The organism is Candidatus Andeanibacterium sp., assembly GCF_057143545.1.
Map to the genome: position 1 here is coordinate 1 of NZ_DBNHSF010000057.1, position 42,398 is coordinate 42,398.

A 42,398-nucleotide genomic window follows, 5' to 3' on the forward strand; every position below is an offset into this window, starting at 1 on the left:
GCGGCTGATCAAGTCAGGCGCCACCTTGGCAATCGACATAAGGAGATATCCGAATGTATTGCACCTTGGTCTCGACTGCTTCGATTTTCGGTTGCGCTTAAACGAGCGTGCAGCGCGGAATTGGATCTTGCGTCGCTCTGAAATCACATTGTTTCACGGGTGTTTGACCAATCGAAGCGATCGTCAGCCGTGCTTCAAGATCTCGATCTTGGGATGAGTCGACACGAGGTCCCAGAACATATCCGCCGGCCGTCTTAGGTAGAGATGACGGTACTCGAATTCTTTGGCATATAGCCTGAGAAATTTGAAGTTGATGCGGCCATGTGCCTCCGCCAGCGCAACCTTGAGATTCATCCATTTGCTGCTCATATGAAGCATGGAGTGTTGGTAGTTGACGTTTGCGAGCAGGCTCGTTTGATTTGCCTGATCGAAGTAGGCTCGGCTTTTCAGGAGGCTATAAATGTCCGCACCATTGCTGGCGATTGTGGTGCCTGGCGCAACATAGGTCTTCACAAAATTAAGGGCGTGCTTGGGAAGTCGCGCCTCAATCGTATCCAAGGTTAGCCGTCGACCGTCCCAAGCCCCTAAGATCGTCGCCTTATGAGTACCTCGAACCCCAGTCTTGCGAATGCATCTTATCCTCGTGTCATCTAGAAAGACTATTCGGCCATCGAGACCCAGCTTACCGCGGTCACAAAGCTTCTCAATATGCAGCCCTATTTTCTTGCGCATGCGATGAGCAGCTTTCACTCCGATGCCTAAGTAGTCTGATATGAAGCTCGTGCTTATGCCATTTCGCTTTATCGTCATCAGCCACATTGCTTCGAACCAGGACTTTAGCGGGAGGCATGATCCTTCCATAAGTGTCCCAGCGCGCAGATAGTGATATTTGCTGCAACCTATACATCCTACCCGGAGATCGCTCATATGCAATCTCAAGCGTCGCGCCGCTCCGCATTTCGAACACAGAAAGTCAGGGCTGAAGCGAGCTTCCATCAGAAACTCTGCACATGCCCTTTCGTCGGCAAATCTGGATTTGAATTCGTGCAGCCCGACGGGTTCTTGCCTATCTCTCACGCTACTGCTGCAATGCTGGAGCGAAGTCTGACGTATGTGAGCTCACTGTCCTTGCCCTGCCCCGCGGATATGAAGGGAAATTTGAGATCAGCTGTTCAAACATGCCAATAGGATTATCTCTGTAGAAATATCGGTACTCAAACTCTTTCAAATAGGCCTCGATGCTCTTTTGATGGATGTGCCCGTGAGTTGTTCGAATGAATCGCTTAAGGCGCGCCCAATATAGATCTATGCGATGAGTGCTCACTCCTTGCGGGGTCTTCCACATGCCGCTTGAGTGGTTGACAGTATGGTGATCATATCCTTCCAAGCTTAGCGAGCGATAAGTCGTAAGTTGATCGGTATGAATCGTCGTTCCAAGCTCGACATGGTCGCGAATCAGGGGATAGAGCGTTACTCTCTTCCGGTTCGGTACCAGCCGCGTAAATGCCTTTTTCTGATCAATGATTCCAAAAACGATTGGTTTGAAATAGCCATCGCTCCCGAGCAACGGAGTGGCCCTTGAAAGCTGCGTCTCGTCGATCTGAATTGGTCCATCTACTTTTGCAAAGATGGGACTAGGCAATTGCCAGGCCATATGTTTGCGGATGCGAGCGCTAAGTCTGACCGCGGCCTTTCCACGGATTGAAAAATATCGTGCAATAAATCGTCCCGAAACTCCGTTTTTCGCTAGACAAGTTAGCCAACAAAATCTGAACCAGACGAGCAGTGGCAGGTGCGAATTTTCAAATGGAGTACCGGTCTTGACTCCCACGAAGTAGGAGCACTTGGAACACCGAAATCCGTAGACATAGATCAAACGCCACTTTGAATCTCGTCCGCAAGAGGGGCATAAGAATTCATCCCCGAAGCGACATCGGAATAGATGCATGACACAGCTGACTTCGTCCGGGAATAAGTGGTCGAATTCGCTGGAACTGAGCGGCGTGGTTCTGCCTATTGCCGATATTCGTTTCTTCTCGGTTATGATCGTTCTTGCTGCGGTGCCCAAAAAGTACTCCCTCGTAATCTGGGTCGATTGTGTGTCGACGAGGCGAAAGATCCGATCAGGGCGTGTTTCAATCCCGACTCCTCGCTGGGGCTGAAGTAAACTTGAACAGTCGATATCGCATCATCGGCGCGGTGACTCATTAGACAAGCGAATCGTCGCATACGCAAATTGATGGGAATGCATACCTTCGTGCAACTACTAAGTTGGTCTCTGCATGCGAACAATCTGGTTGGAAAGTTTGACCTCAGGTCGCAAGTGCGACTGAGAGTCGGGACGCGATATCTTTTCCGCATCAGAGACAAGTTACGGACTGACTGCTTGCACCGCCAACAAATTCAATGACTTAGCCCACATTTCAGGGATTCCCTGCGCTCGCGCCACGTGCGCGGGATTGCGCAGGCCAAGCCGTTGCTTCTCGCGAATCTCCGGCCAGTTTCCGGGTGTTTTGGGGCCGATTTGGGCGGCGCGTCTCTGCGCGGTTCGAAATCGGCTCGGTTTCCCTGTTTATCAGGGGATTTACAGGGAATTTCGCGTCTGGGGAACGATTGGGGTGCGAGGAAGGCGAGGCGGAGGATCTTGCGATCGTATGACGAGGTTGGCGAGACCTCGATTATCGGCGTGCCTTTCCTCAACGCAATCATGCCATGGGCTTTGCCCAGGTCAGCTCTCCAAGGGCAGGATCTGGCCGGTCACCGCGCCGCCGTCGACGATGAACTCGCAGCCTGTGGAATAGGTTGCGTCGGTCAGGAGGAAGCGAACCATCCGGGCGACTTCTTCGGCCTCGCCGAAGCGAGGGATGGGCTGTGCCGCGGCCACCTCATCGGAAAGTCCCTCGGTCATCGGTGTCCGGATCGGCCCTGGATGAAGCGATACGACGCGAATCCCGCTTTGGGCGAGGTCGAGCGCGGCTGCCTTGGTGAGGCCACGGACACCCCATTTGCTGGCGACGTAAGCCGCGAGTCCGGCATAGCCCTGCAGGCCGGCGGTCGACGAGGTATTGACGATGACGCCTCCGCCCGCCCGCGTGAGGGGCGGGGCGAGGGACCGAATTCCAAGAAAGATTCCCGTGAGGTTTACGTCGATGATGCGGCGAAAATCGTCTGGGGTGCAATCGGTCACGCTGCCGAGTCCCAGGATGCCGGCATTGTTGAACAGGCCATTGACCGAACCGAACTCCGCCTCGGCAAATGCCACGGCCGCTTCCCATTGCGCAACTTGCGTCACATCGAGAGAACAATATCGGGCGTTCGATCCGATCTCGGCGGCGAGCTGCCCGCCTTCCTCGTCAAGGACATCGGTGATAAGCACATGCGCTCCTTCGGCCGCCAGCAGGCGTGCACTCGCCGCGCCGATTCCTCGTGCTCCGCCGGTAACGATGATGCGCAGATCTTTCGGGGAAAGGGCTTTCATTAGGCTACTCCGCTGGTGCAAGCTGCTTCTGGAACGCGCAAACGGGGCGACGTTCAATCGAAGGCTAACCATGCTATTCCGGCAGCCATATCGGGAATGATACTGAGGCCTGGTTGCGCGTGACCCCGTCCAGGGGCCGCGGCCAGGCAATATCCGTAGAATTGCGTGTGGAGCCTCGACCGCAGGAGCGCCAGACTGCGCCCCGTTCTCCACGGAAGCAGGTATGATGGACCATCTCGCCACACTCACGATGAACCCCACGATAGACCTCTCCTTCGAGGTCGACCGGGTGCTTCCCACGCACAAGATGCGAGGCCGCAACGAGCGGCACGATCCCGGCGGAGGCGGGATCAACGTGGCGCGGGTATTCGTACGGCTCGGCGGCAATGCCCGCTGCCACTATCTCTCGGGCGGCGCCACGGGTGTGGCGCTCGACGGCTTGCTCGATCTCCACCAGATAGTGCGCAGCCGGGTTCCGATCGCCGGTGAAACCCGCATCAGCGCCTCGGTCTTCGAGCGATCCGGCGAACGCGAGTACCGCTTCGTGACCGAAGGGCCGACGGTAGCGGAAGACGAATGGCAGGCCTGCCTCGAAAGCGTTTCACAGGCTCGCTGCCGCTATTTCGTGGCAAGCGGTTCGCTTCCGCGCGGCGTGCCCGAGGATTTCTATGCCCGCGTCGCGAACACCCTGAATCGGGATGGTCCCCGCTTCGTGCTCGACAGTTCCGGAGCGGGGCTGGAGGGTGGACTCGCCGGCGGCGGCGTATTCCTGGTGAAGCCGAGTATCGGCGAATTGCGACAGCTGACCGGGGAAGCGCTGGAGAGCGACGAAGCCGTCGCCGGTGCGGCGCGGGCAATCGTCGATCGGGGAGAGGCCGAACACGTTGTGGTCACGATGGGGCGCGAGGGCGCGATGCTGGTCAATGCAGGCGGCGTACTGCGTCTTCCGGCGATCCCGGTAGATGCGGTGAGCTGTGTCGGGGCCGGAGACAGTTTCGTGGCCGGAATGGTCCATGCCCTTGCGGGCGGCAGCGAAATCGCGGACGCGTTCCGCTTCGGCATCGCAGCCGGCGCCGCCGCCACGCTTACGCCGGGAACGGATCTCGCCAGGGCCGAGGATATCGCCAAGGTCGCCGGGATGGTCACCTGAATCCGCGTGTGGTCTCGCGTCGGATTATTCGGCCACGCCCAGCGTGCTGTCAGGAAGTTCGTCCGAGCGCTGAATGGTCCGACCGCCACTCGCGCGGCGCTTCGACCGCCATCATCGTTTCGAGGAGATTCTGGATCGTGATGTAGCCGATCAGCGATCCGTCGCCATTGAGCACGGCGATGGCTGGTGCCCTGCCGAGCTGGCGCGAGAAAATCCCGTCGAGCGAATGCGAGGGGCCGACCTCGGGAATGTCGCGCTCCATTGCTTCCAGGACCAAGGCCGCACGGCCGCGCCTTGCCAGGGCGGATGCGATCCCTTCGCGGGTGAGCATGCCTCGGAAACGGCCGCTGCCATCGACGACTGGAAATTCCGACTGGGTCGTGCGGATCAACGCTTCCGCCGCATCCGCGATATTTGCGTCCAATCGTAGCACTTCGAATTGCGTGATCATCGCGTCGGCAGCCGTTAGGCCCCGCAAGGCCTCTTCCAGTCGCACGGTGCCGCTTTCCGACGCGGCGACGAAGAACAGGACGATGCCAATCAGCACCAGAATGAAATTGCCGGACATCAGGCCCAGCAGAGCGAACAGGATCGCGAAGCCCTGGCCGATCCGTGTTGCGGTGCGGGTCGCGCGGAGTCGGCCCATCCGCATCGAGAGCAGCGCCCGGAGAATCCTGCCGCCATCCATCGGAAAGGCAGGCAGGAGATTGAACGCGGCAAGGATAAGATTGGCGATCGCAAGCTGTGGCAGGAGAAGGATCTCACCGGCCAGCCGTTCGGGAGCGAGGTCGTCCAGGTTCGGCATTCGGCCTAGGAAGGCGATCAGCACGCCCGCTATGGCCAGGCTGACCAGCGGGCCGGCGAGCCCGATCAGCGCCTCCTGCCTTGGATCCTCGGGAATCTCCTCCATGCGCGATGCGCCGCCGATCGGCAGCAGCATTATGTCGGGCGTACGCACGCCAAAGGTCCGCGCGACGAGGACATGCCCGAACTCGTGGGCGGTCACGCTGGCGAAGATCAATGCGATATAGACGAGCCCCGAAGCGGCCGCCCGGGCGCCTCCTAGCGCGTAGTAGGAAAGGCCTATCCATGCGAGCAGGATGACGAGGGTCAGGTGGACGCGGACCTCCGTGCCCCGGAAGCTACCGATCGCGAAGCTCCATTTCACGACGCTGCTCTCCGCTCCGAAATACAAAACGGTTGGAGGATTTGCTTCTCGCGACTCATCGGGCCATCCGCAAATGCCGCCGCCGGTCCAGACTCAGAATGTCGGCAGGTAGTAGCGGCGAATTTCTGCTTGCCATTTGCCGTTCCATTCGGGTTCCTCGCCTTCTGGATAGGAAGGCGCCAGCGCGCTATCGAGCTGTTCTTCGCCGATGTCGACGACATAACCGCCTTGTTCGGCTTCGTAGTCGAGAGCATCCCATGGGAGGGGATAGCGATGTGACCCAATGCCCAGGAACCCGCCGAAGCTCATGATCGCGTAGTGGACCTTTCCGTCTTGCTTGCCGACCATGAAGTGATGAATTTTGCCAAGTCTCTCGCCTGCGGGGTTGAAGACTGGCGTACCATCGACCTTTTCCGACGAGATCAGATCTTGCGTTTCGTCGGCTTCCAAGATCTTTTCACCCGGTTGCGGCATTTCGATCTCATCCTGCATGTTTTTATCCTCCGGCTTCTGAGCCGGAGCTAGCCACAGGCGGCCCATCCGCGCATTACGCAATCATACCGAACCGCGCTGCGTCAGCGGGGGTTTATCGCTGTCCCGTCGCGCAGCGAATTGCCGGGATTGAGAACAACTTCCTCGCCCTCGCTCAGCCCCTTCAGGACTTCGGCGAATTCGTCGTTGAGGTGGCCGATCGTGACCGCACGCTCCCGTGCCCTGCCGCTCTCGACAACGAACACCCGCCAGCCTCCGTCGCTCCCCCGATACAGAGCGCCGATGGGCAGTCGCAGGGCGGTCTCGCTGCTCCACAACACGATCGTGGCATCGATCTGGTAACCGTGGCCCAGCCGCGCGCCTTCCGCCTTCGATGCTTCGGCCAGACTGATGATAACGTTGACCCGCTGCTCCTCGATCCCGAGCGCGGAGACCTTGAGCCGGCCGAATGGCTCGACCCGCTCGACCCGGCCGATCAGCGGGTCCGGACCACCCCATTGGGTGATCTCGACTCGGTCCCCCGGCCTCACCCGCACGGCCTCGCGCGAGAGAAGGTCGACCACGATCTCGATCCGGCCGGGGTCGCCGATCGTCACCAGCGGTGTGCCTTCGCCGATCACGCCTTCGCTTTCGCTGATTACCGAAAGCACCGTACCGCCGACGGGAGCGCGGACGGGGACGCTGGTCGAAGCCTCGCCGACGGGCTGGGCGAGCATGGCGCGGATGCGCGCGGCTTCCGCCCGACTTTGTGCCAGGCCTGCCTCTCCGGTGGCAACGCGTGTGCGCGCCGCTTCGAGCTGGGCCCTGGGCAGGAAGCCACGCGATGCCAGTTCCTCCGCTCGAGCGAGGTCGCGCCGGGCCTGTGCCAGCGAAGCCTCCGCGCCACTCGCCGCAGCCTGCGCCGACTCGAGCGCGCCCTGCAATTCGTTGCGACCGCGGGGGTCGAGTGGCGTGGAAGGTCGCCCGCTCATCCGGGTGATCAGCGCGCCCTGCCTAACCACATCGCCCGCTTCCAGTTCGATTCGTGCGAGATAGCCGGTGACCGGCGCCGAAACGACGTAATATTCTTCCTCGCGGGTGACGCCGTCATCGGTCACTCCCACCGCCATCGGGCCGCGCGTCACCCGGCCAGTATCGACCGGCACCGCTTCGGGCCAGAACGCATAGGCAAGGCCGAGCAGAAGGAGCGCCGCGATCATGAGGGCCCAGCGCCAGCGATTGATCAGATTCCGCATCAGTCGTGCGCCTTCAACACGCGGACCATGTCGAGCTGCATCACCCGGCGCGCCACAGCGAGCGCGGTCGCCGTTGCCGCGGCGAGTACGATGAGTATTGCATAGCCATAGGATGCGCGGCTCGGCGCAAAGGGCAACCGGAAAAGGTCGGAGCTAAACATCGCAGTCATTAACTGTGCCATCCAGCTTCCGACGATGCAGCCCAGCGGGACGGCGGCGACCACTAGCAGGGCGAGTTCCCCGAGGAGCACGATCCCGACCTCGCTGCGGTGATAGCCGAGCACGCGCAGGGTCGCGAGTTCGTGCGCCCGTTCGGAGAACAGGATGTGCGCCGAATTGTAGACCACGCCCACTGCGATCGCCGAGGCAAAGGAGATGTAGAAGAACAGCATGGTGAAGATGTTGTCGTCGATCATTTCCTCGAACTTCACAAGCGCGGCATCGCGCTCGGTTACGCCCAATACCACTGGCATATCCTTGAGTTCGATCAGGATTGCATCGCGCCGGGCCGGATCGATGCCGACAAGGGCGGCGCCCGCGGGTGCGGCGTCGCGGGCAATTTCCTCAAGCGTGGTCTCGCTGGCATAGGCGCGCGCGCCGATGAACTCATCGACGATCCCCGCGACAGGCTGCATCGTCTCGGTCCGCTTTCCCCCGAGCATCTCGACCCGAACCGTGTCGCCGGCGCGGACCCTGAGCTGGTCGGCAAGCTGCCGGCTGAGCATCAGCCCTGCCGGAGGAAGGTCGATCTCGCTTCCGTCGGCGTCGATCCGCGCGGTCAGGAGCGAGTCAGTCGCCGCAGTTTCCAACGCCGTGCGTTCGACGATGTTACCGTGGCTCAGCTTCACGGGAATGGCCCTGATGGCCTCGGCGCGCTGCACGCCGGGGATTTGCGCGAGTGCGAAGATCGCATCTTCGTTGCGCGGTTCGGTGAAGGTGACGGTGAGGTCCTGGCGCTGGGCGCGGAAGAAATAGTTGTCGAGCATGGTCCGGCTCGAATCGAGGAATTGCAGGGTCGCGAACAGCAACCCCATCGACAACGCCACGCCCAGGGCGGTGATCGCCGAACGGCCGGGCCAGCGCGCGATGTGGCGGACGATCATGTGGCCGATCGCGGTAAAGCCCGCCGCATGGCCGATCCGTTCGACCGGCCCGGCACGATAGACGGGTGGCGGCGGCGGCGCCATGGCGACCGCGGGCGCGAGCCCGATGGCCGAGCGGATGCCTCCCAGCGCGCCCAGGCCGGCCGCTCCCACCGCAAGACCGGCTGCGGCGACGAACACTCCGGGCGAAAAGCGGTAATAGAGGAACGGGAAGCGGTAATATTCGGCGTAGAGCCGGGTCATCGCCTGCCCCATCCAGATGCCGGCGAGCGATCCCAGCACGATCGCGAGCGCTGCGATCGCCAAGGCGAACTTGAGGTAATGCCGGCCGATTGCCCAGTCCGAATAGCCGAACGCCTTGATCAGCCCGATCTGGGTGCGTTCGGTGCGGATCAGCCGGCCGAGCACGATGTAGACGAGGAAGGTCGCCACGAGCAGGAAGATTGGCGGGATGACCTGCGTCATCGCGTCGAGCTGCATCAGTTCGTTGTCGAGGAAGGCGTGGCTGAGATGGTCCTCGCGCCCATAGGCGCCGGTTCCGCCAAAGGGCTCGAGCAGGCTGTCGAGCCTGCGGATCACGTCGGCTTCGGATGCTCCGCGTTCCAGTGTTACGGCAAGCGCGTTGATCGCCTCGGTCCGGTCGGTTGCGGCCTCGAGCGCCTTGCGCCCCATCCAGAAGATGCCGAAACGGCTGTTGTCGGGGATCAGGTCGCCCGGCGCGAGCGCATAGATGAAATCGGGGGCAAGACCGATCCCGACAATGTCGAGCCGCTGCTTCTGGCCGTAGATCACTGCGTCGAGGCTGCTTCCGGGCGACAGGCCGTTCGCTTCGGCGAAGGCGTCGTCCACCACCACTTCGCTCGCCTGGCCGGGGCGCGGCAGGCGTCCCTCGCGCAGGGTGATCCGGTTAAGTCGGCCGTGTCCGTATTCGTCCACCGAATTGATCAGCGCGCGCACCGGCACGTTGCGGTGCGGGAAGTCGAGCGTGGCATATTGCTGGATCGTGCCCTCGGCGCGCTGCACGCCGGGGATTGCAGCGGCGCGGGCCACGATGCTGCGCGGGGCGCGGGTCATCCCGGCAAAGACTTCGGCAAAATGGTTGCGCGCATAATAGGCGTCGCGGGTTTCGGTCAGTGAGCGGTGGACGCTGGTCGAGAGGACGAAGGTCGCGGTCGCCGCTGCCAGCACCAGGGCGATGGCGAGCGCCTGCCCGCGCATGCGCCACAGGTCTCTCAAGAGCTTGAGATCGAGCGCGCTCACCAGCTGATCTTCGCGGGATCGATTGGCGTTGCGTTTCGTTCGATGCGGGCGATTTGACCGTCGAGGAAATGGAAAACGCGGTGCGCGATGGCGGCGATGCCGGCATTATGCGTGATGAGAATGACGGTGGTGCCGAGTTCGCGGTTCGCGCGGGCAAGGCATTCGAGCACGCGGACGCCGGTCGCGCTATCGAGCGCCCCGGTCGGCTCGTCGCACAACAGCACGCCAGGCTGCTTGGCGATCGCGCGCGCGACAGCGACGCGCTGCTGCTCGCCGCCCGAGAGCTGCGCCGGGTAATGGTCGCGCCGGTCGGCCAGCCCGACGAGATCGAGCGCTTCCGCCGATTTCATCGGTTGCTCGGCGATATCGGTGACGAGCCGCACATTCTCGTCCGCCGTCAGGCTCGGAATGAGATTGTAGAACTGGAAAATGAAGCCGACATTCTTCCTGCGGAAGCGGGTGAGGTCGCGATCGTCAAGTGCGGTTAGTTCGCTGTCTTCATAGAACAACGTGCCGTCGGTCGGCCGATCCAGGCCACCGATGATGTTGAGCAACGTCGATTTGCCACTGCCCGAAGGGCCGAGCAGGACAAGGACCTCGCCCGCCGGAATCGCCAGGTCCACCCCGCGCAGCGCGTGTACCTGGGTTTCGCCCATATGGTAGACTTTTCGCAGGCCACTGCCGCGAAACGCCAGGCGCCCCGTCTCTTCCGGGTCATGATCGGGCGAACTCGTCATCGGGTGGATTATCTCCGGGCATTGCCGCGATTCCAAGGGACTTGCGTGAACGCGGTCTTGGCCAGACCGGGGCGTGCGGTTTTGGAAGGCCGCATGCCGGGTTCCATGCCATCGGGTCGATACGTATTTGGCCTGATTCACCCGGAGCGCGCCATAGACTTCAGTAGCTTTGCGTATGGCGGCCCCGATAGCCCTTGCGCAGGAAGGTGGCATGGCTCCATCAGTTACGCGAGCACAGGAAACGGCGGAGAAGCGGGCTTCAGCGGCAGAAACCGGCTGGACCATTTCCTTGCGCCAGCTGGGCAAGGACGATGTTGCCCAGGTCGGCGGCAAGAGCGCTTCGCTTGGCGAAATGCTCGCTTCGCTTGCAGATAAGGGCGTGCGGGTGCCCGATGGCTTTGCGGTAACCGCCGCAGCCTATCGCGCCACGATCGAGGCTGCCGGATTGTCGGGTCCGATCGGCGAGGCGATCGAGGCATACCGCGACGGGCAGGTGCCCTTGGCAAAAACCGGTGCTGCAATCCGATCTGACATCTTGGGTGCCACGCTGCCCGATGCGGTCGAAGCCGCGATCCGGGCATCCTATCGCAGTTTGTGCGAGGAGGCCGGAGCGGCGGAGATCGCGGTGGCCGTGCGTTCCAGCGCCACGGCCGAAGACCTCCCTGACGCAAGCTTTGCGGGGCAGCAGGAAACCTATCTCAACGTGGTCGGGGAAACTGCCCTGATCGCGGCCTGTCGGCGCTGCTTTGCATCGCTCTTCACCGACCGGGCGATCGCCTATCGCGAGGCGAAAGGATTCGATCATCTTGCGGTCGCCTTGTCGGTCGGTGTGCAGCGGATGGTCCGCTCCGATCTCGGGGGTGCGGGAGTGATGTTCACGCTCGATCCCGAAACAGGATTTCCGGGCATTGTCACGATCAGCGCTAACTGGGGATTGGGCGAGACCGTAGTGCAAGGCGAAGTCGATCCTGACAGCTACACGATCTTCAAACCCCTGCTCGCGCAGCCGGACTTGCGACCGGTGATCGGGCGAAAGCGCGGCGGCAAGGCCCGCAAGACCATCTACGCCGCAGGTGGCGCAGGAGGGACGAGAACGGTCGAAACAACCGCGGCGGAGCGTGGGGCATTCGTCCTCAACGATGCCGAAGCCCTTGAGTTGGCCCGATGGGCAGCGGCGATCGAAAGCCACTACGGGCGCCCGATGGACATCGAATGGGCGAAGGACGGCGAAACGGGCGAGCTCTTTGTCGTCCAGGCGCGCCCCGAAACCGTTCAATCCATTCGCAGGCCTGCAGTGCTCGAAACCTGGCGGGTCGACACCAAGGGTGCGGCGCCGGTCGTGACCGGTTCGGCTGTCGGCCGGAGCGTGGCCGTCGGGCCCGTGCGGATCGTGCGCGGTGCCGTCGACATCGGCGGCTTTCCCGAAGGCGCGATCCTGGTCGCCGAAATGACCGATCCCGACTGGGTGCCGGCCATGCGCCGCGCGGCCGGGATCGTGACCGACCACGGCGGCCCCACCAGCCATGCCGCGATCGTCAGCCGGGAACTTGGCGTTCCGGCGGTCATAGGCACCGGCAATGCCACGCAAGTGCTGACCGAGGGGCAACGCGTCACGCTTTCCTGTGCCGGAGGCGCGGAGGGAAAGGTGTATGATGGCGAGCATCCCTTCGAGAGCCGCGAGGTTGACCTTTCTGCCCTTCCGGAGACCCGCACCGAGCTCATGCTGAACCTCGCCGAACCTGATGCGGCCTTTGCCTGGTGGCAATTGCCTGCGAAGGGCGTCGGCCTTGCCCGGATGGAATTCGTGGTGAGCAATTGGGTCCGCATCCATCCGATGGCGCTGATCCACCCCGACGCGGTGGCGGATGGAGCGGAGCGCGAGGAAATCGCGCGGCTGACCCGCGGTTATGACGATCCCACGCGCTATTTCGTCGATACGCTTGCGCAGGGGATCGGGAGGCTCGCCGCGGTATTCCATCCGCATCCGGCGATCGTCCGCCTCAGTGATTTCAAGACCAACGAATATGCCCACCTCCTCGGCGGGTCGGGTTTCGAACCCGAGGAAGAAAACCCGATGCTCGGCTTCCGCGGCGCGTCACGCTATTATCATGAGCGCTATCGCGAGGGCTTCGCACTCGAATGCGCGGCGCTCAAGCAGGTTCGCGAAGAAATGGGCTTTTGCAATCTCGTGGCGATGGTGCCGTTTTGCCGATCGCCCGAGGAGGCCGACAAGGTGCTCGCGGAAATGGCCTCCAACGGGCTCGTGCGCGGCGAGCGCGGCCTCGAAGTCTACGTCATGTGCGAAATCCCGTCGAACGTGCTGCGCGCCGAGGAATTCGCTGAGCGCTTCGACGGTTTCTCGATCGGATCGAACGATCTCACGCAACTCGTGCTTGGCGTGGACAGGGACTCGGAATTGCTGGCGGAGTTGTTCGACGAACGCGATCCGGCGGTGAAGGCGATAATTGCCGACCTAATTCCGCGCGCTCACAAGGCCGGCGCCAAGGTGGGCATCTGCGGGCAGGCACCGAGCGACTATCCCGAATTCGCGCAATTCCTCGTCGAGCTTGGAATCGATTCGATTTCGCTCAACCCCGACAGTTTCGTCGCCACGCTCCATACCGTCGCCGCTGCCGAACAGGCGAAGCCCGGCTGAAAGGATCCGCGCGGCATGGAGAGAATAGCTTGCGTGAGCGCGTCGGATCCTGATGCCTGGCATGCGGTTCCCGCCGCCGAGGTGCTTGCGCGGGTTAGAAGTTCGCCCGCTGGACTCGACGGAGCGGAGGCGGAACGGCGCCTCGCCGAATGGGGGCGCAATCGCCTGACGCGGGCGCGAAAGAGGTCCGCCCTGGCGCGGTTCCTCGGCCAGTTCGCGAATGCCCTCATGCTCGTCCTGCTCGGCGCCGCAGCGGTGCTGCTGCTTATCGGAGAGCTGCTCGATGCGGCGGTGGTGTCCGCGCTGGTTGTCGCGAACGCGCTGCTCGGCTTCATCCAGGAGGGACGGGCGCAGCAGGCGCTCGACGCGGTGCGCCAGAGTCTTGCGCCCGAGGCAATGGTCATCAGGGGCGGCCGTCCGCGCACCATTCCGGCCGAAGAGCTGGTGGTAGGAGACGTCGTAGCACTCGCTTCGGGCACGCTCGTCCCGGCCGATTTGAGGCTGATCGAACTGCACGGGCTCGAGGTCCAGGAGGCCTCGCTTACTGGCGAATCGATGCCGGTCAGCAAGGCGATAGATCCCCTTCCCGAGGAAACGGCCCTTGCGGACAGGTCCTCCATGGCCTGGTCCGGAACCATGATTGCCCGCGGTGCGGGCCGGGGCGTCGTCATCGCCACGGGCGACCGCAGCGAGATCGGCCGCATCGGCAGCCTCCTGGCGCAACGCGACACGAGCGTGACGCCGCTTCATCGCCGGCTCGGCCGATTCAGCCGCCGACTCACCGCAGCGATCTTGCTGCTCGCGGCAGCGGTCTATGCGGTGGGCGAGGGGTTCTGGGACATGGGCGCGGTGGCAGCCTTCAGGGCCTCGGTCGGTGTGGCAATCGCTGCCGTGCCCGAAGCGCTCCCCGCAATCCTCACCATCACCATGGCCGTTGGCGTCACCCGCATGGCCAAGCGTCGCGCGATCATCCGGAGGCTGCCGGCGGTTGAGGCCCTCGGTTCAGTCGACATTATCTGCGCCGACAAGACCGGCACGATCACGCGCAACCAGCTGACCGTCAGGACCGCCGTGACCTCGAGCGGACGGTTCGACATTCCCCCGGCCGACCCTAACCCCGAGGAGCTGACTGTCGACCGGCAGTCTGTCGATCCCCTGTTACGGCAGCTTGCCCGGGGCGCGGCGTTCGCCAATGACGCCGAACTGCGCCGCGAAAGCAACGGCTGGGCAGTGGAGGGCGACCTTACCGACGGAGCGCTCCTGGCCTTCGCGCATAAGTGCGGCGTGACGAATGGATGCGCCCGGCGGCTCGCGACGATTCCTTACGAGGCCGAACAGCAATACATGGCTGTGCTCGACGGGGCAGGGGATTCGCCAACGATCTGGCTCAAGGGCGCTCCGGAGCGGGTGCTTGCCTTGTGTTCCAAAGTCGAGATGGCGGCCGGTTTCGAACCCATTGACCGCGAAACCTGGACGGGCAGGGTGGAAGAGCTGGCGAGGCTAGGTGAGCGCGTGCTTGCTGTGGCTCGACGGCCTGCCGCCGGCGACAGCTCGCTCGATCCCGAGACGGTCGCGTCGGGCGGTTTCACGCTCCTTGGGCTGGTCGGCATGATCGATCCTCCGCGCGACGGAGTCGCGGAGAGCATCGCCACCGCGCGGCGAGCGGGGATCGCTGTCAAGATGATCACAGGCGACCATCCCGCCACAGCGAAGGCGATCGCGGCCTCGGTTGGGATCGAAGGCGAGACCGTGGCCGGTCACGAGTTGGACAGGCTCGACGAAGCGGAATTCGGTGAGGCGGCCGCCCACGCCGCGATCATCGCCCGGGCAACGCCCGAGCACAAGCAACGCCTGATCGCCGCGCTGCAGGCCCAGGGCAAGAGCATCGCGATGACAGGCGATGGCTTCAACGATGCGCCGGCGCTGCAGAAGGCGGATATCGGCATCGCCATGGGCGGACGGGGCACCGAAGCCGCCCGCGAGGCCTCCGATATCGTGCTGACCGATGACGATTTCACCTCGATCGTCGCCGCGGTCCACGAAGGCCGCACGGTCTATGAGAATATCCGCAAGGCAGTCGCCTACATCCTTCCCACCAGTCTGGGGGAGGCAGGGCTGATCGTGTTGGCGGTTGCATTAGGTCAGGCCCTGCCGATCACCGCGTTGCAGATCCTGTGGATCAATCTCGTCACTGAGGCGACGCTCAGCATCGCAATCGCTTTCGACCCCGCCGATCCGCAGTCGATGAAAAGACCGCCGAGACCCCGCAACGAGCCGCTGCTGTCGCGTTTTCTGCTCTGGCGCATCGGCTTCGTCGCGGCGCTGATGACCGCGGCAGGGTGGTACCTCTTCGAACTGTTGCTCGCGACCGGTTCGGTCGATCTCGCTCGTACCGCCGTGGTCAACGGACTCGTCGCCTGCGAAATCGCCTATCTCTTCAACTGCCGCCGCTTGCGGCAGTCGTCGTTCGGTTGGAAAGTACTCACCGAGAATCGCGTGGTACCTATTTCGATTGCCACGGTGATCCTCTTGCAGCTGCTCTTCACCTATGCAGGCTTCATGCAACAATTATTCGGTTCGGTTGCCCTCGGCTGGAGCGAGTGGGCAATCGTCGCGGGGTTCGGCCTGCTGCTTTTCGTGGTCGTCGAACTGGAGAAATGGCTGACAAGGAACCTGTTCAGCCCGGCGACGCAATCCTGACCAGCCAAAACAGCCCGAGGCCATAGAGAACGATCGCCGCAATCGAATCATAGCCCATCCGGACAAAGGTCCGGTCACGCCGCTCGATCAAACCGAGGACATAGAGACCCGTGAGCATCAGCCCGAGCAGCGCTGCGACGATTTCGAAGGAAGTCGCCGCCGCAAGTACCGGCGGGCCGGGCGATGCAAGATCGATCAGGAATATGAGCGTGAGATTGAACAGGTTCGAACCGAACACCTCGCCTACCGCCAGTTCGTAGCGTCGCTGGCGGACCGCAGCGGTAATCGAACTCAGCTCGGGAAGCGAAGTCGCAAGCGCGAGGAAGATCAGCCCGACCAGCCCTCCGCCGATTCCCGTCCGCAGTGCGATCGCATCGCCGGTATTGGCAAGGACCGTACCAGCCGCGAGAATCAGCATTGCGAGGCCGAACGTACCCCAGACCAGCTGCCGTGGCGTCAGAGACGCTTCGTCGCCATGTCCTTCAGGTTCCAGTGTCGGCGGGTTGACGACCATCCACATCGGGCGCCGTTCGGATCGATGGGCGAGGCCCAGCGCCGCCACGCAAAGGATCAGCAGGACCGACGACCACACTCCTACGCCGAGGAACGGGACTTCGCCCACGCCGATCGCCGTGGCGACGACCGCCAGCAGCATTATGCCGAGCACGCCCTGGATCAAGGTAACCGGACGGGCAACGACCGACGTCAGTGGCCGGCGCCCCAGGACCATGTCTGCCAGCGCGAGAAGCACGATGTTGAATGCCACGCTGCCGAGGACATTGTTGAGCGCAAGCGAGGAAGCACCGAGGGATGCCGCGCTGAGCGTGGTCGAGACTTCGGGAAGCGAGGTTATGCCCCCGAGCAGCAGCATGCCTGCAAATCCCTGGCCCAGGCCGGTGCGTTCGCTGATCGCGACCACATAGTGCGGCAGATGCGAGCCAGCCCACCATACGACGCAAGCGGCGGCGATGAAGCTGAGAATGAGGAGCCAGAGTGACAAACGTTCTTTCCCGCAGTTCGATTGCCCGAGAGCCCTTACTATAGATTTGGCGCACACTCGCCGGCTTCATCGCAGCTATGATCGTAGCCCGACTTGTGCTATTAAGATTTAGGCTTGGTTGCGGTCCCGATCCTGTTCATCCTTATCGGGGATGCATCGGCGCTTTTACACGTAACATTCCGTATTCCGCCGACCCCGCCGAAGGGGTTGAGATAAATGGGGTCCAAGCAGTTTGGGGCTGCCGTCGGCCTTGAGCGCCAAGAGCCGGGAAGATGGCGAAGGGGAGGAGAAGGAGTGGGGGGAGGATGTGCTGGCTGCCGAGCAGGTAGGCGATCCAGCCACAGATGCAAAGGTCGGTCACATGAGAGTTTCCCCGCTTCATCCACCCTCGGCCAGGAATGCTCGACAAGTGGTCGCCTGCGTAGACTGCACCCGGCAGTCGTACGCCATTGCGGATGCCGCAGCGGGCCTCGCACTCGCACTCGATCTCCCGCTCGTTCTTTTCCATGTGATCGAGCCGTCTGACGATCTGCGGCGACGGCCGGATCCGCTGGAATGGCAGCTGCTCAGGCGGCAGGCGTGCGACCATCTGGACGTCCTGCGCGCAGCGCTGCCGTTGGCACCGGAAGCAATGACCGTTGCGCTTGCCGAGGGGGAGCGGACGAACTCGATCTGCCAGCGCGCTGCCGAGCCGGGATCGATCCTGGTTATGGGTTCGGGCGGCGACGGAAATAGCCCCTTCTTTCGCGGATTGGTGTCAAGGCAGGTAATCGAGCGCGCGCTTGGACCGGTTCTGCTAGTTCCCATCAATAACGGCTGGTGCACGACAAGGCTTGAGCGGATTCTCGTTCCCCTGGATGGTTCGCACCATGCCGACAACGCCTTGGCGCAAGCTGCCAGGATTGCGCGGAACAGTGGAGCCGAACTGTTGCTCGCACATGTCGTTCCAGAGCCCGAACTTGCGCACTCCGGCCTGCCCGAAAGAGCAGATATCGAACTGGTTGCCCGCCTCGATCAGCGAAACCGTCTTGCGGCTTCGGACCTGCTCGAGAGGGCCACCCGCCGCCTGACGGACCAGGGACTGAAAGTCCGGAGCATCTGCCTCGATGGAGAACCGCGCGCCGCGTTGTTGAGGACGATTTCGGACGCCAACCCCTCGCTTGTGGTCCTGTCGGCTCGCGGGCAGGGAGGGCGGCATTGCCTCGACCTGCCGATAGGCAGTACCGCCAACTACCTGCTCGATCATCTCGTGACGCCGACGCTGTTTGTTCCTGCCGGTCCGATACCCGCCGGAACCAGCAGCCCCCAACCGCAAAGCCATTTGTCTGCTTCGATCCAAGCGGCCTGACGTGGGACGCGACCCCGTCGACCCGATCGCCGCGAGAGCAAGGGAAACCGGCCAGCTTCACGCACAAAGATGCGGTTCCGGCAGCCCCAGGCCGATCCCGGCCCTGAATGAACTGGAACGAATCGAGTCATGGCTCCGCAAGGCGCTGGATGCCGCCGCGGCGGCGGAACCAGCGGCCTCGTCAGCTGCGGAATGGCTGCTTGATAACGGATACCGAGTGCAGCGTGCCGTGTTGCAGGTGAAGCAGGACCTTCCGAGAGGATTCTACCGTCGGCTGCGCCCGCTGGGCGAAGGCTCGGCCGCGGGTGAACCTCTCTGTCTCCTGATCGCCCATGACATGCTGCATGCGACCCATTTCCAGCTCTCGCGCGAGGCCGTGCTCGTCTACCTCAGGGGATATCAGGAGGAGTACCCACTCACCATAGCAGAGCTCTGGGCAATTCCCGCCATGCTACGGATTGCCTGTCTTGAGCGGCTGGTTGGCGGCTTCGACGCTCTGTTTCCCTCGGTTCCTATGCCCTTTGCGCCCAGCGCCAGTTGCCGGATGTTTCTCGAGGAAACGGCACCAAACGAGCGTGTGGCGCGCGGGATTGCCAATCTTGGTGCAATTTCCGGCATCGCCTGGAAGGACGTGTTCGACGCGGTCAGCTTGGTCGAACGCGTGCTCGCAGACGATCCGGCAGGAGTCTACGCGGGCATGGATTTCGAGACGCGCGACGAGTACCGCCGCGCTGTTGAGCGCATCGCCTGCCGTTGCGACAAGGCCGAGCTGGCTATCGCCGACCGCGTGGTCGGGCTTGCTCGCGCCGAGGAATGCTCTCCACGTAACCATGTCGGCTACTGGTTAATCGGCCAGGGACTCGCCGAACTGGAGCGCGAGAACGGCGCATGCACGCCGATCCGCATCCGTGTTGCGCGGCTGCTCTTACGCCACCCAGGCAAAGTCTACACACTGGCGCTGTTTCTGCTCGGCCTGGCCGGCTTGGCCGTTCCGGCAGCCTATCTCGCCGAGTGGGCAGCGACCCCGCTCCAGTGGGTGCTTGGCATCACGCTCTCAATCCTGCCCGCAACGGTAATCAGTGTCACGCTGGTCAATTGGCTGATTACACTCACCGTGCGCCCGACTCGTCTTGCCAAGCTCGATTTCGCAAGAGGCATCGATCCCGCCTGGCCGACCGTCGTGGCGATGCCGGTCATCGTGCATGACGCGGAAGAAGTTCCTGCGTTGCTGGCGAGGCTTGAGGCGCATTTCTTGGCCAATCCCGGCGCGCGCGGCTATGTGCTGCTCAGCGATCCTTCCGATGCTGTGCAGGAGTGCTGTCCGGGCGATGAGGCGGTCGAGCGGGCCTTGCGGGAAGGAATCGAGACGCTCAACAATCGCCATGGGAAGGCAGCGCAGGGCGGGCCGTTCTGCCTCTTGCACCGGGCTCGCCGCTTCAATCCCGCTCAAGGCTGTTGGATGGCTTGGGAGCGCAAGCGGGGCAAGCTCGAGGAATTCAATAGCTTCCTCCTGACAGGCGAGTCGAATGCCTTTCCGCTGCAAAACGGTCCGGTGAACAGTCTCCGCGGCGCCCGCTTCGTCGTGACCGCCGACGCCGATACCCGGCTGCCACCCGGCTCGGTTGCCCGGCTCGCGGGGACCCTGGCCCATCCCCTGAATCGGCCCATATTCGACGAAAGCGGACGCGTGGCCGCCGGATACACCGTGCTGCAGCCGCGGGTCGAGATCGCGCCGCGCGGCAGCGACAGTCTGTTCGCGCGGCTGTTCGGCGGCGACACGGCCATCGACATCTATTCGCGCGCGGTGAGCGACGTCTATCAGGACCTCGTCGGATCAGGGAACTACGTCGGCAAGGGAATCTACGATGTCGCCGCCTTCACCCGCAGCCTCGAAGGACGGGTGCCGGAAAACAACCTGCTGAGCCACGATCTCTGGGAAGGGCTCCATGGCCGTGCGGGCCTGGTGACCGATGTCATCGTCTATGAGAGCTTTCCCAAGAGCTATGGCGAATACGTCCGCCGTTGGCATCGCTGGGTTCGCGGCGACTGGCAATTGCTGCCGTGGCTGTTTGCCCGTGTCCCCGGCGCGGATAATGCGCGCCTGCGCAACAGGCTGACGCTATTTGACCGCCTGCGGTTGTGGGACAACATGCGTCGCAGCCTGATCCCGCCCAGCGTGTTCCTTCTCCTGCTCGCCGGTTGGCTGGTTCTTCCCGGGAGCCCATTCGCGTGGACGGCCTTCGCGCTGCTCGCGCCTGGCGCCTACCTCTTCACCGATCTTGTCACGGGGGTCGCGCGGGGCCGCCGCAGGGGGGTTCTTGTGGGCAGCCTGCGGCGCGCGAGTGAACATGCCGGGCGCTGGGCGCTATCGATCACCTTCCTGATAATTGATTCAGTGATCGCGTTGCACGCTATCGGCACCTCCATCGTGCGGCTGATGAGGGGCCGCCGACTGCTCGACTGGACCAGCGCGGCGCATGTCAGCCGGGCCATGGTGCATCTTGGCACGCGCGGGGCGCACTGGCGTGGCATGTGGGTCTCGCCGGCTGCCGCGCTCCTCCTGCTGGCTCCTCTCAGTGTGCATCCACCGGCGTTGGTCGCAGCCTTGCCGGTGCTCCTGCTTTGGTTCGTCGCGCCCGAATTGGCGTGGCTCACGGGTCGCTCGCGCAGCCGCAGGGTCGAAGCGCTGCAAGACGATGAGCGCGTGTTCTTGCGCCTGGTCGCACGCCGAAGCTGGCTGTTCTTCGAAGAGCACGTCCGCCCGGAAGAACATTGGCTGCCACCTGACAACCACCAGGAAGAGCCGGTCGAGGCCACCGCTCGGCGGACATCGCCAACAAATATCGGCATGATGCTGCTTTCCGTCGTGGCTGCGTGGCGCCTCGGGCACATAGGGGTGGAAGAGTGTCTGGTGCGATCGCGCGAGACATTGAACACGCTCGACCGGCTCGAACGCTGGAACGGTCACATCCTCAACTGGTACGATATTGTCACCCTTGCGCCGCTTGAACCACGCTATGTCTCGACCGTTGACAGCGGCAACCTGGCGGTCAGCCTCGTCACCCTAGCAAAAGGGTGCGAGGAGATGATCGGCCGCCCCGCCTTCAATACAGCGCGCTGGCAGGGCTTGGACGACTGTCTCGCGCTTCTGGCCGAGGCATTGGGCAGGTCAGGCTTACAGGATTCATCTCGGACGGTGGCCGTGGTCGAGCGGCTGCGGGGATTGATCCGGTCCTCTTCGGCGGACCCCGTGCGCTGGCCGGACCTGCTCGAAGCATGCGGTGAGGAATGCGCCGATCTGGGGAACGACCTTGTCACCCTGTTCGATGCTCCTGCCGAGCTTCGCGCGGATGCACTAAGCGAGTTGCGCACCTGGCTCGAACGAAGCGAGCATCATCTCGCGGCGATGCGACGCGAGGCGGACGAGGCCCTGCCCTGGCTGTGGCGGCTGGCCGATGCCCCCGCGGGCGCGGACGAGTTGGCGATGGAGCTTGGCAGACTTCTTTCGCCCACCGAGCCGATCGGGGCATCGCGGCGGCTTGCCGCGGATGCCGACCGGGTCCTGCGGCGATGTGAGGTCGAGACCGCGAACCCTGCAATCCGCCAATGGCTCGCCGCCCTCGACGAAGACATCGGTCGCGGTCTGTCGCACTGGCGGCAGCTCGAAGAGGGGCTAGGGACGCTCGCGGGGCGCGCTTCGGATTTCGCGGAGGCAATGAACTTTGAGCCGCTCTACGACCGGAACGAGAGATTGTTCTTCATCGGCTACAATGTCAGCGACGATCGCATGGACCAGCATCATTACGATCTGCTGGCGAGCGAGGCACGGCTGGCGAGTTTCTTCGCGATCGCCAAGCAGGATGTTCCCGCAGAGCATTGGTTTCAGCTCGGCCGCCCGATCGTGAAGCGGCGGGGAGAGCTGGCACTCGTATCGTGGAATGGCTCGATGTTCGAATATCTCATGCCCCGCCTCTTTCTCAGGAGCGATGCGGGCACCTTGCTATCCGAAAGCAATGGCAGCTCGGTCGACATCCAGCGCCGCTATGGCGCCGCGCGAGGAATTCCTTGGGGCATCTCCGAATCCGGCTTCGGATCGGTCAGCTCGGACGCCACTTGGCGTTATCGCGCATTTGGGGTGCCGCAACTGGGATTGCGCCGCGGACTTTCCGAAGACCTCGTGGTCGCTCCCTATTCGACCGCGCTTGCGCTGGCCGTTCGTCCGAAAGACGCGGTGGAGAATATGCGCGAACTCGCCGCCATTGGCGCACTCGGTCGCTGCGGCTTCTACGAAGCACTGGACTTCACGAAAGGGCGCCGCGGCGAGGGTGAGGCCTACAGGCTCGTCAAATCCCACATGTCGCATCACATGGGAATGAGCATAGCCGCGATCGCCAACGTGCTGTTCGACGACATCTTCGTGCGGCTGTTTCACCAGGACGCCCGCGTTCAAACGGTCGATTTGCTGCTGCACGAGCGGGTTCCTTGGGAACTGCCGCCGGAAGTCGAGCGGATCGAGCCGTTCGCTGCTCAGGCAGTACAGGACACTGTGGCACCTCGTTCGCAACCCTGGACTCCGTCGGGCCAGATCGCGCCGGCGCTGTATGCTCTTGGCAATGGCCAGCTGACGTCCCTGATCGGAGAGGACGGGAGCGGTGAACTCCTGTGGAGGGGACAGGCGCTTACGCGTCCCGGCGACGCCGGCGAGGGGAACGGGCATTTCGTCTATCTGCGCGATGTCGAAAGTGGTGATGCATGGTCAGCGACCTCCGCTCCTGTTCGAGGCGGCGAAAGACGGCGTACGAGATTCCATGCGCACAAGGTGGAATTCCGGTGTCAGTCGGGCGGAATCTCGTCCCGGCTCGAACTGATGGTGGCCCCGGCGGAGAACGTCCAGATTCGCCGTTTGCGGCTGGTAAACAAGACCCCGGCGACGCGAACGATCGAGGTCGCCAGCCATGCTGAGATAGCGTTGGCTCCGCCTGCCGACTGGTCGCGCCATCCCGCCTTCGCCAGGATGTTCGTGGCTGCTGGCACGCATCCGGAATTCGCGGCACTTTCCTTCGAGCGCCGGGCACGCGATCCGGCCGAGACTGCGCCCGTGATGGTAGAACGCCTGGTCGCGGACGAAACGGGAGTGCGCCTGACCGGCTGGGAAGTCTCGCGCGCCGTGACGAGAGGGCGCCATGGCACGGCCGCTGCCTTCCCGGTCTTCTCCGGTCGGCTTGGCCCGCGCCCGCGATTCCCCCTTGATCCGGCTTCGGCGCTTCTGACGGAAGTGGTGTTGCCGCCCCGGGGAGAAGCCGAACTGGCCTTCGTGACCAGCGCGGCCGCAACACTTGAAGACGCGCTCGAACTGGCGCGCCGCTATGGTTCGCTCGGCTCGCTGGACTGGGCCGAGCAGGACGCTGCCGAACGCAGCGCACGCGAGTTGCAGGATCTTGGCCTCGCGCAGGATCGGCTCGCGGACGCCCAATTGCTGTTCTCTGTCCTGCACACGAGGTCTGGTCCGCAATTCGCCGGGGAAGGAACGGCAGGACGCGAAGACCTTTGGGCGATGGGCCTGTCGGGTGACCAGCCGATCTTGCTGGTTGAACTTACCGACGAGTTCGACATTGGCGAACTGCGCTTTCTGTTGGCCGCGCACCGGCAATGGCGGTGGCGAGGCTGCAAGGTCGATCTTGCGCTGCTCCACCCCGGACTGCCCGGCTATGTCGAGCCGATGCGCGAACGGTTGCTCGACCTTCTGCGCGAGGCGGGCAGCCTCGATCTTCAAGGTGAGCGTGGCGGCATCCATATTCTCGGCCGCGAGCAGATCCAGCCTGGGCGGGTCGATGCCTTGCGTGAAGCTGCCGCGGTTGGCCTGACGGCATCGGGCGTACCGGTCGGCGAGCAGCTCGAGCGGCGCCTCCCCGAGCCGGCTCTCAGCCCCGCGTTTACAACTTCCGGGCGAGACTTTGACGCACCGCCGGACGCTGGCCTGTTGGCGCCAGATCTCCGCTTCCATAACGGCATTGGCGGCTTTGGCGCCAACGGCAATTACGTGCTCGATATGCGCGCCGGGAAGACGACACCGGCCCCATGGTCGAACGTGCTTGCCAATGAGCATTTCGGCGCAATCGTCACCGAGGCGGGGCTGGGCTGCACATTCGCCGGAAATAGCGGAGAGAACCGGCTGACGCCGTGGCACAACGATCCCTTGTCGGACCTTCAGGGTGAGGCGCTCTACTTGCGCGACGAGGAGACGGCGGCGGTCTGGACGGTGGCGCCCTTGCCTGCCGGTCGAAAGAACGCTTGTCAGATCGAGCATGGTCCCGGCAAGACCGTCTGGCGGCGCGAAAGCGAAGGACTATCGCAAGAGATGTCTTGCTGCGTTGCGGACAGTGATCCGGTCAAGCTGGTACGTGTCAGGCTGACCGACCGGCTGGGCGTGGTGAGACGCATCACGGCAACCTATTTTGCCGACTGGCTGCTGGGTGCGGATGCGCAGGAACCCGGGCCGTTCCGCCGGTCCTGGTATCGCGCGGATTTCCATGCCTTGCTCGCGCAGAACCGCTGGCACCGCGAGTTTGCGGGACGGATAGCCTTTCTTGCCGCAACTGAGCCTCCGCACAGCCTCACCACCTCGCGGCGCGAATTCCTCGGCCAGCCGCCGGACTGGAGGCGCCCGCAAGGTCTTGTCGCATGGGATCCGGGCAATCGGCTCCAAAACCGCGGAGAGGACAGTGGCGCGGCGCTTCAGCTCTATTTCGACATTCCCGCAGGCGGATCATGCGAGTTCGCTTTCGTCCTGGGACAGACCGGCACCGAATCCGAAGCGGCGGAGCTGATCGCCCGCTGGCAGGACATCGACAAGGTGGCGGACGAGTTTGACCGGGTCGAGCGGCACTGGGACGAGCGGCTCGGAAGCCTGCGTGTCGACACCCCCGATCCGGCGCTCGATCTGATGGTCAATCGCTGGCTCCCCTGTCAGGCGATCGCTTCACGCCTGTTCGCCCGGGCGGGCTTCTACCAAGCAGGCGGGGCATTCGGCTTTCGCGACCAGCTCCAGGACGTGCTTGCCCTCCTGGTCGTGGATCCCAGACTGGCACGGGACCAGATCCTGCGTGCTGCCGCCCACCAGTTCGAGGAGGGCGACGTCCTTCACTGGTGGCATCCGCCGAGCGGCCGCGGCGTGCGAACACGCTGTTCGGACGACCTCCTTTGGCTGCCCTTCACGGTCGCACGCTATGTCGAGGCGACCGGCGATCATGCCCTGCTCGACGAGCGGGCTCCATTCTTGCACGCCGCCGAACTGCTCGAGGACGAACACGACCGTTACGCCGAATTTTCCGCTCAAGGCGAAGCGAGCATCCACGAGCATTGCCTGCGCGCCTTCGACCGCGCCTGGCGTCTGGGCGAGCACGGCCTGCCGCTGATCGGCGATGGCGACTGGAACGACGGGATGAACCGGGTCGGACACGGCGGAAAGGGCGAGAGCGTGTGGCTCGCCTGGTTCATGGCGGCAACGATCCGCAACTTTGCAGCGATGGAGCGGGCGCTGGGCAGGGATGGGTTCGGAGAGCCTTGGCTCGCCCGCGCGGAGCAACTCGTCGCGGCAATCGAGCGCCACGGGTGGGACGGGGAGTGGTATATGCGGGCATTCGACGATCTCGGACGGCCCTGGGGCTCGCGCGAGAATGAGGAGTGCAACATTGATTCTATCTCGCAATCATGGGCGGTGATTGCAGGTGGCGGCGACCCGAAGCGCGCTCGGACCGCGCTCGATAGTGCATTCGCGCGTCTGGTGCGCCCCGGTGAAGGGATTGTCCGGCTGCTCGACCCGCCCTTTGCCGAGACGCTGCGCGACCCCGGCTACATCAAGGCCTACCCGCCGGGCATCCGCGAGAATGGCGGGCAATACAGCCATGCCGCCGCCTGGCTTGGGATTGCTCTTGCGATGCAAGGCGATGGAGACCGGGCGAAGGAAGTGTTCGACCGCCTCAACCCGATCCTTCATTCGGACACCCGAGAGCAGACTGAGCGCTACCTGGTCGAACCTTACGTGGTGGCTGCCGACATTGGCGGCGCCGATCCCCATCTCGGGCGCGGCGGCTGGAGCTGGTATACCGGCGCTGCGGCGTGGAGCTGGCGGCTGGCGGTGGAGCATATGCTGGGGATACGGCTGATGGATGGCGGGATTGAGGTTCGCCCTTGTTTACCCAGCGATTGGAACGGTTTCGAGGCGACGGTGATGGGCGAGGGGAGTATCGAGATCACGGTCAAACGGGGAGCGGAGTCACGGCTCACGGTCGATGGCGTGGCGACATCATTCGATGGCGATCCGATTGCGTTTCCGGGAAAGTGCAAGGTAAGGCGGGTCAGACTCATCATTGCTGCTTCGGCACGGAAGCCCCACGCGCACGATGCCAACGGCAGCCGCGTCCAAGGGCAAGCGGTCCGAGGCTGAAAAGCTTCAGTCAGTCTGCGCGGCGATGATCCGGATGATGTCGTCGGTCTCGTCATGGCTGTTGCGATTTTGCCCGACCCGCGGCTGCGTCTTCCTAGGGGTGTCTTTCGGATTTTTTCCGGGAACGGGCCGGGTCGTCAGTGGCAGAGGAACAGCGGCACGGGCGGATCGGCGAGCAGGCCGCGGGTCACGCCGCCAAGCACAAGCTCGCGCAGGCGCGAGTGTCCATACGCGCCCATCACGACGAGCCCGGCTTTCCGCGCCTGCGCCGCCTGCCGCAACGCGTCTTTGGCCGATCCATCGAGCGGCGGCAGGGCGACCAGCTCGCATTCGATGCCGTGGCGCGAGAGGAAACGCCCCCCTTCGGTGGGCGGAAGATCGTAACCGCGCCCTTCGCGTGCTTCCTCGACCGTGACGAGGAAGACGGAGGACGCCTCCTTGAGCAACGGCACTGCTGCGCGCAACGCGTGAGAGGCCTCGATCGAGCCGTTCCATGCGACAAGCACTGGCGCGGTTCGATCGATCTCTTGCGCCGTGGATGGTACCACCAGCACCGGGGTCTGCGCATGAATCGCGACCTGTCCGGCGAGGCTCGAAGCACCCCGGCCGCCACGGGGCTCGCAGGCGCCGAGCACGACTAGGTCGCTCAGTGCGGCATGTGTAAGTATCAGGTCTCCGGCCGGCACCAGTTCGGCGATCCAGTCCCAGGCAACCCCCTCTCCTTCGAGGCGGGTCTCGATCCGCCGCTGGAGTTCTTGTGCATTCTCGCGCAGCACCGGGATCATCTCGGCCGCCAGCGCTCCGTAGACATCGCCGGGAGCGGCGAAATCGATGGGGATGGGCTGGACGCATTCGATATGGCCATCGAAACGTCGGGCGAGGCCCATTGCCGCCTGGAGCCGTGCCTCGAGGCAGTCGTCGTCGTGGACGTGCAGCAAGATCGAACGCATGGCCAAGCCCTTTCCCTATCCTGAGCAAGAAGCAGCCTAACGCCCTCCTCGCGGGCGTAACTACGGATGTCTCCTGAGTCTGTCCTTCGTAACATTCCCTATTTTGGCCCGCGCCATCCCCGCGCAATGATCGACTTAATTTGAAGGAGTCTGCACGTCTTGTCGCATTGGTACTTGGTGAAGCTCGAACTGGCGCCCTGCGGAGAATTCCCACGCGGATCAGCAGGCAGGTCTTATCTTCTGCGGCTTCCATTGACTGCTTCGGGTGAAATCGACAACCTGGAACTGACTGCGAACCCCAGGGCGGCGTTCGTCCGGCGCTATTGGCCCGACCAACAGGACCGTTCGGGCATTGTCAGTCCCAATGCTTCTGGATGGAACCTCGATTATGGCGACGGATCGAGTGCGCTGCGCGGCCATCTCGATCACGCCAGGCTCGAGCCCGAAGGCATTGTGCAGATCGTCGGCCTCGATAATGTGCGGCGGCCCTTTCGCGTCGTGTCGGTGCGCCCCGACTGATCCTGCAGCTTCGGCTCAGCTCTCTCCCAACCCCGCAGCGAACGCTATCCTGAGCAGGTCGGAGAGGTTGTTGACCTCGAGCTTCTTCATCAGGTTGGCGCGGTGAATTTCGACCGTGCGGGCGCTGATCCCGAGATCGTAGCCGATCGTCTTGTTGGGATAGCCGACAACCAGCCCTTCGAGCACTTCCCGCTCGCGCGGGGTCAACCCGTTGAGGCGCAGCTGCGCCTCTTCGCGGCGAGTGCTGTCCCTGCCCTTGCGGCCGAGCCGCGCAAACGCCTCGTCGAGCGCTTCGAGCACCACCGTCTTGTTGAAGGGCTTCTCGATAAAATCGACGGCACCAGCCTTCATCGCTCGCACGGCCATCTCGACATCGCCATGGCCGGTCATGACCACCACCGGGAAAGTCACGCCGCGCGCATTGAGTTCCCCCTGCACCTCGAGCCCGTCCGTCCCGGGCATGCGGATATCGAGCAGCACCGCCCCGGGGTCGAGCTTGCCGGCCTGATTGAGGAATTCGGCGCCATCGGCGAAGGCCTCGACTTTGAGGCCGGAAGTCTTGAGCAAAAAACCAACCGAGCGGCGCACGGAATCGTCGTCATCAACCAGATAGACCGGGAATTCGCTCATGGCTGCCTCTCTAGTTCGGCTGAGGGCAGGGTGAAATGGAAGGCGGTTCCGCCCAGCTCTGAAGGTTCAGTCCAGATCTTGCCTTCGTGCGATGCCACGATCGTGTGGCAGATCGAAAGCCCCAGGCCCATGCCGCTATCCTTGGTGCTGACGAACGGCTGGAACAGGCGTTGGGCAATTTCCGGGCCGATCCCGGGCCCGCTGTCCGACACGGTGACTCTCACCATCCCGCCCTTGTCCGGCATGCTGCTGATCGCCAGCTGCTTGACCGGCACTTCGGCCATCGCATCGAATGCGTTGCGCATCAGGTTCAGGAGCACTTGTTGCACCTGCACCGGATCGACAAGCACAGCGTCGCATTTGGAATCGAGCCGGGATACGAAGTCGATGTTGCGGACGCTGACGTCGAGCAGCGCCAGTGCGGTCGTTTCCTTCACGAGCCGCTGGAGGCTGGCAATCTGGCGGGCAGCCTCGCCGCGCGAAACAAATTCACGTAGTCGGTGGACGATCTGGCCCGCTCTAAGCGCCTCCTGCACGGTCTCATCCAGCGCTTCGCGCACCATTGCGAGGTTATCCGGCGTCGGATCGGCCAGCAGGTCGCGTGCAGCCTGGGTATAATTGGCGACTGCGGTCAGCGGCTGGTTGAGCTCGTGTGCGATCGAGGTGGCGAGCGTGCCCATCGAGGTGATCCGCGAGGCATGCGCCAACTCACCCTGGAGGTTGTGCAGCATACGTTCGGTTTCTCGACTGTCGGTGAGGTCGCGGATGAAGCCTGCGAACACCTTCGCAACTTCCAAAGTCACTTCGCCCACCGCCAGATCGATCGGGAACGTCTCTCCGTTGCGCCTGCGCGCCGTGGTTACACGGCCGATGCCGATGATCCGCCTCTCTCCAGTATCGCGATAATGCCGCAAGTATCCATCATGCTGTTCGCGGTCGGGCGAGGGCATCAACATGCTGACATTCTCGCCCATGACTTCGCTTTCGCTATAGCCGAACATGCGTTCGGCGCCCTTGCTGAAGGAGAGGATCCGGCCGCGTTCGTCGATCACGACCATCGCGTCGGGCACGGTGTCGATCAGCGCGTGCAGGTCCTCGACGCCGCCAAAGGCAGCCAATGTCCCATCGGAAGTTGAACCGCGAAGTCCCATCCAGGTACCACCAATTCTTGAAGCCTACGCGACTACGACTTTCACTGTAAAGAAGTGAAGGAGCATGAGTGTCCCCCGGGGCATCTACGGAGGTTTGCGTATCAGAGCTGCCCTGGGCCAAGCGTAATTCATTCGCATCGAAGCCAAGAGACTCAGGAGAAACGCAATGTCCGATCTGATGCTGAAAGATACGACGCCGCGGCAGGAAACGAGCTTGGTGGAGCAATTCATGGAACCGATCACTCGCCTGCGCGACGAGGTCGACCGGTTGTTCGACGATTTCCCCATGCGCTGGCCGGCGTCGGCGCGCTTTCCTTCGCGCCTTTCGGCGCTGCTGCCCACCCCGGCGGTCGAGATGACCGAGACCGACAAGGCCTATAAGATCAGCGTCGAGGTGCCCGGCATTCCGGCTAACGAGATCGAGGTCGAGGCCGAGAAGGGCTTGCTCGTGATCAAGGGTGAGAAGAAAGAAGAGCGCGAAGAGAAGGAGCGCGACTGCGTCCGCTCGGAGCGCAGCTACGGTGCGTTCGAACGGCGCATCGCGCTGCCGCGCGATGCCGATCTCGACAAGATCGAGGCGAAGGCCTCCGACGGCGTGCTCAAGATCGCCATCGCGCGCGACAAGAAGGCAGCGCCCGAGCGCCGCAAGATCGAGATCAAGGGCGCGAAGTAGGCTGACCGGATCGCCGTCCGCCAAAGCGGCACCCGTCCCCACCCTCAAGCAGCTGGGCGGACGGCGACTAGAGCCAGTGGAAGTACTCGAAAGACCGGGCTCTACCGTCAGGGCCGTTCCGCCGATCCCGGAACGGCCCATCCTTCTTGTCCGGCAGGGCAAGCCGATTGAAGGGTTGCCTATCGTAAGTTGCGCTCCGGGACATTCCCTAATGCGCAGGAACGCCGGACCTGCCAAATCTGGTAAATTGGACACTCAATCATGGGAGGTCGACATGAGCGCAACCGGGCTCGACGTCTTCGACAAGACAATCCATACGACCAATCTCTGGCTTGAAGGCATTTCCGAGCGGATCGGGCCCGACCGCCAGCTTGCCTGGAAGGTTCTCTCGACCGTGCTTCACAAGCTGCGCGACCGGCTTCAGCCCGATCTCGCGGCCCATCTCGGCGCACAGCTGCCGCTGCTCATCCGCGGAGCCTATTACGACCTGTACGAGCCTTCCAAACAACCTCTTGAAAATGCCGGCGGTGAGGAATTTGTCGAGGATGTTGCGCGCTGGCTCTCTGATGCGCGTCCGGTCGATCCGAACGATGCGATCGCCGCCGTGTTTGCGGTGCTCGACCGGCATGTCTCGCAAGGCCAGCTCGACAAGGTCCGGCATGCGCTGCCCAAGAGCATCCGCGCGATGTGGCGTGTGGAAGGGCGGATTGGTGAAGGATCGTCTTGCTAGCTTTGGTCAGCACGTATCTGGAACATGCAGGAGTATGACCAATGGCATTTGAATTCGAAGGCGGCAGGCCTGGACTAATGCTGCTAGGAATTCTGGTGATCCTGGCGATCATTGCTCTTATGACAGTGATATTTTTCCCGCCGTCCAAGGACGTGAAAACTGAGGGAGAGCGGGTTCAGAGGCTCCCCACCAGCGAATAGACCACCGCGCCCGATGGCCCCGAGGTGCAAGTCGATCTGCCGAATCACGGATCCCTGACTGCCACGGCGGCAGAACCGGCTGACGTCGCGCTGGAGGGGAATAGTCCCAATAGCCGCGCCGTTCTGCCGGTTCTTTCTTTGGCCTGAAAATGGTTCATTCCGGGCGCGTGACGGTCGGACCGAGCCGTTCGATCACCTCGCGCGCGTCGAAGACATTGCCATTGCCTGACGGGCGTTGCCCCTCATACATCACGATCTCCGCGCTGGCTTCAAAACTTTCTACCGTTCGTGTGTCGAAGAACGGATCGTCATCGAGAGGGTACCAATGGCGCCAACCAAACGGACGGTCGTAGTAGTGCCAGTATGGTCTCCAACCGTCATAGCCCCACCACGGACGATAGAGCGGATCGCGTCGCACTTCCTCGCGCACTTCGTGCTCCAGCCCGCGGTAGACGATCCTGAACCAGTCGTTGCCCTGTTCGAGCGTAAGCTCGGCCGCGCGGTAAAGAAGATAGCCCTCGACTGTCTCGCGCGAGGTCAGCATGTTGCCGGCGAAATTCACGCGCCAATGGTCGGGGCCGAGCATCGCTTCGGAATAGCCGCCCCTGGCGCTTGAAGAGGAAGCCCCGAGCGGCTGATACGGAGTTGGGGTTGCACAGCCGGCGAGCGCAATCGCGGCGGCAAGGCCGATCGCGGCGAGCCTCCGGCGCAGTTTGGAAGCTGGGGGAACTCGATTGGCCATGCATCTCTCCTTGCCTGGTTCGCGTCGCGGAGCCGCGCGCGCGTGGCCGATGCCCATCTTTGGCAACCTGCCCTTGGTCCGCGAATACGGAGACTCCCGTAATGCGGTCTGCGGTAGCCGGTTCAGTAGGTATCCGTATTTCGGGGGGCCCAGGAACGGTGTCCAAACCAAGCTTCTGTCGATGGAGGTGACCATGAGAATTTCCCAAGTAATGAGCCCGAATGTGCACTCGATCGAGTCGACCGCCGGTATCGCCGAGGCGGCGCGCATGATGGGCGAATTCGATATCGGGGTGCTGCCAGTCGTGGACGACGGAGAACTGGTTGGGATCGTAACCGATCGCGACCTTGCCGTGCGCGGTCTTGTGGGCGGCCTCCATTCAGGCTCTCCGATCATGCAGGTCATGTCGGCGGACGTCCACACTTGTCTCGAGAGTGACGATCTCGACGATGCCCTGAGGATAATGGCTCGCCAGCAGGTGCGCCGCTTGCCGGTCTGCTCGGAGGCGGGAGAACTGGTCGGTATGGTCTCGATCGGTGACCTTGCGAAGAAGGACGACGACGAAGAGGAAGTGACCGAGGCGCTGCGCGACATCTGCCGTCCGGCGGGGCTTCATTCCCAGCGGCCTCGCGCGGCCTGAGAGTCTCGGCCGATGGCGAGCGTTCCTCCGGCGGATCCGGACCGGATCGAACCTGCGGCCCCTCCGGAGACGGTGCCTCCGGTGCCGGAACCCTTTGCTCCGCCGTCGCCCGAGACGGAGCCGCCCGATCCCGACTTCGACGAGCCCGATCGCGGGCCGGAAGAACTTCCGTCCGACTAGGTTGCGCTTGATGGGGAGCGCCAGGCGCGGCAGGGGAGTCCTATGCCCGATAATCCGCTCAAGCTGACCTTCCATGGCGCGGCACAGACCGTCACCGGATCGTGCATGGAATTTGCCCATGCCGGACATAGGTTGCTGGTCGATTGCGGGCTGTTCCAGGGCTCGCGTTCGCTCGAACGGCTGAACCTCGAGGATTTCGCCTTCGATCCGCGCAAGCTCGATGCCGTGGTGCTGACCCATGCCCATATCGATCATAGCGGGCTGCTGCCCAAGCTTGCCGCGCAAGGTTTCGGGGGACGGGTCTGGTGCACCGGGGCGACTGCCGACCTGCTCGAATTCATGCTCGCCGATGCCGGGCGGATCCAGGAGACCGAGGCTGAGCGGCGCAACCGGCGCCGCGACCGCGCGGGAGAAGAGCCGTTCGAACCGATCTACACCGCGCAGGATGCGCTCGACGCCTGGCGCCTGTGCCGGCCAGTCGGGCTGGAACAGTGGTTCGAGCCCGCGCCGGGCTTTCGCGCGCGGCTGTGGAACGCCGGGCATAGTCTCGGCTCGGCCTCGGTCGAGCTCGATTGCGCTGGGGTGCGGGTGATCTGTTCGGGCGATATCGGGCCGGAGAACAAGGCGTTCCAGCTCGATCCGGAGGGACCATCAGGGTTCGATCACGCGATTTGCGAGTCCACCTATGGCGACCGGGAGCGCGATAAGGTGACGATCGAGGAACGGCGCAGGCTGCTCCAGGCGGAAGTCGAGGCGGCGATGACGCGGGGTGGAAACCTGGTAATCCCGGCTTTCGCGCTCGAGCGGACGCAGGAACTGCTGCTCGATCTCGGCCACCTGCTCTCGGCCGGCGAGTTGCGCGATGCGCGGGTGTTCGTCGATTCACCGCTGGCGAATCGTACGACCGGCGTGTTCGCCCGCTATGCGTCCGAGCTCGAAGACACTGGCGGGCGCAATGTCTTCGACCATCCCAGCTTCCATTTCGTGAGCGAGGTGAGCGAATCCATCCGGCTCAATGCAATCTCTGGCGCGATCATCATTGCGGCATCGGGCATGTGCGAGGCCGGGCGCATCCGCCACCATCTGGCTCACAACCTTCACCGGCGGGATTCGACCGTGCTGTTCGTCGGCTTCCAGGCGCAGGGCACGCTCGGCCGGGTGATCCTGGAGGGGGCCGAGACGGTCCGGATTTCCGGTGTGGACGTTAAGGTGAGAGCTCAGATCCGGCGGATCGATTCCTATTCGGCGCACGCCGACCGAAACGAATTGATCGAGTGGATAATGGACCGTTCGCCGATAACCGGGAGCCTGTTCCTTGATCACGGCGAGCCGGAGGCGGCGGAGTCGCTGCGTCGGGAATTGCAGAGCCGCGATCCGTCGCTGTCGGTCCGGTTGCCTCGGATTGGGGAATGTTATGCGCTCGAGCGGGGCAAAGCCGCGAAACGCACCGCAACTGGCAGAAGCGACATCGCCCAGGCAACCGGGCGCGATTGGCAGAATGAATATGCCGCTTTCGCCACCTCGCTCAAGGCCCGGCTTGCGGAAATACATGACGATCGCCAGCGCAGAAAGGCCATTGAGCAGATGCGCAATGTGCTCGATTCCTATGCCGAACACAAAGCGGCAAAGGGCGGCAAGAGGCAGCGCTAGGACTGCGCCATGCCCGGGCGCCGGCGCGCTGCCGCCAGCAGCTTCAGAGGCTGCTCGCATAGCAGCGCAGCCTGTCCTTGAGCCAGATAAGTCCGGCGTCCTGCGCACGGGTTGAGTGGTACTGCATGACCTGCTTCATTACCGGAAGTTCGAAGGGGGCCTCGGCAATCCTCAACCCGAGGATCGGCGCAGTCGCGTTTGCCAGTCGACGATACATGACCGAGAGACGCATGGATCCGCGTACCAGCCAGGGGGCCTGGACGAAGGATTGGGCGATCACCTCGATCTTCCGATCGGGAAACTTCGTCTCGAGGATGTTCTCGATGAAGGTATGCCGATCGAATACCCGCACCGCTACCTGGCCGCTTTCAAGATAGGCTTCCTCTGTAATCGGCGACCTGAAAATCGGATTCTTCTCCCACCCGACGATAACGTGATCCTCCTCGAACAGGAGCTCGTTGGGGTGCTCGCTCTCGAGGAATACATCGGGTGAGACCTGCAGGTCGATTTCTCCAGCGTCGAGACGGCGCATACTTTCAACATTGGGAAGCGACAGATCGAAACGAACGTTTGGGGCTTCGCGTTCCAGTTCCTGGATTAGAGGCGCAAGCAGGACGGTCGTGATGTAATCGGAAGCGCTGACCCGAAACAGGCGCTTGGAGGTTGCGGGTTCGAACCCGGTTCCCGCCGCGATCAGTCCTCTGAGGTGGAGAAGTGTCGACCCGACTTCCGCCTCAAGCGCCAGCGCCCGCTGGGTGGGAACCATCTTCTTGCCGTGCTGGACGAACAGCTCGTCCTGGAGCGCCTCGCGCAATCGCTTCAGGGCAGCGCTCATCGCAGCCTGGGTGATATTGAGTCGTTCCGCCGCGCGGGTCACGCTGCGTTCCGAAAGGAGCATCTCGAGGGCCACGAGAAGGTTCAGGTCGAAATTGTCCAAGCGCATGAATTAACAAATAACATTTATGCAAAATAACAAAAACAAAAAATTGGACTGATTAAATGTCTCATGGGATTGGGTTCTCCAGGCCTGGAGGTAAGGGCCGCTCAGGGAGACATGTCATGAGGAAGGCCCTCCTCGCCGGTTCGGCAATCGTATTCGCTCTCGCAACCCAGCCTGCATACGCTCAAGACGATCAAGAGCAGACGTCCGAACAGGCACGCGGCTCTGTCGGCATCACGCCGATCGTCGTCACCGCACAGAAGAAAGAGGAATCGCTCCAGGACGCGGCGATCGCGATCAACGCGGCCTCGGGCGACGAACTGGTCAATCTCGGCGTGGTCGATTCCACCGGGCTGAACAAGATTGCCCCGGCCCTGTATGTGACCACCGGCGGCGGCGCCAATGCAGGCTATTTCGTGCGCGGCGTCGGCAATTTCACCAACAACGGCTACACGAGCCCGGCGGTCGCCTTCAACATCGACGGTGTCTATATAGGTCGCCCGTCGTCGACCATCGCCTCGTTCCTCGACGTCAACCGGGTCGAAGTGCTCAAGGGACCGCAGGGCACGCTTTACGGCCGCAACGCGACCGGCGGCGCGATCAACGTGATTCCCAACGCCCCGAAGCTCGACGTCTTCGAGGGCTCGATCAGCGGGCAATACGGGAATTACGACGCCTACCAGCTGACCGGCGTCCTCAACGTCCCGGTGGGCGAGCAGGCCGCCATTCGCCTGGCCGTGTCGCAAAGCGAACGCGACGGCTTTTTCTCCGACGGAACCGGATCGGCCGACGACCTGGCGCTGCGCGGACAGATAAAGGCCGAAATTTCCGATGCGGTCGATGTCCGGATCTCGGCCGACTACTCGACCCAGAAGGGAACCGGACCGGGCCTCAACGTCAATGGCGTCTATGTATTCACGCCGTTCAGTCCCGCAGCGACGATTGGGAACTGGACCTACATCCCGTCGCCGCCGAATGTCGCAGCACCGTTTACTGGGCTGCACGCACCACAAACGCTGGGCTTCATCGAAGGCGTTGCCACCGCTGCGCCCTTGTTCTCGCCGCTGACCGGATATTCCTATCCCAATCGCGACGACGAGTATTTCGGCGTCAATGCCGAGCTTAACTTCGACCTCGGCGGTGTCGATCTGGTGGTAATCCCGGCCTATCGTCGCTCGGCGTTGGACAATCTCTTCAACGGCCCCCCGTTCAAGGGCGCGATCAACGAGGACGTAGCGAAGCAGTACAGTGTCGAAGCGCGCCTTTCGGGCAGCGAGGGACCGGTCGACTGGATCCTCGGCGGCTATTGGTTCGACGAAAACGTCAAGGGCGTGAACTCGTTCAACCAGTTCTCGACCGTCACCCATAACAGTTTCGATTCGTCCACCAGTTCGTTCGCGGTCTTCGGTCGCGCGACCTTCCACGTGACCGACGACCTCCGCCTGGTCGGCGGCATCCGCTATACCGATGAAAGCCGGACAATCGATGCGCAGGCGACATCGACAGCCGGTGTCTGCCTGATCGAACCCCCCTTCGGACCGCCGAGTTGTCCGCAGGTTCCGACTATCCCAGTCGGGCTGACCCTGACGGATTCGCTGGAGGCCCTCGATCCCTCACTGTTTCCGGCCGGCAGCCCGCTCGATGGGCCGGTGCCATACGGCGCGTTTCCTTATGGCCCGTTCGGGATGATGGGCCCGCAGGCGCTGCTGGTGATTACACCGACGTTCATCGATCGTTCGGCCGGCGATCAGGAAGTGACCTGGCGCGCGGCGCTCGAATTCGACGTGACCCCCGACAATCTGCTCTATGCCAGTTTCGAGACCGGCTTCCGCGCGGGCGGCTTCAACGTCACCTTCGGACAGGAGGAGTACGCTCCCGAGTTCATCGACGCGTGGACGATCGGTTCGAAGAACAGCTTCCTCGACAATCGCCTGCAGCTGAACCTCGAAGCGTTCTACTGGAAGTACCGCGGACAGCAGCTCGCTGCGCTCGGTATCGATGCAAACGGGAACAACTCGTTCTACACCCGCAATGTCGGCAAGTCCTCGGTCAAGGGCGTCGAGCTCGATTTCCAGTTCCTGGCGACCGAGACGACGATGGTCCACGGCGGCGTGCAGTACCTCGATGCGAAGTACGATTCCTTTGCCTACAATCAGGTCGACCTGTCCGACGACACCGATCCCCCCAATTTCCTGACCCCGATCACCGGATGCGCGTACACGCAAGTGATTGACCCGGTCCGTTCGTTCGACATCGATTGCTCGGGCATGAGGGCCCTCTATGCGCCAGAATGGTCGCTGAACGCCGGTATCGAACAAACACTAGGCCTCGGGTTCGGCGAGCTGACGGCCGCGGTTGACGCACGCTATCGCAGCGACCGGATGATCAGCTTCAACTATCTTCCAGCCGGCAACAGTGGGGACGACTGGACGGTCGATGCCTCGCTGACCTTCGTTCCGGATGGAATCGACGTTTCCATTACCGCCTTCATTCGCAATCTGGGCAATGAGACGATTCCGTCGATCTACCAGGTGGGAGCAGGCAACGTGTCGGCTTCGGCCTACGAGCCGCCACGCACCTATGGCGTGCGCATCGCCTACGATTTCTGATCGGTCGGTTGTTGCTTCGTTCGCTTGCCTTGACTGCCCTGGCCGCGCTCTTGCTATGCGCCGCGCCCGCGCCGTCCCTGGCGCAAGCGGGGGCGAGCGATAACGCGCATTCTTCCTGGGTGACGCTGGGAACGCATGCTGGTCCCTTGCCGAGTGCGGTACGCAGCCAGCCGGCCAATTTGCTGGTTCACGGGGGTAAGTATTACCTCGTCGATGCAGGCGATGGCGTTTCGGGGCAGCTGGCGCGCGACGCCGATGTCGGGGCGGTGGTCATCACCCATTTCGAAGGCTACGATTCCGACGACCCGCGACATTTGGAGTATCACGGGACGGTCTCGGCCCTCTATAGAGGGCCGGTTATCATCGCCAATGACATGGACGAGTTCTGAGATGCGAGGCTTGAACATTCTCATAATCGGGGGCGGGATCGGCGGGCTTACCTCGGCCATCGCCTTGCGGCGCGACGGTCATGACGTGACCGTTATCGAAAAGGATCCCGCCTGGTCGGTCTACGGCGTCGGGATCATCCAGCAGGGCAACGTGCTGCGTGCGATGAAGCAGCTTGGCCTGCTCGACGACTACCTCTCGGCCTCGGTCGGATTCGACGCGGTTGCGGTCCACGCGCCAGACGGGACGCTGGTCGCGACCGTGCCGTCGCCGCGGCTGGTCGAAGGCTGCCCGGCCAATGTCGGGATCGGCCGTCCGGCGTTGCAGAAGGTGTTGGCGGACCGGGCAGTCGCGTCTGGCGCGGACATCCGTCTCGGCCTTACCGCCGACCGCCTCGACGATGACGGGGAAGGCGTGAACGTGACCTTTTCCGACGGGAGCGCCCGGCGTTTCGATCTCGCCATCGGTGCCGACGGCGTCCATTCGCAGACCCGCGGCATGATCTTTCCCGAACTTGAGGGAGCCCAATTCACCGGGCAATCGGTGTGGCGTTACAACTTGCCGCGCACCGAGGGCCTCGATGCCCTGCATGTCTATAATGGCCCGATCGGGGCAGGCCTCGTCCCGATCAGCGAAAGGCTGATGTATATCTACCTGACCACGCCCGAGCCGGGAAATCCGCGCTATGCGAGTGAAGGACTGGCCGGGATCATGCGGTCGAAAGTCCCCGCTCCGCTGTCCGAACTGGCCCAGCACATCACCGACGATAAGGCGGTGGTCTATCGTCCGCTTGAGGGCCTGATCGTCCGGAGCGACTGGCACAAGGGACGCGTGGTGCTATTGGGCGATGCCGTGCACGCCACGACCCCGCATCTCGGGCAGGGCGCGGGGATGGCGATCGAGGACTCGATCGTGCTGGCCGAGGAAATCGCGAGCCACGACACGCCGGAAGCGGCGTTCAGGGCCTATCGCGATCGCCGCTACGAACGCTGTGCCTATATCGTCGACAAGTCGCACGCCATTTGCATGGGCCAGCTGGGCAAGGGTCCACCGGTCGACAATGCCAAGGCGACCGCCGAAATGTTCAAGATCGTCTCGCAGCCTATCTGAGGATGATCCGATGAAAGACGCGAAACCCTTCCTCGAAAGCGCCTGGTACATGGCCGCCTGGAGCGACGAGATCGGCGAGGCCCTCTTCCGGCGCAAATTGCTGGGGGAGCCGGTCCTGCTCTTTCGCCGCACAGATGGCTCGGTTGCCGCTGTGCTCGACCGCTGTCCGCATCGGTTTGCGCCGCTTTCCCTGGGTGAGCGGGATGGGGATACGGTCGTGTGTCCCTATCACGGGCTGACATTCGACGGGCAGGGCGCATGTGTGCGCAACCCGTTCGCGGACAAGATCCCCGCCGCAGCACGTCTCCGGAGTTGGAAATGCGTCGAGCGTGACGGAATCGTCTGGATGTGGGGAGGGAATCCCGAACATGCGGAAGAGGCCATGATCCCGGATTTTTCGGTGGTTCGGGATGTGCCGGGGCGCAAGGTGTTAAGGGGCTACACCCATGTCATGGCGCCATACGAGTATTGTACGGATAATTTGCTCGACCTGAGCCATATCGAATTCGTCCATCGCGGCACCTTCGCGGGGGACGGCGTAATTTTCGCTGGCAAGCACACGGTCAGGCTGGACGGCGAGACGCTCCATTCGGATTGGTGGATGCCGAACGTGCCAGCGCCGTCTGCCTGTCGTCCTCCGTATCAGGAGGGGCAGTTGACCGATCATTGGCTGGAGATGCGCTGGAATGCGCCGGCCAGCATGAAACTGGACATCGGCGCGACCCTTCCCGGTGCGGCCCGTGAAGAAGGCTACGAGGTTGGCGGGCAGGCGCATATCGTTACCCCGGAGACGGAGACGACCTCGCACTATTTCACTGCAAATGCTCGCCACCACGAGATCGACAACGAAGAGTTGGACGCATTCTTGACCGAGCTCTTTCGCCAGGCATTCGAGGTCGAAGACAAGCCGATCATCGAGGCGGCCTATGCCAATCTCGATGGAAGGGACTTCTGGGACAGCAAGCCCCTTTCCCTCGGTGTCGATGCAGGCGGCACTCGCGCCCGCCGACTGATCCAGAAACTCAAGCAGGAAGAGACGCAGCAATGAGCCGTGTGACCGAAATTCGCTATGTCGGATACGGGGTCGAGAACTTCGACGCCGAGCGCGCATTCTATGCCGACAATTGGGGCCTGGCCGAAGTCGAAGCCGAACCGGATATCGCATGGTTCAAGACGCTGGGCGCTGTGGAGCACCACGTCGTCCGGCTGCACAAGAGCGACGCCAACACCGTCGAGGTGATTGCGCTCGCCGCCGACAGCAAGGCCGATGTCGATGCCTTGCACGGCAAGGTGGCAGCGGCGGGGTGCAGGATCGTCCACGAGCCCCGCGAACTCGACTCGCCAGGCGGCGGCTATGGCTTCCGCTTCTTCTCGCCCGACGGCCTGCCGTTCGAGATCAGCGCCGATGTCGCGCGGGCGGAGTCCCGGCCGATCGAGCGCTGGGAAGGCATTCCGGTGCGGATCAGCCACATCGTGCTCCACTCGCCCGACCACAAGGCGCTGGTGGCGTTCTTCTGCGACGTGCTCGGCTTCAAGGTCTCCGACTGGCTCGGCGATTTCATGTGCTTCCTGCGCTGCAATTCGGCGCACCACCGGATCGCGCTGTTGCCGGGGCCGCCCTGCCTCAACCATGTCGCCTACGACATGGTCGGGGTCGACGGGATGATGCGCGGCATCTCGCGCCTCAAGCAGCAGGATGTCGATATTCGCTGGGGTCCCGGCAGGCACACGGCGGGCGACAACACATTCAGCTATTTCGTCACGCCGAACGGCTTCGCGGTCGAATACACCGCCGAGCTTGAAGAAGTCGATTTCGAAAGCTTCGAACCTACTGTCTACGAGCCCGCGCCAAGGATCATGGACCAGTGGGGAGTCGGCATCGGCGGGCCGCAGACCATGCCGCATGCCGCGCCCGACCCCAGGCTGTTCCAGCCGGCGGAAGTCTGACCCCATGGCGCTGTTCGAATATTTTCCCAACTATATCTGGAACCTTTCGGTCGCGATGGCGCTCGAGAGCGGGGCCAGGATCGGCGAGATCGTCGACATGTGCGAGCCGATCCGCGAGGCAGCGGAGAGCGGCGATGCCGGGACGCCGGACTTCATGCGCCAATGGGTCAAACAGGCCGATACGCTGATCGAGCTTGCCGGCGAGGACGAGGAGAAGGGTCGCGGATTTTCCGCCTCCGACAAGCTCGAACGCGCGGCGCTCTACCTGCTGGTCGCCGAGCGGATGCAGGCACATGGCTCGGAAGGCCGGATGGAAACCTACCGAAGGGCGCTGGAGATTTTCGAACGCTCGACGCGCCTCGGCAGGCTCAATCGCGAGCGGGTGGAGATTGCCCTGGCCAGCGGAACCATGCCGGCGCTCTACACCCGCGCGCCCGGAGAGGGGCCGCATCCGGTTGTCGTCTATTGCAACGGGCTCGATAGCTGCAAGGAACTGCTCTACTGGTCGCGCCTGCCCGAAGCGCTCGCAAGGCGCGGCATTTCCTGCCTCAGCGTCGACCAGCCGGG

The 42,398-nt window shown here is 63.1% G+C and carries 32 protein-coding genes; 18 read left to right on the forward strand and 14 right to left on the reverse strand.

Annotated elements, in window-relative coordinates:
* Positions 1-183 precede the first annotated feature (183 nt).
* The 3 genes from AC16XC_RS03660 to AC16XC_RS03670 form a co-directional block, all read right to left on the reverse strand.
* Positions 184-996 carry a transposase gene (locus AC16XC_RS03660; protein ID WP_484033282.1) on the reverse strand — a complete coding sequence of 271 codons (813 nt, stop codon included), beginning with the start codon at positions 994-996 and terminating at the stop codon, positions 184-186.
* 82 nt (positions 997-1,078) lie between these two features.
* Positions 1,079-2,068: an IS1595 family transposase gene (locus AC16XC_RS03665; RefSeq protein WP_484033283.1), complete on the reverse strand. Its 990-nt coding sequence runs from the start codon at positions 2,066-2,068 to the stop codon at positions 1,079-1,081.
* A gap of 660 nt (positions 2,069-2,728) precedes the next feature.
* On the reverse strand, positions 2,729-3,478 hold the full coding sequence (locus AC16XC_RS03670; RefSeq protein ID WP_484033284.1) for an SDR family oxidoreductase: 750 nt from the start codon (positions 3,476-3,478) through the stop codon (positions 2,729-2,731).
* A gap of 250 nt (positions 3,479-3,728) precedes the next feature.
* Between AC16XC_RS03670 and AC16XC_RS03675 the strand changes: the two genes are divergently transcribed.
* On the forward strand, positions 3,729-4,628 hold the full coding sequence (locus AC16XC_RS03675) for a 1-phosphofructokinase family hexose kinase (RefSeq protein ID WP_484033285.1): 900 nt from the start codon (positions 3,729-3,731) through the stop codon (positions 4,626-4,628).
* A gap of 49 nt (positions 4,629-4,677) precedes the next feature.
* Here AC16XC_RS03675 and AC16XC_RS03680 read toward each other — a convergent pair whose 3' ends face one another.
* From AC16XC_RS03680 to AC16XC_RS03700, 5 genes are all read right to left on the reverse strand, one after another.
* Entirely contained in the window at positions 4,678-5,796 is a 1,119-nt protein-coding gene (locus AC16XC_RS03680; protein WP_484033286.1) for a site-2 protease family protein, read from the reverse strand.
* A gap of 93 nt (positions 5,797-5,889) precedes the next feature.
* The gene (locus AC16XC_RS03685; protein ID WP_484033287.1) at positions 5,890-6,288 is read right to left on the reverse strand and encodes a PRC-barrel domain-containing protein; all 399 of its coding nucleotides are present in this window, start codon (positions 6,286-6,288) and stop codon (positions 5,890-5,892) included.
* Between the two features lie 83 nt (positions 6,289-6,371).
* Complete coding sequence (locus AC16XC_RS03690; RefSeq protein WP_484033288.1) at positions 6,372-7,523, reverse strand: efflux RND transporter periplasmic adaptor subunit; 1,152 nt, start codon at positions 7,521-7,523, stop codon at positions 6,372-6,374.
* Positions 7,523-9,886 (reverse strand): ABC transporter permease, encoded by a 2,364-nt coding sequence (locus AC16XC_RS03695; protein ID WP_484033289.1) that lies wholly within the window; start codon positions 9,884-9,886, stop codon positions 7,523-7,525. The genes AC16XC_RS03690 and AC16XC_RS03695 overlap by 1 nt, the downstream gene beginning before the upstream one ends.
* Positions 9,883-10,623 carry an ABC transporter ATP-binding protein gene (locus AC16XC_RS03700; RefSeq protein ID WP_484033290.1) on the reverse strand — a complete coding sequence of 247 codons (741 nt, stop codon included), beginning with the start codon at positions 10,621-10,623 and terminating at the stop codon, positions 9,883-9,885. Before AC16XC_RS03700 ends, AC16XC_RS03695 begins: the two co-directional genes overlap by 4 nt.
* Positions 10,624-10,834: 211 nt before the next feature.
* On the opposite strand from AC16XC_RS03700, the gene ppsA reads away from it, so the two are divergent.
* Both ppsA and AC16XC_RS03710 read left to right on the forward strand, forming a co-directional pair.
* Positions 10,835-13,279, forward strand: coding sequence for a phosphoenolpyruvate synthase (ppsA, locus tag AC16XC_RS03705; RefSeq protein WP_484033291.1), 2,445 nt, complete (start codon positions 10,835-10,837; stop codon positions 13,277-13,279).
* 33 nt (positions 13,280-13,312) lie between these two features.
* Positions 13,313-15,979: a cation-translocating P-type ATPase gene (locus tag AC16XC_RS03710; protein ID WP_484033292.1), complete on the forward strand. Its 2,667-nt coding sequence runs from the start codon at positions 13,313-13,315 to the stop codon at positions 15,977-15,979.
* Here the strand turns inward: AC16XC_RS03710 and AC16XC_RS03715 are convergent.
* A complete protein-coding gene (locus tag AC16XC_RS03715; protein ID WP_484033293.1) occupies positions 15,957-16,979 on the reverse strand; it encodes a sodium:calcium antiporter in 1,023 nt (340 codons plus the stop codon). The two genes, AC16XC_RS03710 and AC16XC_RS03715, sit on opposite strands and share 23 nt — an antisense overlap.
* 409 nt (positions 16,980-17,388) lie before the next feature.
* Here AC16XC_RS03715 and AC16XC_RS03720 point away from each other — a divergent pair, with 409 nt between their 5' ends.
* Both AC16XC_RS03720 and AC16XC_RS03725 read left to right on the forward strand, forming a co-directional pair.
* Positions 17,389-18,327: a universal stress protein gene (locus tag AC16XC_RS03720; protein ID WP_484033294.1), complete on the forward strand. Its 939-nt coding sequence runs from the start codon at positions 17,389-17,391 to the stop codon at positions 18,325-18,327.
* Positions 18,328-18,544: 217 nt separating this feature from the next.
* Positions 18,545-26,773, forward strand: coding sequence for a GH36-type glycosyl hydrolase domain-containing protein (locus AC16XC_RS03725; RefSeq protein WP_484033295.1), 8,229 nt, complete (start codon positions 18,545-18,547; stop codon positions 26,771-26,773).
* 137 nt (positions 26,774-26,910) lie between these two features.
* On the opposite strand, the gene AC16XC_RS03730 is transcribed toward AC16XC_RS03725, so the two are convergent.
* Positions 26,911-27,723 (reverse strand): universal stress protein, encoded by an 813-nt coding sequence (locus AC16XC_RS03730; protein WP_484033296.1) that lies wholly within the window; start codon positions 27,721-27,723, stop codon positions 26,911-26,913.
* A 252-nt stretch (positions 27,724-27,975) separates the two neighbouring features.
* Here AC16XC_RS03730 and AC16XC_RS03735 point away from each other — a divergent pair, with 252 nt between their 5' ends.
* Positions 27,976-28,242, forward strand: coding sequence for a hypothetical protein (locus tag AC16XC_RS03735; protein WP_484033297.1), 267 nt, complete (start codon positions 27,976-27,978; stop codon positions 28,240-28,242).
* A 15-nt stretch (positions 28,243-28,257) separates the two neighbouring features.
* Here the strand turns inward: AC16XC_RS03735 and AC16XC_RS03740 are convergent, their stop codons facing one another.
* Entirely contained in the window at positions 28,258-28,872 is a 615-nt protein-coding gene (locus tag AC16XC_RS03740; RefSeq protein ID WP_484033298.1) for a response regulator transcription factor, read from the reverse strand.
* Positions 28,869-29,990 (reverse strand): sensor histidine kinase, encoded by a 1,122-nt coding sequence (locus AC16XC_RS03745; RefSeq protein WP_484033299.1) that lies wholly within the window; start codon positions 29,988-29,990, stop codon positions 28,869-28,871. Before AC16XC_RS03745 ends, AC16XC_RS03740 begins: the two co-directional genes overlap by 4 nt.
* A gap of 199 nt (positions 29,991-30,189) precedes the next feature.
* On the opposite strand from AC16XC_RS03745, the gene AC16XC_RS03750 reads away from it, so the two are divergent.
* The 3 genes from AC16XC_RS03750 (at position 30,190) to AC16XC_RS03760 (ending at position 31,626) form a co-directional block, all read left to right on the forward strand.
* The gene (locus AC16XC_RS03750; protein ID WP_484033300.1) at positions 30,190-30,696 is read left to right on the forward strand and encodes an Hsp20/alpha crystallin family protein; all 507 of its coding nucleotides are present in this window, start codon (positions 30,190-30,192) and stop codon (positions 30,694-30,696) included.
* A gap of 274 nt (positions 30,697-30,970) precedes the next feature.
* Complete coding sequence (locus AC16XC_RS03755) at positions 30,971-31,426, forward strand: DUF2267 domain-containing protein (protein WP_484033301.1); 456 nt, start codon at positions 30,971-30,973, stop codon at positions 31,424-31,426.
* Between the two features lie 41 nt (positions 31,427-31,467).
* Complete coding sequence (locus AC16XC_RS03760) at positions 31,468-31,626, forward strand: hypothetical protein (RefSeq protein WP_484033302.1); 159 nt, start codon at positions 31,468-31,470, stop codon at positions 31,624-31,626.
* Positions 31,627-31,780: 154 nt separating this feature from the next.
* On the opposite strand, the gene AC16XC_RS03765 is transcribed toward AC16XC_RS03760, so the two are convergent.
* Positions 31,781-32,368, reverse strand: coding sequence for a CC0125/CC1285 family lipoprotein (locus AC16XC_RS03765; protein WP_484033303.1), 588 nt, complete (start codon positions 32,366-32,368; stop codon positions 31,781-31,783).
* A gap of 193 nt (positions 32,369-32,561) precedes the next feature.
* Between AC16XC_RS03765 and AC16XC_RS03770 the strand changes: the two genes are divergently transcribed.
* From AC16XC_RS03770 to AC16XC_RS03780, 3 genes are read left to right on the forward strand one after another with little or no spacing between them, the layout of a single operon-like run.
* A complete protein-coding gene (locus tag AC16XC_RS03770; RefSeq protein WP_484033304.1) occupies positions 32,562-33,008 on the forward strand; it encodes a CBS domain-containing protein in 447 nt (148 codons plus the stop codon).
* A 12-nt stretch (positions 33,009-33,020) separates the two neighbouring features.
* Entirely contained in the window at positions 33,021-33,188 is a 168-nt protein-coding gene (locus AC16XC_RS03775; RefSeq protein WP_484033305.1) for a hypothetical protein, read from the forward strand.
* A 42-nt stretch (positions 33,189-33,230) separates the two neighbouring features.
* Positions 33,231-34,838, forward strand: a complete 1,608-nt coding sequence (locus tag AC16XC_RS03780; protein ID WP_484033306.1) for an MBL fold metallo-hydrolase — start codon at positions 33,231-33,233, stop codon at positions 34,836-34,838.
* 43 nt (positions 34,839-34,881) lie between these two features.
* Here AC16XC_RS03780 and AC16XC_RS03785 read toward each other — a convergent pair whose 3' ends face one another.
* Positions 34,882-35,781 (reverse strand): LysR family transcriptional regulator, encoded by a 900-nt coding sequence (locus tag AC16XC_RS03785; RefSeq protein WP_484033307.1) that lies wholly within the window; start codon positions 35,779-35,781, stop codon positions 34,882-34,884.
* A gap of 116 nt (positions 35,782-35,897) precedes the next feature.
* Between AC16XC_RS03785 and AC16XC_RS03790 the strand changes: the two genes are divergently transcribed.
* The 6 genes from AC16XC_RS03790 to AC16XC_RS03815 all read left to right on the forward strand — a co-directional run.
* Positions 35,898-38,387 carry a TonB-dependent receptor gene (locus AC16XC_RS03790; RefSeq protein ID WP_484033308.1) on the forward strand — a complete coding sequence of 830 codons (2,490 nt, stop codon included), beginning with the start codon at positions 35,898-35,900 and terminating at the stop codon, positions 38,385-38,387.
* Positions 38,388-38,416: 29 nt separating this feature from the next.
* Positions 38,417-38,776: a hypothetical protein gene (locus AC16XC_RS03795; RefSeq protein WP_484033309.1), complete on the forward strand. Its 360-nt coding sequence runs from the start codon at positions 38,417-38,419 to the stop codon at positions 38,774-38,776.
* A 1-nt stretch (position 38,777) separates the two neighbouring features.
* Positions 38,778-39,884 carry an FAD-dependent oxidoreductase gene (locus AC16XC_RS03800; protein ID WP_484033310.1) on the forward strand — a complete coding sequence of 369 codons (1,107 nt, stop codon included), beginning with the start codon at positions 38,778-38,780 and terminating at the stop codon, positions 39,882-39,884.
* A 49-nt stretch (positions 39,885-39,933) separates the two neighbouring features.
* A complete protein-coding gene (locus AC16XC_RS03805; protein WP_484033311.1) occupies positions 39,934-40,932 on the forward strand; it encodes a Rieske 2Fe-2S domain-containing protein in 999 nt (332 codons plus the stop codon).
* The gene (locus AC16XC_RS03810; RefSeq protein ID WP_484033312.1) at positions 40,929-41,831 is read left to right on the forward strand and encodes a VOC family protein; all 903 of its coding nucleotides are present in this window, start codon (positions 40,929-40,931) and stop codon (positions 41,829-41,831) included. Before AC16XC_RS03805 ends, AC16XC_RS03810 begins: the two co-directional genes overlap by 4 nt.
* Positions 41,832-41,835: 4 nt before the next feature.
* Positions 41,836-42,398 (forward strand): alpha/beta hydrolase family protein (locus AC16XC_RS03815; RefSeq protein ID WP_484033313.1); only part of this gene is annotated, 563 nt, incomplete at its 3' end.

Excerpts from the sequence above, each read along its gene's own strand:
- AC16XC_RS03660 (WP_484033282.1), bottom strand. The coding sequence starts at position 996 with ATGGAAGCTCGCTTCAGCCCTGACTTTCTGTGTTCGAAATGCGGAGCG.
- AC16XC_RS03670 (WP_484033284.1), bottom strand. The coding sequence starts at position 3,478 with ATGAAAGCCCTTTCCCCGAAAGATCTGCGCATCATCGTTACCGGCGGA.
- AC16XC_RS03675 (WP_484033285.1), top strand. The coding sequence starts at position 3,729 with ATGAACCCCACGATAGACCTCTCCTTCGAGGTCGACCGGGTGCTTCCC.
- AC16XC_RS03685 (WP_484033287.1), bottom strand. The coding sequence starts at position 6,288 with ATGCAGGATGAGATCGAAATGCCGCAACCGGGTGAAAAGATCTTGGAA.
- AC16XC_RS03690 (WP_484033288.1), bottom strand. The coding sequence starts at position 7,523 with ATGCGGAATCTGATCAATCGCTGGCGCTGGGCCCTCATGATCGCGGCG.
- AC16XC_RS03700 (WP_484033290.1), bottom strand. The coding sequence starts at position 10,623 with ATGACGAGTTCGCCCGATCATGACCCGGAAGAGACGGGGCGCCTGGCG.
- ppsA (WP_484033291.1), top strand. The coding sequence starts at position 10,835 with ATGGCTCCATCAGTTACGCGAGCACAGGAAACGGCGGAGAAGCGGGCT.
- AC16XC_RS03730 (WP_484033296.1), bottom strand. The coding sequence starts at position 27,723 with ATGCGTTCGATCTTGCTGCACGTCCACGACGACGACTGCCTCGAGGCA.
- AC16XC_RS03740 (WP_484033298.1), bottom strand. The coding sequence starts at position 28,872 with ATGAGCGAATTCCCGGTCTATCTGGTTGATGACGACGATTCCGTGCGC.
- AC16XC_RS03750 (WP_484033300.1), top strand. The coding sequence starts at position 30,190 with ATGTCCGATCTGATGCTGAAAGATACGACGCCGCGGCAGGAAACGAGC.
- AC16XC_RS03755 (WP_484033301.1), top strand. The coding sequence starts at position 30,971 with ATGAGCGCAACCGGGCTCGACGTCTTCGACAAGACAATCCATACGACC.
- AC16XC_RS03760 (WP_484033302.1), top strand. The coding sequence starts at position 31,468 with ATGGCATTTGAATTCGAAGGCGGCAGGCCTGGACTAATGCTGCTAGGA.
- AC16XC_RS03765 (WP_484033303.1), bottom strand. The coding sequence starts at position 32,368 with ATGGCCAATCGAGTTCCCCCAGCTTCCAAACTGCGCCGGAGGCTCGCC.
- AC16XC_RS03770 (WP_484033304.1), top strand. The coding sequence starts at position 32,562 with ATGAGAATTTCCCAAGTAATGAGCCCGAATGTGCACTCGATCGAGTCG.
- AC16XC_RS03775 (WP_484033305.1), top strand. The coding sequence starts at position 33,021 with ATGGCGAGCGTTCCTCCGGCGGATCCGGACCGGATCGAACCTGCGGCC.
- AC16XC_RS03780 (WP_484033306.1), top strand. The coding sequence starts at position 33,231 with ATGCCCGATAATCCGCTCAAGCTGACCTTCCATGGCGCGGCACAGACC.
- AC16XC_RS03785 (WP_484033307.1), bottom strand. The coding sequence starts at position 35,781 with ATGCGCTTGGACAATTTCGACCTGAACCTTCTCGTGGCCCTCGAGATG.
- AC16XC_RS03790 (WP_484033308.1), top strand. The coding sequence starts at position 35,898 with ATGAGGAAGGCCCTCCTCGCCGGTTCGGCAATCGTATTCGCTCTCGCA.
- AC16XC_RS03800 (WP_484033310.1), top strand. The coding sequence starts at position 38,778 with ATGCGAGGCTTGAACATTCTCATAATCGGGGGCGGGATCGGCGGGCTT.
- AC16XC_RS03805 (WP_484033311.1), top strand. The coding sequence starts at position 39,934 with ATGGCCGCCTGGAGCGACGAGATCGGCGAGGCCCTCTTCCGGCGCAAA.
- AC16XC_RS03810 (WP_484033312.1), top strand. The coding sequence starts at position 40,929 with ATGAGCCGTGTGACCGAAATTCGCTATGTCGGATACGGGGTCGAGAAC.